The organism is Novosphingobium sp. 18050 (assembly GCF_902706195.1).
GTDB lineage: Bacteria > Pseudomonadota > Alphaproteobacteria > Sphingomonadales > Sphingomonadaceae > Novosphingobium.
Map to the genome: position 1 here is coordinate 55429 of NZ_CACSJO010000003.1, position 56123 is coordinate 111551.

At 63.9% G+C, this 56123-nt stretch carries 59 protein-coding genes (2 of these 59 only partly in view); 25 read left to right on the top strand and 34 right to left on the bottom strand.

Going from position 1 to position 56123, the window contains the following annotated elements:
* The 6 genes from GVL61_RS04520 to GVL61_RS04545 form a co-directional block, all read right to left on the bottom strand.
* A protein-coding gene (locus GVL61_RS04520; RefSeq protein ID WP_159977446.1) for a flippase crosses the window boundary here: on the bottom strand, positions 1-1310 show its 5' portion. It extends 124 nt beyond the left edge of the window; the window shows 1310 of its 1434 coding nt (coding positions 1-1310); the start codon lies at positions 1308-1310; its stop codon lies off the left edge, out of view.
* A 493-nt stretch (positions 1311-1803) separates the two neighbouring features.
* On the bottom strand, positions 1804-2868 hold the full coding sequence (locus tag GVL61_RS04525) for a glycosyltransferase family 1 protein (RefSeq protein ID WP_159977448.1): 1065 nt from the start codon (positions 2866-2868) through the stop codon (positions 1804-1806).
* 113 nt (positions 2869-2981) lie between these two features.
* Positions 2982-4058, bottom strand: coding sequence for a hypothetical protein (locus GVL61_RS04530; RefSeq protein WP_159977449.1), 1077 nt, complete (start codon positions 4056-4058; stop codon positions 2982-2984).
* A gap of 91 nt (positions 4059-4149) precedes the next feature.
* Positions 4150-6348, bottom strand: coding sequence for a polysaccharide biosynthesis tyrosine autokinase (locus GVL61_RS04535; protein ID WP_159977451.1), 2199 nt, complete (start codon positions 6346-6348; stop codon positions 4150-4152).
* Between the two features lie 133 nt (positions 6349-6481).
* Entirely contained in the window at positions 6482-7795 is a 1314-nt protein-coding gene (locus tag GVL61_RS04540; RefSeq protein WP_159977461.1) for an O-antigen ligase, read from the bottom strand.
* Between the two features lie 169 nt (positions 7796-7964).
* Positions 7965-8225 carry a hypothetical protein gene (locus GVL61_RS04545; RefSeq protein WP_159977463.1) on the bottom strand — a complete coding sequence of 87 codons (261 nt, stop codon included), beginning with the start codon at positions 8223-8225 and terminating at the stop codon, positions 7965-7967.
* A gap of 61 nt (positions 8226-8286) precedes the next feature.
* Here GVL61_RS04545 and GVL61_RS04550 point away from each other — a divergent pair, with 61 nt between their 5' ends.
* From GVL61_RS04550 to galE, 3 genes are all read left to right on the top strand, one after another.
* Positions 8287-9243: a M48 family metalloprotease gene (locus GVL61_RS04550; protein ID WP_159977465.1), complete on the top strand. Its 957-nt coding sequence runs from the start codon at positions 8287-8289 to the stop codon at positions 9241-9243.
* A gap of 91 nt (positions 9244-9334) precedes the next feature.
* Positions 9335-10048: a polysaccharide biosynthesis/export family protein gene (locus GVL61_RS04555; RefSeq protein ID WP_159977467.1), complete on the top strand. Its 714-nt coding sequence runs from the start codon at positions 9335-9337 to the stop codon at positions 10046-10048.
* A 142-nt stretch (positions 10049-10190) separates the two neighbouring features.
* Positions 10191-11195: a UDP-glucose 4-epimerase GalE gene (galE, locus tag GVL61_RS04560; protein WP_159977469.1), complete on the top strand. Its 1005-nt coding sequence runs from the start codon at positions 10191-10193 to the stop codon at positions 11193-11195.
* A 34-nt stretch (positions 11196-11229) separates the two neighbouring features.
* Here galE and GVL61_RS04565 read toward each other — a convergent pair whose 3' ends face one another.
* From GVL61_RS04565 to GVL61_RS04575, 3 genes are all read right to left on the bottom strand, one after another.
* Positions 11230-11811, bottom strand: a complete 582-nt coding sequence (locus GVL61_RS04565; protein ID WP_159977471.1) for a Smr/MutS family protein — start codon at positions 11809-11811, stop codon at positions 11230-11232.
* Positions 11808-13046 carry a murein transglycosylase A gene (locus tag GVL61_RS04570; protein ID WP_159977473.1) on the bottom strand — a complete coding sequence of 413 codons (1239 nt, stop codon included), beginning with the start codon at positions 13044-13046 and terminating at the stop codon, positions 11808-11810. The genes GVL61_RS04565 and GVL61_RS04570 overlap by 4 nt, the downstream gene beginning before the upstream one ends.
* Positions 13047-13174: 128 nt before the next feature.
* Complete coding sequence (locus tag GVL61_RS04575) at positions 13175-13876, bottom strand: Tim44/TimA family putative adaptor protein (protein ID WP_159977475.1); 702 nt, start codon at positions 13874-13876, stop codon at positions 13175-13177.
* 360 nt (positions 13877-14236) lie between these two features.
* Between GVL61_RS04575 and secB the strand changes: the two genes are divergently transcribed.
* From secB to trpS, 3 genes are all read left to right on the top strand, one after another.
* Positions 14237-14752, top strand: a complete 516-nt coding sequence (gene secB, locus GVL61_RS04580; RefSeq protein ID WP_043980624.1) for a protein-export chaperone SecB — start codon at positions 14237-14239, stop codon at positions 14750-14752.
* 174 nt (positions 14753-14926) lie between these two features.
* The gene (gene murJ / locus GVL61_RS04585; RefSeq protein ID WP_159977477.1) at positions 14927-16495 is read left to right on the top strand and encodes a murein biosynthesis integral membrane protein MurJ; all 1569 of its coding nucleotides are present in this window, start codon (positions 14927-14929) and stop codon (positions 16493-16495) included.
* Between the two features lie 53 nt (positions 16496-16548).
* Positions 16549-17583, top strand: a complete 1035-nt coding sequence (trpS, locus tag GVL61_RS04590) for a tryptophan--tRNA ligase (RefSeq protein ID WP_159977479.1) — start codon at positions 16549-16551, stop codon at positions 17581-17583.
* A 205-nt stretch (positions 17584-17788) separates the two neighbouring features.
* Here trpS and GVL61_RS04595 read toward each other — a convergent pair whose 3' ends face one another.
* Complete coding sequence (locus GVL61_RS04595; protein ID WP_159977481.1) at positions 17789-18466, bottom strand: MOSC domain-containing protein; 678 nt, start codon at positions 18464-18466, stop codon at positions 17789-17791.
* 215 nt (positions 18467-18681) lie between these two features.
* Between GVL61_RS04595 and GVL61_RS04600 the strand changes: the two genes are divergently transcribed.
* Positions 18682-19368: a DUF4136 domain-containing protein gene (locus GVL61_RS04600; RefSeq protein ID WP_159977483.1), complete on the top strand. Its 687-nt coding sequence runs from the start codon at positions 18682-18684 to the stop codon at positions 19366-19368.
* 164 nt (positions 19369-19532) lie between these two features.
* Positions 19533-19709: a hypothetical protein gene (locus GVL61_RS04605; RefSeq protein ID WP_235037525.1), complete on the top strand. Its 177-nt coding sequence runs from the start codon at positions 19533-19535 to the stop codon at positions 19707-19709.
* A 184-nt stretch (positions 19710-19893) separates the two neighbouring features.
* On the opposite strand, the gene dut is transcribed toward GVL61_RS04605, so the two are convergent.
* From dut to GVL61_RS04630, 5 genes are read right to left on the bottom strand one after another with little or no spacing between them, the layout of a single operon-like run.
* Positions 19894-20364: a dUTP diphosphatase gene (gene dut / locus GVL61_RS04610; RefSeq protein WP_159977487.1), complete on the bottom strand. Its 471-nt coding sequence runs from the start codon at positions 20362-20364 to the stop codon at positions 19894-19896.
* Positions 20348-21790 (bottom strand): phosphopantothenate--cysteine ligase family flavoprotein, encoded by a 1443-nt coding sequence (locus tag GVL61_RS04615; protein ID WP_159977489.1) that lies wholly within the window; start codon positions 21788-21790, stop codon positions 20348-20350. The genes dut and GVL61_RS04615 overlap by 17 nt, the downstream gene beginning before the upstream one ends.
* Before the next feature lie 36 nt (positions 21791-21826).
* A complete protein-coding gene (locus GVL61_RS04620; protein WP_200844666.1) occupies positions 21827-23029 on the bottom strand; it encodes a hypothetical protein in 1203 nt (400 codons plus the stop codon).
* Entirely contained in the window at positions 22996-24588 is a 1593-nt protein-coding gene (gene ubiB / locus GVL61_RS04625; RefSeq protein ID WP_159977491.1) for a 2-polyprenylphenol 6-hydroxylase, read from the bottom strand. The genes GVL61_RS04620 and ubiB overlap by 34 nt, the downstream gene beginning before the upstream one ends.
* 7 nt (positions 24589-24595) lie before the next feature.
* Positions 24596-25336: a class I SAM-dependent methyltransferase gene (locus GVL61_RS04630; RefSeq protein ID WP_159977493.1), complete on the bottom strand. Its 741-nt coding sequence runs from the start codon at positions 25334-25336 to the stop codon at positions 24596-24598.
* 223 nt (positions 25337-25559) lie between these two features.
* Between GVL61_RS04630 and GVL61_RS04635 the strand changes: the two genes are divergently transcribed.
* Positions 25560-25946, top strand: coding sequence for a hypothetical protein (locus GVL61_RS04635; RefSeq protein WP_159977495.1), 387 nt, complete (start codon positions 25560-25562; stop codon positions 25944-25946).
* A gap of 4 nt (positions 25947-25950) precedes the next feature.
* Here GVL61_RS04635 and GVL61_RS04640 read toward each other — a convergent pair whose 3' ends face one another.
* The 4 genes from GVL61_RS04640 to GVL61_RS04655 form a co-directional block, all read right to left on the bottom strand.
* Positions 25951-26244, bottom strand: a complete 294-nt coding sequence (locus GVL61_RS04640; RefSeq protein WP_159977497.1) for a DUF1294 domain-containing protein — start codon at positions 26242-26244, stop codon at positions 25951-25953.
* 11 nt (positions 26245-26255) lie between these two features.
* On the bottom strand, positions 26256-27470 hold the full coding sequence (locus GVL61_RS04645) for an MFS transporter (RefSeq protein ID WP_159977881.1): 1215 nt from the start codon (positions 27468-27470) through the stop codon (positions 26256-26258).
* A 103-nt stretch (positions 27471-27573) separates the two neighbouring features.
* Entirely contained in the window at positions 27574-28455 is an 882-nt protein-coding gene (locus tag GVL61_RS04650; RefSeq protein ID WP_159977499.1) for an alpha/beta fold hydrolase, read from the bottom strand.
* A 58-nt stretch (positions 28456-28513) separates the two neighbouring features.
* On the bottom strand, positions 28514-30868 hold the full coding sequence (locus GVL61_RS04655; protein WP_159977501.1) for a TonB-dependent receptor: 2355 nt from the start codon (positions 30866-30868) through the stop codon (positions 28514-28516).
* Between the two features lie 201 nt (positions 30869-31069).
* On the opposite strand from GVL61_RS04655, the gene GVL61_RS04660 reads away from it, so the two are divergent.
* Both GVL61_RS04660 and GVL61_RS04665 read left to right on the top strand, forming a co-directional pair.
* On the top strand, positions 31070-31618 hold the full coding sequence (locus tag GVL61_RS04660; RefSeq protein WP_159977883.1) for a TetR/AcrR family transcriptional regulator: 549 nt from the start codon (positions 31070-31072) through the stop codon (positions 31616-31618).
* A gap of 106 nt (positions 31619-31724) precedes the next feature.
* Complete coding sequence (locus GVL61_RS04665; protein ID WP_159977503.1) at positions 31725-32378, top strand: L,D-transpeptidase family protein; 654 nt, start codon at positions 31725-31727, stop codon at positions 32376-32378.
* Between the two features lie 3 nt (positions 32379-32381).
* Here GVL61_RS04665 and tilS read toward each other — a convergent pair whose 3' ends face one another.
* The 5 genes from tilS to GVL61_RS04690 form a co-directional block, all read right to left on the bottom strand.
* Complete coding sequence (tilS, locus tag GVL61_RS04670) at positions 32382-33356, bottom strand: tRNA lysidine(34) synthetase TilS (RefSeq protein WP_159977505.1); 975 nt, start codon at positions 33354-33356, stop codon at positions 32382-32384.
* A 1-nt stretch (position 33357) separates the two neighbouring features.
* Positions 33358-34317, bottom strand: a complete 960-nt coding sequence (locus tag GVL61_RS04675) for a tol-pal system YbgF family protein (protein ID WP_235037526.1) — start codon at positions 34315-34317, stop codon at positions 33358-33360.
* Positions 34318-34444: 127 nt separating this feature from the next.
* Complete coding sequence (locus GVL61_RS04680; protein ID WP_159977507.1) at positions 34445-35320, bottom strand: helix-turn-helix domain-containing protein; 876 nt, start codon at positions 35318-35320, stop codon at positions 34445-34447.
* 196 nt (positions 35321-35516) lie between these two features.
* Positions 35517-37790: a phosphoenolpyruvate--protein phosphotransferase gene (gene ptsP, locus GVL61_RS04685; RefSeq protein ID WP_159977509.1), complete on the bottom strand. Its 2274-nt coding sequence runs from the start codon at positions 37788-37790 to the stop codon at positions 35517-35519.
* 167 nt (positions 37791-37957) lie between these two features.
* Positions 37958-38113 (bottom strand): YdcH family protein, encoded by a 156-nt coding sequence (locus tag GVL61_RS04690; protein WP_082057986.1) that lies wholly within the window; start codon positions 38111-38113, stop codon positions 37958-37960.
* A gap of 254 nt (positions 38114-38367) precedes the next feature.
* On the opposite strand from GVL61_RS04690, the gene GVL61_RS04695 reads away from it, so the two are divergent.
* From GVL61_RS04695 to nadA, 5 genes are all read left to right on the top strand, one after another.
* Positions 38368-38565 (top strand): YdcH family protein, encoded by a 198-nt coding sequence (locus GVL61_RS04695; RefSeq protein ID WP_159977511.1) that lies wholly within the window; start codon positions 38368-38370, stop codon positions 38563-38565.
* A 182-nt stretch (positions 38566-38747) separates the two neighbouring features.
* Positions 38748-39215, top strand: a complete 468-nt coding sequence (locus GVL61_RS04700) for a DUF1465 family protein (RefSeq protein WP_159977513.1) — start codon at positions 38748-38750, stop codon at positions 39213-39215.
* A 74-nt stretch (positions 39216-39289) separates the two neighbouring features.
* Positions 39290-40186 (top strand): MBL fold metallo-hydrolase, encoded by an 897-nt coding sequence (locus GVL61_RS04705; RefSeq protein ID WP_159977515.1) that lies wholly within the window; start codon positions 39290-39292, stop codon positions 40184-40186.
* A gap of 76 nt (positions 40187-40262) precedes the next feature.
* Positions 40263-40997: a hypothetical protein gene (locus GVL61_RS04710; protein ID WP_159977517.1), complete on the top strand. Its 735-nt coding sequence runs from the start codon at positions 40263-40265 to the stop codon at positions 40995-40997.
* Positions 40998-41089: 92 nt separating this feature from the next.
* A complete protein-coding gene (nadA, locus tag GVL61_RS04715; protein WP_159977519.1) occupies positions 41090-42076 on the top strand; it encodes a quinolinate synthase NadA in 987 nt (328 codons plus the stop codon).
* Positions 42077-42080: 4 nt separating this feature from the next.
* On the opposite strand, the gene trxC is transcribed toward nadA, so the two are convergent.
* The 5 genes from trxC to GVL61_RS04740 form a co-directional block, all read right to left on the bottom strand.
* Positions 42081-42524, bottom strand: coding sequence for a thioredoxin TrxC (gene trxC, locus GVL61_RS04720; protein ID WP_159977521.1), 444 nt, complete (start codon positions 42522-42524; stop codon positions 42081-42083).
* 28 nt (positions 42525-42552) lie between these two features.
* Positions 42553-43101 (bottom strand): pseudouridine synthase, encoded by a 549-nt coding sequence (locus GVL61_RS04725; protein ID WP_159977523.1) that lies wholly within the window; start codon positions 43099-43101, stop codon positions 42553-42555.
* Between the two features lie 4 nt (positions 43102-43105).
* Entirely contained in the window at positions 43106-44044 is a 939-nt protein-coding gene (locus tag GVL61_RS04730) for a DMT family transporter (protein WP_159977525.1), read from the bottom strand.
* 206 nt (positions 44045-44250) lie between these two features.
* Positions 44251-45237, bottom strand: a complete 987-nt coding sequence (locus GVL61_RS04735; RefSeq protein ID WP_159977527.1) for a TerC family protein — start codon at positions 45235-45237, stop codon at positions 44251-44253.
* Between the two features lie 83 nt (positions 45238-45320).
* On the bottom strand, positions 45321-45506 hold the full coding sequence (locus GVL61_RS04740) for a DUF465 domain-containing protein (protein WP_159977529.1): 186 nt from the start codon (positions 45504-45506) through the stop codon (positions 45321-45323).
* A 358-nt stretch (positions 45507-45864) separates the two neighbouring features.
* Here GVL61_RS04740 and GVL61_RS04745 point away from each other — a divergent pair, with 358 nt between their 5' ends.
* The 6 genes from GVL61_RS04745 (at position 45865) to GVL61_RS04770 (ending at position 49052) form a co-directional block, all read left to right on the top strand.
* A complete protein-coding gene (locus GVL61_RS04745) occupies positions 45865-46779 on the top strand; it encodes an SPFH domain-containing protein (RefSeq protein WP_159977531.1) in 915 nt (304 codons plus the stop codon).
* Positions 46780-46786: 7 nt separating this feature from the next.
* Positions 46787-47008, top strand: coding sequence for a toxin-antitoxin system HicB family antitoxin (locus tag GVL61_RS04750; protein WP_159977533.1), 222 nt, complete (start codon positions 46787-46789; stop codon positions 47006-47008).
* The gene (locus tag GVL61_RS04755; RefSeq protein ID WP_159977535.1) at positions 46989-47258 is read left to right on the top strand and encodes a hypothetical protein; all 270 of its coding nucleotides are present in this window, start codon (positions 46989-46991) and stop codon (positions 47256-47258) included. Before GVL61_RS04750 ends, GVL61_RS04755 begins: the two co-directional genes overlap by 20 nt.
* Positions 47259-47302: 44 nt before the next feature.
* Positions 47303-48247 (top strand): right-handed parallel beta-helix repeat-containing protein, encoded by a 945-nt coding sequence (locus tag GVL61_RS04760; protein ID WP_159977537.1) that lies wholly within the window; start codon positions 47303-47305, stop codon positions 48245-48247.
* A gap of 73 nt (positions 48248-48320) precedes the next feature.
* A complete protein-coding gene (locus GVL61_RS04765; RefSeq protein WP_159977539.1) occupies positions 48321-48677 on the top strand; it encodes a hypothetical protein in 357 nt (118 codons plus the stop codon).
* 63 nt (positions 48678-48740) lie between these two features.
* Positions 48741-49052 (top strand): hypothetical protein, encoded by a 312-nt coding sequence (locus GVL61_RS04770; RefSeq protein WP_159977541.1) that lies wholly within the window; start codon positions 48741-48743, stop codon positions 49050-49052.
* A gap of 76 nt (positions 49053-49128) precedes the next feature.
* Here GVL61_RS04770 and GVL61_RS04775 read toward each other — a convergent pair whose 3' ends face one another.
* Complete coding sequence (locus tag GVL61_RS04775; protein WP_159977543.1) at positions 49129-50001, bottom strand: dienelactone hydrolase family protein; 873 nt, start codon at positions 49999-50001, stop codon at positions 49129-49131.
* 157 nt (positions 50002-50158) lie between these two features.
* Between GVL61_RS04775 and GVL61_RS04780 the strand changes: the two genes are divergently transcribed.
* Complete coding sequence (locus GVL61_RS04780; RefSeq protein ID WP_235037527.1) at positions 50159-51109, top strand: alpha/beta hydrolase; 951 nt, start codon at positions 50159-50161, stop codon at positions 51107-51109.
* Here the strand turns inward: GVL61_RS04780 and GVL61_RS04785 are convergent.
* The 3 genes from GVL61_RS04785 to GVL61_RS04795 all read right to left on the bottom strand — a co-directional run bounded on the left by GVL61_RS04785 (position 51096) and on the right by GVL61_RS04795 (position 53469).
* Entirely contained in the window at positions 51096-51497 is a 402-nt protein-coding gene (locus GVL61_RS04785; RefSeq protein ID WP_159977545.1) for a VOC family protein, read from the bottom strand. The genes GVL61_RS04780 and GVL61_RS04785 overlap by 14 nt on opposite strands.
* A gap of 69 nt (positions 51498-51566) precedes the next feature.
* Complete coding sequence (gene purU, locus GVL61_RS04790) at positions 51567-52421, bottom strand: formyltetrahydrofolate deformylase (protein ID WP_159977547.1); 855 nt, start codon at positions 52419-52421, stop codon at positions 51567-51569.
* Between the two features lie 13 nt (positions 52422-52434).
* Positions 52435-53469, bottom strand: coding sequence for a nitronate monooxygenase family protein (locus GVL61_RS04795; protein WP_159977549.1), 1035 nt, complete (start codon positions 53467-53469; stop codon positions 52435-52437).
* A 143-nt stretch (positions 53470-53612) separates the two neighbouring features.
* Between GVL61_RS04795 and GVL61_RS04800 the strand changes: the two genes are divergently transcribed.
* Positions 53613-53999 (top strand): hypothetical protein, encoded by a 387-nt coding sequence (locus tag GVL61_RS04800; protein WP_159977551.1) that lies wholly within the window; start codon positions 53613-53615, stop codon positions 53997-53999.
* Between the two features lie 345 nt (positions 54000-54344).
* Entirely contained in the window at positions 54345-55880 is a 1536-nt protein-coding gene (locus GVL61_RS04805; RefSeq protein WP_159977553.1) for a catalase, read from the top strand.
* A gap of 140 nt (positions 55881-56020) precedes the next feature.
* On the opposite strand, the gene GVL61_RS04810 is transcribed toward GVL61_RS04805, so the two are convergent.
* On the bottom strand, positions 56021-56123 hold the final stretch of the coding sequence (locus tag GVL61_RS04810) for an aspartate kinase (RefSeq protein ID WP_200844679.1). 1142 nt of this gene lie beyond the right edge of the window; the window shows 103 of its 1245 coding nt (coding positions 1143-1245); the start codon falls outside the window, past its right edge — the gene reads right to left on this strand; it ends in the stop codon at positions 56021-56023.

Genomic DNA, 56123 nt, shown 5'->3' on the forward strand with positions numbered 1-56123 from the left:
GCAAGCATTACGACAATGTTGACCGCCGTCGCCGTGAAGACGACCTTGCTCAATGCCTTCTGTCGGCCGAACGGTAGCAGCGTCTGGATACCGATGACGTTGTTCACGGCGGCCAGCACGATCGTGGCGGACATGATACGCAGGACCACGATCGAACCCTCGAATTGAGGCCCTGCAATAATCCTGATGATGATCGGCGCAAAGATCGCAAGAACGCCTGCAACAGCAGCCATTCCCATCCCTTGGATCAGGAGGACGCTCCGAATCGTGCGCACGGCGGCAGGGCGATCGGAAACCGCGAGCCTGCTGACGCGTGGAAAAATCACCTGGCTGATCGGACTGATAAGACCATAGATCGCCTGTCGAAGGCGATCTGCACATACGTAAATTCCGGTTACCACTTGGCCATGGAAGATGCCTAGCGTCATCGTTGGAGAGCTTGAACAAAGGCCGTAGGAAAAAACCGACATGAACACCGGGAAACCGTGCTTCAGCTGCTCCCAACTCCCCGACGGCGCCCACACCCAGCGCTTTACTCCGCCGATCCGCATGAGCATGACCAGCGAGGCTATACCGATGGCGATGCTGCCTCCGCCTTGAATGGCCACTGCCAGCCAAGCTTGATCTGCATGACGCACCAGCAGCAGGGTGGCCGGCACCGTAACAAGCCGCCCAACCAGCGCCGCAGTAGCAAAGGAATCCAACCGTTCTAGGCCTTGCAAGCACCAGCTGACAGTAAGGGCATTTCCAAGAATCATCGACCAAGCTGCAAGCAGAAGAATCCATTCCTGCCTGTCGGCGCGCGTGACGATCAGAAACCCAATTACCCCCACAAGCAGTAGAGCGGCGATGACCATACGCAGGACGAAGATGCTCCAAAACGGTTCGTCGATCTCGCCGCTGAGCGAACGTGCCTGTGCGATCGCCTTCGAGCCGCTCATGTTCGTACCCCAATCGGATACGATCAGCATCCAGCCGCCGATCATCAGGTAAATGCCTAGAAGACCAAAACCTGCAGGCCCCAGCGTGCGCGACAGATGAGGGAAGGTCATGAGCGGGGCAAGGTAGTTGGCTCCCTGCCACACGATCATCGCGCCCATGTTGCGCGCAAAACCGCCGCGGCTGGTCAGCGAGCCCCGCAATCTGGCGAGCTTGCCGGCGCGGGCCTGAGCCACTGGTTCTGGTTCGCTCATACACGCAGCGACCGGCGAGAATTCGGGATCGTTGGCGCTCACGTCACTGGTGCGAAACAGCTCAATCGCGATTTCAGCTTCGTCCGGCTCATCGGCATTGGGGCGGCCGATAGTCATTTAAGCCCCCCTGCATCGCTGCGACTGCGCTGCGCGCTCGGTTTCATCGGGATAGGCCGAAGGTAGCTTCGCGCACTGCTCTGCATCCTAACGGGCAATCTTCCCCCAGCGGAAACGGTCGACTTTGTGCGAATTGCCGACCGCAAAGGTCCGCCTTGCCGATCACCATAATGGTCATCCGAAGCTCCTGAAACTCAACTCTACTTTACACTGATAGAACCGACCTGGCCTCGACACTTGTGCAACGCGGCAAAAAGGCAGCCTGTCGCGGTTCATCTAGGTGCCATCTTGCGCCATCGTATTGCTATTCAACTTACGCATTGGCTCTTACACCGCCGACATATCGTGTGCCATATGTGCGTTCATTCGGCGATACAAGTGATCTCGCGACTGCAGCAAGGCTCATGCGCTGCGTCGCAACATTAGGCTGACGAACACCCGCCTGGCACAGGAATTCGTAACCCAAATCTACCCAACATCAGAAAAAAAGCGCTCACGTTCTAATTTTCGTAACGACTTCCATGAGACGGGTTGCTGCTGCATCCCATGACAGATCTCTGGCCCGGGCTCGGCGCTGCTCCTCGGTGGCTACCTTGACTCTGTCTATGGTGAAATGGCTCCGAATACGCTTCGCCAGCCAATCCCGTGCATCTAAAGCGCCGGGGTCGAAATACTCGGCCAGTTCACCGGCGACTTCGGGCATTGCCGTCAGATTTGATGAAATAGTGGGAATGCCGAAGAGAACACTGTCCAGAAGCGGCAACCCGAAACCTTCGGCCTGCGAAGGGTAAACGAAGAGACTTGCTCCGCGATAGAGCTCGATCAACGCGGCATCGTCGATACCGCGGACATTTTTTACGCGAGGATCGTCCGGCAGGCTGTAATCATAGTCTTGGTCCAGAGAACCAACGACAAACAGTTCGGTATCAGCAAGGTCCGCATCCAGGAATGCCTCGACGAGGAGCTTCACGTTCTTGCGCTGCTCGATACGGCCGACGCACAGGACATAGCGAGGCACGCGTTCCTCACGGGGGGCGAAATAGATTTCTTCTGGGAAGGACGGACCGTTGGAGATCGTAGTCAGCTTTCCCCTCACCCAGTCGCCGTAATGGCGCACGATGGCACCGGCAGTGTAATCGCTCACCGCAACAACCTGAACGGATCGTCGGATGGCGAGTGCGAACATCAGGCGTGAGCGAATGCGAAACGTGGCCGGAAAGAGGTGCGAATGCGACATTGGCAGGATATCGTGGATGAACACCACCGATTTTCCCACCAGCGGCGTTATGTAATTGAAAACCCCGATATCGATGCGGTCGCGGTGGAAAAGCCGCGGAAACCCGAAGAGCAGCCGCTTCACCGCCGAGTGACCTTCCAGTGGAAGATAAGTCGCATCGTCGTGCCCGACTGTTTCGCGCGCTTCATCCGGAGCATCAGAATAAATGATCAGTTCGTGGCGCCCGATGTGACGGGGAAGTGCCTTCAGGAGGTTGCCCAGGGTCGTTCGCGTGCCCTGGAACTTGCCCGTCAAAACATGGCCGTCAAATCCAAGGCGCATTAGCCATACCTTCCTATGCCCGGTTGCATTACCCTGAACCACCCTCCCAGGCGGAGGTAAAATGGTTTGTGGAACTAGGTTACATGGCCTCCACTCTCAGCGGAGGCCGCGTGTCATGGATCGATGCTGAAGCCGCGAATTTCACCGTCGCCGCGCGGTGCTGAGATTTCGAACTCCTGGCTCGCGCACCCTTCGAGCGGAATCGCGAATTCTGTCCCCTGCGCATCGAGCGGAAATCCTGGAAGCCTTTTGGCCTCGCCAGTTTCGGAAAAGCACATCAGACCAAGCGTTAAAGCCCGCGAACCGCCCTCCGCATTGCTGTGAGCATCCACGCGCGCTACGTGCCGGCCTGGCGCAACGGTTGCTCCGCGCTTGGCAACCACACCGCGAAAGGGTTCCGAGTTCGAGTATTGCAGCACCGTGTGTCCGCCATCGGAAGCGAAATCGACGCGTAGCCCTGCCTGTTGGGGGAACTGCCAGTCGAATGGGCCGGAACTGCCGTCATCCAGCCCTTTAAAAGCAAAATCGCCGGGGTGCGTAAACCGTCCATTGGCGCAAAGTGCGCGCCATAGCCCCTCTGCCGCCTGCGTCCTGCCAGCACGGACCAATTCCTTGGTTCTACTCGAAAGCCGTGAGCAGTCAACCGCGACATGCTGTTTGGCCATTGCAGAGGATATATCCCGCACGGCTGCGCCGGGTAGATAAGGGCCTGCCCAGAGAAGGAAGTCCGTACTCCAGGGTTCAGGTCCGCCGATCTGATTTCGAAACGCCGCCCAACCTTCAGGCCTCGAAAGGACTGCCTGCGTCAGGTCGCCGATCCGATCGCCTCGATCCCCTTGTCGCCAAAGCGCCACCAGACGCTGAGCAGCAACCGTCCAATCACCTGACTGCGTCGCAACCGTAATCATGAGCCGCTGGGTGAACCGGTCCCGCCAACCGCGTTGCGCGGAAAGCAGTAAAGCCGGCAAGGCGGCATCCTCGCGTCCAGTGGAAATGAGGCCGTTGGTCAGCAACGAGAGACTTTCGGCAGGCACAGGCCGCCGTTCGACCATCTGGCGTGATAACGCCAGGCCTGCTTCGGCATCGCCGCGCCGGTAAGCATCGCTTGCCAGAGGTTCGAGCGCGTAGCCCCGGAAGATATCCGGCACCTTGCGCGCGATGACCAAATTCCGGCGCGCTTCTCTATCCATCTGCGCACCGACGGCAACGCAGGCTACGACGACGCACAACGCGCCCCATGCTATCCTCGCGGGTAAACCTGCAGGACGCATGGGCGCCTCCTCAATCCTCCTTTGAGCCATAGCTGTAATAGCTGTAGGCATAATAGCTATAATCGTCATCCCCAGCCTGGGGGTTGAAGCGATTCAATACGACACCAAGCATGTTGGCACCAATCAGGCCAAGGCGACGCATCGCCGACTTCACCGCACCGCGGTGGAAGCTCGAAGCGTCAATGATGAAGAGCACGCCATCGGCATGGCTGGCCAAGATCGCAGCGTCGGAGAGGCCCAGCAACGGCGGGCAGTCGAGAACCACCAGATCGAAACGGCTACGAGCTTCCTCCACGAAGGCCGCAAGGCCATCGCCGGAGAGGATGAGCGCAGGATCAGGCGGCATCGGGAGACCGGAGATATAGCTCAGGGTTGGCACATCCGAAGGATGGATAACTTCCTCGAACGTCTTCTGTCCTGTGAGCACATCGGTCAAGCCGGATGCACCAGCATCCTTCATGACATGGTGCAGAGTAGGCCTGCGAAGGTCGGTATCCACCAGAAGGACATTCTGTCCCAACATGGCGATATCACGGGCGATGACGCGCGCGGTAGTCGACTTGCCCTCGGACTCGCGCGAACTGGTGACTGCGAGAACGTGCGGAAGCCCGCTTGCAGTCGAATATCGCAAGTTCGTGACGAGTGAACGATAAGCCTCGCTGACACTAGACCGGCGGTTTGCCAATTCGTCCGAGAGGTTACCTTCCTTCTGCATCGGGATAAGACCGAGCAAAGGCAGGCCGAGCTTCTTTTCGACATCTTCCGGCGAGCGTATCGCGTCGTCGAAGATTTCCTTAAGGAAGACTGCAAAACCGGCTACGATTAAGCCGAACATGAGAGCCAGAACCAGATTCAACAGCAGATTGGGCGAATCTGGAATTCGCGGCACTTCGGCGCGGTCAACGAGCGTAACGTTGTTAGACGCGGCGCCCGCCGTCGCGTTGATCTGGTTGTAGCGGGAAAGCAGCGTTTCGTAGAGCGCCCGATTAGAATCCGCCACGCGCTTGAGGACCGAGTACTGAACACCACGATCCTGTTCGTTCAGCGCTTCGTTGCGTAAACTATCAACGCGATTGGCAAGCGACTTCTCGCGCTCAGCCGCAGCCTGGAAGTCGAGGTAAGCAGACTTCTTGATAGAAGTCGCGATTGCATTGATTCGACTATCTAATTCCGCGATTTCAGCGCGACCGGCCTTAACCGTCGCATATCCCTCAAGGTGACGCGCCATTTCGTTGGCAAGATTACCCTCAACCTTAGCCTTCTGGCTCAGGAGATCCATAATCGCAGGGTTAGAATTGACTTCCCGCACGGAGAGCGATGACTGGGTGGAGATCGTTCGCCAACGATCTTCGGCAGTGATCCTCTCGGCAGTAGCCTTCGACGCCGCATCATTGAGTTGAACCAAGGTATCGTTAGTGACTGAAAGCGCGGATTCCTGTCGACCGCCTTCACCCTCGCTCGTGACACGGATAAGGCCAGCGGCACGCGCATACTGATTGAGGTCACGTTCGGACTGCGCCAGCTTAGAGCGCGCCTCGTCTAGCTGATCGGCAAGAAAGCGGCGTGCATAAGCCGAGCTCTGGTATTTCTGGTTGAGGTTGAACTCGATGTAGCGCTCGGCATAAAGATTGGCGAGCTTCGCCGAAAGCACCGGATTGCGACTATTGATAATGATCGAGGCGATCCGACTGTTCACCGGCATGTCGACAGTGAGCTTCTTAATCATACCGTCGACCGCAACTTCCTCGCGCATGTCCGCGAGTTTCTTGCCATCAAGGTCATCTTCGGTAGGAATTTTGCTGCCCAAGGCTTCGAAGAACGAAGCATCGCGGTCGAATTTTCCGCTTTGCACCACGCTGCGCGCCAGAGAACGGCTGCGTAAAATCCCTAATTGGGTCTGCAGGAAACGATCGGTATCCCAGGACGCGCCCATCTTCTGGAGTTCGCTACCCTCGATAATCTGGTCCGCCTGATCCTCAATGAGGATTTCCGCGCTGGCGTTGTAAGTCGGAACCATGAGGAACGTGATAACGGCGCCGATGGCGACGGCCCCGACAACGATGGAGACGATCAGCACGACGTTACGCCGGATAACGTTGGCGAGAGCCTTAAAGTTCAGGGAGAAACCAAATTCGGCTTCCTCACCTTCGGGATATGCTCTCGGAGCGTCCCTTTCGAGAAGTGCGTCTTTCAAATCCATTTCCGCCATTTTGTTGCAACGCCGATCACAATCCCTCCGCAACCCTGTTCCGGATCCGGGACTGGTGGACGCAAGTCAGCTGTCAAACGAAGATCTCAGCGAATGCATTCTCGCTGTCGGGCGAACGCCAAGGCCTTGAGCCTCATCGAACCTCCGAGCCCGTATCATGAGTTCCCTTTCCATGAATCCGGGTAGTTCTCGGACCAATCATCAGTGCAAGCATAAGCCCGGCGACACATAGTAGCGTCTGGTTTCGCAGGGGATAGTCCAAAATCGACTGCATCGCGAGCAGCGCGAATACAGCCACGGACACAATCTCCTTCCCGCCTCGGCGCACAGCACGAAGGCATATCGCGGTAACGGCGAACAACCAACCCGCCATCAGGATGATGCCCGGTAAACCGGATTCCAGTGCCACCTCCAGATAATCGTTGTGCGCCCTCGCCGCCCTGCCTGGCGTGATGGTCTCAAGCGATTCGTCGATCTGGAAAACTTCGTCGAAGGTCCCTACTCCGCTGCCGACCGGCCAGAAACGCCCGATCGACACCAGCGTGTCTGACCAGATCGCGGGCCTGGGATCCTGAATTTTATCAAACCGGGAGAAACTTTGCTGCACCCGTTGGTTGCCAACCATAAGCCCAACTAAGCCGAGACCAAGCAAGCCGGCAGCCGCGATCGCACCTATAACCAATCGGCGGGAACTTCGCCCACTCCTCCGCACCTGCCAAAGGCGGTATGTCAGCAGCAGCATAGGCACCAGCGACAGCGCCATGCTCGAACGTGAACGCGTCAGCACGAGGCCGACAAGCAGCAACACCCCAACCACTGCCCCACCAACGGGCCATGCGAGCTTGCGCGAACGCGTGGGATAAGCGCCAACCAAGGCGCAAAGCGCGATGTCCAGAAACAGCCCGGCCGCGTTGCGATTGGCAAAAGTCCCCTGAAGGTCAGAGGAGCCGAACGCTTCGGCAAACAATATGAAATGCTGATTCCCCGTCGCCAGTTGCTGACCACCAAGCAGCACGACGAATATGCCCGAGGCCGTTAAAGCCCACAACAGCTTGCGCCTGTCCTCATCGGGAAGTTTCCACGAGAGGATCAGCATCGCCAACGGCGGCACCAGCGCCAGAAACGCGACGATCGTTCGGCGCGGATTGAGCGACAAAGACATCCAGTCGCCTTGACGCCCCACAAGCTGAAGGGATTCCACCACAAGACTACGGCCGGGCAGACTTTGCCAAATCAGCGGAGGAAGGGGGATGATCTGAACGAGAGGGAGCAGTAACGCTGCACAAACTAGCCACACGATAAACCGCGGCGCCGTTCTGAAGAAATCGAGAACAGCCTGCCCGTTCAATGCAAGCAGGCCGAGCGCGACCAACTGGACCGCAAGATTGAGCAGCCCCGCGATGGACCCGCCGCCTCCGAATATCAGCGCAGCAAAAAGCAGCAGCATCGCCTGATGCACCCTGCCGGTGCCCCGCGCGATACGCGCCGGGACATTCCCGCCCATCGACAACCGATCCGACAGAAAAATACCCCCGGGCAATTAAGCAGGATTCAAAGAAAAGGTCCCGTCCACGGAAACACCGGAGACAGGACCCTTAAAATTCAAGTCAGGGCTATCAGGAGCCGTTCGACTTGTCGTCGTCCAGAATGACGACACCGCCGACGACAACCGCAGCAGCGCCGAGACCGGCGAGAAGCAGCGTGCCAGCTTCAGCCTTCTGCTTCGACTTCACTGCAACCGACTTGCGCTCACCAAGGCCCGAAAGGCTGGCGATCTTGCCGGTCGAAGCCGAAGCAGTCGTGCCAGCCTGAGCCGCGATCGGGGCGACGAGCATTCCAGCAGCCGTCACCGACAGCAACACATTCTTCAGCGTCATAGGACCTCCTAAATTAAGTTCGATGGACTGATTGCGTCATATTGCTATACCGCAGCGCACAATGAAACGCAAAAAAAAATACGCGTCTTCCCATAGCTACGCCAAACTGGCGCTAATTGGGATGTTGTGCTGCCCAAGCCCGACCGCCATTGCCAAAACCCAACCCTGGCCGGTGACCTTGCGCTCACAAATGGTTCGCCTGAATGAAGTTGGGTATCGAATCGGCCTCATCGCCGCTCCGCTTTGCCCCTCCACATCTGCCGGCACTGGCCTGAGCCTGGATTACATCGAAGCCTACGACGCTGGCGACCGCGATGCGATTTCCCAGTTGCTCGGAATAACGCAATCACCGCAAGTGGCAGCGGTTGCGACAGGCAGCCCTGCCAGCACGGCGGGCGTCATGCCAGGTGATGAGATAATCGCCATCGACGGCTCCCCGACATCCAAACTGCTATTCGAAGCCAAGGACAAAACACTATTTGCAGATGAGCTTGAGGAACGCCTTGCCGCCGCACCCGAAGGGTCAGTGCTAATGCTGGAATTGACGCGTAAAGGGAACCCGCTCAAGGTGCGCATCACGCCCCAGCGGATCTGCTCGTCCCGGTTCGTTATCAAGACCGGGATCGGCTTCAACGCGTTCAGCGATGGCACCAATGTGGCAATGTCGGGCAAACTGATCGAATTCTCACGCAACGATGACGAACTCGCCCTGATAGCTGCGCATGAGATCGGGCACGTCATAAACCGCGACGGCAAGGCCGGGAGCCTTGGAAAGCGTCGGGAAATGGAAGACCGTGCAGATCTCCTGGGCGTCCGATTGATGAAATGCAGCGGTTACGACCCAGAATCCGGCGTGCAATTCTGGCTACGCCGCGATGCTACCGACATGTTGCGTCTGTTACGCGCACCGACCCATCGCTCCGGAAAGGCGCGCGTGGCCCTTATGCGCGAGGAAGCCAAGATTGCTGCCTGCCCGCCAACAACAAGCTTCACACAAGGTCCCGCGCCACCTTCTTGAAATCCAATGACCGGGGCGTGAGCTTGCACCTAGCCAGCCTCCGGATTACCGCTTATCACGCAGCTGACCCAGGTCATGGAGACATCCGGTAGTGCACAATTCTAAGTCGTTTTTCATGCTTGGCGTTCTACTTGCAGGCTCGGCCTTGGCCGGTTGCAGCACGGTTTCGAAGAACCCGGACCTGCCGGTGGGCAATGCGGCATACGACGTCGTGCCCGCTACGATTCCGGTTCCGACCGCCTATGCCATCGTTCCGAAGGACAAGCTGGCAGTTAGAGTTTTCGGCGAGCCGGACATTTCGTCAGACGAACTAATGGTCGATGAAGTCGGCTTTATCCAAGTCCCTTTGATCGGCACGGTGAAGGCTGCAGGGCGAAGCGCGCCAGATGTGTCGACGGAGATCACCGCGCGCCTGCGCGAGCGCTACATCGTTGACCCCCAAGTCGCAGTTTCCGTCAAGGAATTCGCACTGCGCTTCGTTTCCGTCGAAGGCGAAGTAAAGAAACCCGGCGTTTACGAAATCGACGGCCGCGCCACATTGCTCTCGGCGATCGCACGAGCCGAGAGCCCGGAACCGACCGCCAAGCTCGACGAGATCGTGCTCTTCCGCACTATAAACGGCGAACGCATGGCAGCACGTTTCAATCTCAAGGACATCCGCAGCGGATTGGCTCCGGATCCCATGATCGTGGACGGCGACGTGGTTATGGTAGGGTATTCCGGCATCAAGGGCTTGTGGCAGGACGTATTGCGTGCCGCACCAATCTTCAATGCGTTCGTCGTGCTTGCCCGTAATAACAATTGACGACACCTGACCACTCTCGCCTCGATTATCGGTGTAGTTTAATTTGACGCACTACAGCACCGCACATATCGCTTAACTGCAATTCCCTGCGAGACCTGTTGGTCTTGCAGGGAATTTACAGCGGCAACCGCATAAGGCGCTCATGACCATCAAGCATCCCGTTCTCGTCACCGGCGGCGCCGGTTATATCGGTAGCCATGCCGTTCTCGCGCTCAAGGATGCAGGGTGGCCGGTCGCTGTGATCGACAACCTGGTTACCGGCTTTCGCTTTGCCGTGCCCGAAGGGGTGACGCTCTACGAAGGCGACATCGAGGATGCTGACCTGCTCGCGCGCATATTTGCCGAGCAGGGGACGCGGGCGATCATGCATTTCGCCGGGTCGGTCGTGGTGCCGGAATCGGTCGAGAACCCGCTCAAATACTATCACAACAACACTGCCAAGAGCCGCGCGCTGATCGATGCGGCCGTGAAGGCGGGCGTGCCCCACTTCATCTTCAGTTCCACGGCGGCCACCTACGGCATCCCGGAGGTTTCGCCCGTCACCGAGGATAGCCCTCGTTCGCCGATCAACCCCTACGGCATGTCCAAGCTGATGACCGAGTTCATGCTGGCCGACGTCGGCAAGGCGCACGACTTCAATTTTTGTGCCTTGCGCTACTTCAACGTCGCGGGTGCCGACCCGCAGAGCCGCACCGGGCAGTCGACTGCGGGCGCCACCCATCTCATCAAGGTCGCGGTCGAGGCGGCGCTGGGCAAGCGCAGCCATGTCGGCGTGTTCGGAACCGATTTCGACACGCCCGACGGCACCGGCGTGCGGGACTATATCCACGTCTCGGACCTCGCCAATGCGCACGTCCTTGCGCTTGAGGCATTGATCGCCGAGCCGGCACGCTCGCTGACGATGAACTGCGGCTATGGGCGCGGGTTCTCGGTGCTTGAGGTGCTCGACGCGGTAGACCGCGCAACCAACCAAAAGATCGACCGCCGCCTCGAAGGGCGCCGCGCGGGCGATCCCGATGCGCTGATCTCCGACAACAGTAGGATCAAGGCGACCATCCCATGGGTGCCTCGTTACGCAGACCTGCCCACGATCGTGGAACATGCCCTCGCCTGGGAGCGTAAGCTGGGCGAGCTTCAGAAGGTATAGACCGGGCTGAAAGGCGGCGCCTCCGGGCGCTACCTCACCGCCGCTTCTTCAGTACAACATAGATGGCGCCCTGCCCGCCGTGCCGGCGATGCGCGCCGCGAATCGCTACGATGTCCGAAGCGTGATCGCTGGCCGAGAGCCAGTCGCCGACTTTCGCGCGAATCGCCCCGCGCGCGGTGCCTCGGTCCGCAGCATCGACTGGGCGCGGCTTGCCGGTGACGATCAGCACCACGCGCGCGCCCATCGCCCGCGCCTGCGTCAAGCCGTGCATCAGGCGCATATAGGCCTGATCGAGCGTGGCGCCGTGCAGGTCGAGACTGAAATCGGGCATGAGCGTGCCCTTGGTGATACGCTTGTCCCACGAACCGTCGAGATGGGCCTGGGCCTCGGCCTTCGGCTTTGCAGGGACGGGTTTGGGCGGCAGAGGCGGCGGGACGCGGCCTTTGACTTTCCTGGCCGGAGGTGCGGGCGGCGCCGCATTGGGTACTTTGGCGGCCGCCTCGCCGGTCGCTGCCGCAGGCGCCGGACGGCGCTTTTCCAGCGGCTTCACCGTGCGCGCGACTTGGGCCCAGATCTCGGTTTCCTCGGCCGTGAGGCGGCGCCCCGGACGCCTCATCGCACGCCGAGCCGCGCCAGCGTTCCCTTTGGGACGAAGATCAGCGCACTGCCGCGCCCGCTCATGCCGCCGGCGGTGGTTCGCGCCTGCGCACCCGCGCCCCAGAAGGTGTCGAAGCGGTTGGCACCCTTGATCGCGCCGCCGGTGTCCTGAGCGATCCACATGCCATTCGCCTCGCGTCGGTCGAGGTCGAGCCAGACCGGGGCGCCCAGCGGCACGAAGCGCGGATCGGCGGCTACCGAATTACCGCTGCGCACCGGCACGTTCAGCGCGCCGAGCGGTCCATCACCGTCGAGAATCTTGAAGAAGACCCACGAACGGTTCTGCTCCATCAGCGCGCGGCCTTCCGCAGGGCGCTCACGAAGGTACTGCATGATGCCCTGCATCGAGCCGGAATACTGCCCCGGCCCCGAACCGATCAGGCCACGGTCACGCATGACGCCGCCGATGCCGGTATAGGGCAGGCCGTTCTGTCCGGCATAGCCGATGCGCGTAACGGTGCCGTCAGGCGCAACGAGCCGCCCCGACCCCTGGACCTGAAGGAAGAAGAACTCGACCGGATCGGCGGCCCAGGCAATCTCCAGGCCCTGGCCGGCAAGCGCCCCGGCATCGATCTGCGCGCGGTCATAGTAGGGAGTGAACGAACCGCCGGGGCCGTAGCGACCAAGCGGCATGCGCCCGTCGTTGAGCGGCGCGGCATCGCCGGGCCGGGCACGCACGAGGTCCGCCGGCATCGCGTAGACCGGTGCGGGATAACCCGGCAGGGCCTTTCGCGAACCGGCGATCTCGGGTTCGTAATAGCCGGTGGCATAGGCATTGCCATCGCCGACCTGCGCTGTCTCGAAATAGCTGACGAAGAACGCCGCAGGCGACCCCGGCCCCCAGTTCGCGGCGGCCGTGCAGGCCTGGCGCCAGTCGTCGGGCCGGGTCAGGCCGCTGCCATCGGTGCGCGATGTGAGGCGCGGGCAACTCTCTCGGAAAGAGGCAAGTGCGCCGGCCGCATCGGCTGTGCCCATCGGCAAGGCCGAGACGGCGCGTCCCGCCTTGACGCCGAGCGCCAGCGCGTTCGGGGCCGCTGGCAACGTGCTGCCCGGACCGGGCCGAACCGGCGGCCGGGTCACGCCGGGTCCGCCGGTAGAGGGGATGACGCCGCCGCAGGCAGCCAGCGCGGCGATCAGGCCGGTGCCAAGCAGGCCTTTAAGGCCGAGGCGCGCAACGCCCCTGAAAACCGGCATTTTCGAAACCGGCCGCCTGGCCGAATTGTCCACATGCCGCACTGTCGCACTCTCTTACAAAGCAAAGCCCCGCGCCTGTGGGCACGGGGCGTTTCAGGTACTGCTGGATATCACCGCTCAGGCGGGGATCAACCTTCGTCGGTCTCTTCGAGCAGCCAGTCGGGATCGGGCGAGTTCACCGCGCGTCCAAACGTCCAGACGTCGATGGTTTCGATCGCATCGTCGAGCGAGCCGGCGATCACTGCGCCGTCGGCACTGCGGGTTACTGCTGCGATGTCGGCGCGGAAGCGCAGGCTGATGCGGGCATAGCCGCTTTCCACGCCAGCGGCGACGAAGTTGCATTCCTCGATGCGAATGAGGCGATTATCGAGCGTTTCACCCGCTTCGACGCGCGCATCGATGGCGGCTGCGAAGCCTGCATAGACGTCTTCGTCGCAAAGCTGGCGCAGTTCGGCCTTGTCGCCCTTCCAGAAGGCTTCGAGAATCATGCGGTAGGCGCTGCGGGCACCTTCCACGAAAGCGGCGGCATCGAAACGGCGGTCGGCCTGGGCGATTTCGGCAAGGCCGCGCTCAACGGACGGCGGTGCCAGCGGCATTTCGCGAAGGCCCTGAACCTGCTGCGAACGGCCACGGGCGTCGTCCTTGGCATCGCCGCGCTGTTCGGTGCGGGTAGGCGCAGCCACTCGCGGCGCGCCCGGCTGGCCCTGACGACCTTCGAAGCGCCCCTGGATCGGCTCTTCCTCATGCTCGGCGCGGCGGCCAAGCACGGAATAAAGCCGCAGCCCAAGGAAGGCTGCGATCATGGCCAGGATCACTATTTCCGGTGTCACGTCCCTAAATCCATTCCTTCTGTCCGCATTACCTGCCCGTCGAATGCCGCAAACGGCATTCGGAACTGGTGGCGGTGGCTCCGGCCCGTTGCGGATCAAGCCCCCGTGGGGAGACTCCGGCCGCATAAGCCTCAGCGCTCCAACATAGCCCCAGATAGGTAGACTTTACAAATGAACAACGCGTGAGCAGGCCATTCGAGGCATTTTTCCGCCGGATCGAGCCGCTCGCCAACACGCATCGCACCTTACCGGGACGCGCTACTATAATTTTCCGCAAGCTCAGGTGTTCCACGATCCCGCAAAATGTTTTAGGCGCGCGTTCGGATTTCATTATCAGATTTCATTTGGGAAGACACCGCGATGGCCGACGAAGGCAACATCATTTCCGACCTGGACCTGGGTAACGGCGAAGACACCGCTCCTGCGGCCGGCATCATCTCGCAGTACGTCAAGGATCTCTCGGTCGAGAATCCGAACGCTCCGGAGAGCTTCTCCTGGCAGGACGCGCCGCAGGTCGACGTGCAGTTCAACATCGGCGCGCGCGCTATCGAGGGCGAAGTCCACGAGGTCGAGCTGAAGATCACCTGCGCCTCGCGCAACGAGGCAGGCACCGCCTTCGCCGTCGAGCTGAGCTACTGCGCGCTCGTTGGCATGCGCAACATCGACGAACAGCAGGCCCATGCCTTCCTGTTCGCCGAAGCCCCGCGCATCCTGTTCCCATTCGCCCGCCGCGTGATCGCCGATGCCGTGCGCGATGCCGGCTTTGCGCCGCTCATGCTTGAGCCGATCGATTTCAACGGTCTCTACGTGCAGCAGCTCCAGTCGCAGGCCCAGTCGGTAGAAGCCGGCATGGGTGAGCCTGCCGGACACGCCTGAGCCATCGCTTTCTGATCGAACAACCGCTCGCCCTTCCTCAAATGGAGGGTGGGCGGTTCGACTTTACGGCGTGACAATCCGTTCGTGCCCCGCCAAGCCGGACACGGACGGGAGATGGTGCCTTTGAACGAGTTGGCTGCGATCCTATGAACCTCGTCTCATGAATCTGGCCCGATGAATCTCGCAAAGGCCCTCGCCAGCGTTGGCGGACTGACCCTGGCCAGCCGCGTGCTGGGGCTCGTCCGCGACAGCCTGTTCGCACGCTACGTCGGCGCCGGCTTCGCTTCCGACGCCTTCCTCATCGCTTTCCGGCTGCCCAACATGTTCCGCGCACTCTTCGCGGAAGGCGCCTTTGCATCGGCCTTCATCCCGATGTTCAACAAGAAGGTCGGCGATACCGAAGGGCCGGGCCTGCCGGCCGGGATCACCTTTGCCGAGCAGGCGCTGTCGGTGCTGCTGCCCGTGCTGATCGTCATGACCGTGGCGCTGGAAGTCTTCGCCTGGCCGGTGACGTTCATGCTTTCGGGCGGCTTCAACGACGTCAGCCACGACCAGTTCGCCTTTGCCGTCACGCTCAGCCGGATGACCATCCCCTACCTGATGCTCATCAGCCTAGTTTCGCTGCTGGGCGGCATTCTCAACTCGCTCCAGAAATTCTGGGTCAACGCTGCCGCGCCGATCCTGCTGAACCTGACGCTGATCGTCGCGCTGCTGGGCTTCCATTCCGACGACCCGCTGATCACCGCACGCAACCAGGCGATCGGCGTATCGGTTTCGGGCGCGCTGCAGCTTGCCTGGCTGGTGCTGGCCTGCCGCGCCAACGGCGTTTCGATGCGCCTGCGCCTGCCGGTCTGGAACGCCGACGTGAAGCAATTGCTGAAACTGATCCTGCCCGCCGCCGCAGGCGCGGGCGCGGTGCAGATCAACCTCGTCATCTCGACCGCGCTGGCGGCCTATCTGCTGCCCCACGGCTCGGTAACCTATATTTACATGGCCGACCGGCTGAACCAGCTGCCGCTGGGCCTCATCGGCATCGGACTTGGCACCGTGTTGCTACCCACGATCTCGCGCCAGCTCGGCTCCGGGCAGGAAGCCGCCGCGATGGAGACGCAGAACCGCGGGCTGGAACTGGCGCTGCTGCTGACCCTGCCCGCCGCCGCCGCGCTGATCGTGTGCGGCGGGCCGATCGCCGCCGCGCTGTTCGGCTATGGCAAGTTCGATGCCGCCGATGTCACCTTCACCGCGCAGGCGCTGGCGGCCTTCTCGATCGGCCTGCCCAGCTACATCCTCGTCAAGGTGCTGACGCCGGGCTTCTATGCGCGGCAGGATACGCGGACCCCGGTGCGCTATGCGATGATCTCGATGGCGGTGAACCTGGTCGGCAACCTCATCCTCATCGTGCCGCTGCAGCATATGGGCCCGCCGCTGGCGACCGCGATCGCCTCCACGGTCAACGTTGCCATGCTGTATTTCGCGCTGGTGAAGCGCGGCCATTTCACGCTCGATGCCCGCCTGCGCCGCCGCGCACCGCGCCTTGCGCTGGCAGCGGCAGCGATGGGCGTAGCGCTGTGGTTCGGGCAGAGCCTCGTCATGCCTTACGTCCACGGCACCTGGCTGGTGCGCGGTCTGGCGCTGGCAGTACTGGTGTCCTCGGGCTGCCTCGTCTATGGGCTCGCCACGGTGGTTTCGGGTGCCTTCACCCGCGACGACCTCAGGCTGCTGCGGCGACGACGCCCGGCTTAAGCTCACGGCGCCTGATCTTTCGACACCTGACCCATCGGCAAACGGGAATTTCCATGCGTATCCTCTCCGGCATTCAGCCTACCGGCAACCTGCACCTCGGCAACTACCTGGGCGCGATCCGCAACTGGGTGGCGATGCAGGACCAGGTCGGCGCCGAAGGCGGACAGTGCCTCTACTTTCTTGCCGACCTCCATGCGATCTCGATGCCGCATGTTCCGGCCGACCTTGCCGCCAACACGCGCGAGATGGTCGCGGCCCTCGTCGCCTGCGGCATCGACCCCGATCGCTCGATCCTGTTCAACCAGGCGCAGGTTCCGCAGCATGCCGAACTGCAGTGGCTGCTGAACGGCACCGCGCGCATGGGCTGGCTGAACCGCATGACCCAGTGGAAGGACAAGGCGGGCAAGAACCGCGAGGGCGCCAGCGTCGCCCTGTTCACCTACCCGGTGCTGCAGGCCGCCGACGTGCTGCTCTACCAGTCCACCCACGTCCCCGTGGGCGAAGACCAGAAGCAGCACCTCGAACTGGCCCGCGACGTGGCGCAGAAGTTCAACAACGACTTCGCGTCCAGGGACGAAAACGGCGAGATCATCCCCGTCTTCACCCTGCCCGAGCCTTTCATCCCGCCCGAGGCGGCGCGGATCATGTCGCTTCGCGAAGGCACCGCGAAGATGAGCAAATCGGACCCGTCCGAGATGAGCCGCATCAACATGACCGACAGCGCCGACACCATCCTGCAGAAGGTCAAGAAGGCCAAGACCGACCCTGAGCCCCTTCCGTCGGAGAAGGCAGGGCTGGAAGGCCGTGCGGAAGCGAAGAACCTCGTCTCGATCTACGCAGTCATGTCCGGGACCACCGTGGACGGCGTGCTGGCAGACTTCGGCGGCGAAGGCTTCGGCAAGTTCAAGCCGGCGCTGGCCGACTTGCTGGTCGAAAAGCTGGCGCCGATCAACAGCCGCTTCGTGGAGCTTCGCGAGGACAGCACCGCGCTCGACGCGATCCTGCGCAAGGGCGCTGAAAAGGCCCGCGCGCTGGCCATCCCGACGCTGAACAAGGCCTACGACGCGCTGGGCCTCATTCGCGGCTAGTCCCTGCGGCGGGGGCTTCCCGGGAAGCTCCCGCCCCGCCTGATCCGGCATTTCCTACATCGTCAATACCTGCCACAATCGCGCAGGCTCTTTACAACGTGGGATATTTCAGGCCAGTTCGGCCTTCATCAACATGCTCAGCCGCATGTCTTTCATCAACTTGCGCGCTTTGCAACCGAGGGCCGCCCGGCCGGAATTGCAGTTTTCAGCCCGGCGCGCCCAGCAGCTTCGCCCTGCGGCGCACCCACGGCTCGGCCAGAGCGGTGACTTCGACCAGCGCTTCGAGGCCTGCGCGGTCGACCTTGTGGTCGCCGGCGATGAGCAGGCCGAAGACCCGCAGCACGCTCCACGCGGGGAACGGGCGCTCGACAAGCTCCATCGCATCGCCGGCAGCGACGGCGCCTTCCTCGATCACGCGGTAATACCAGCCGGGGCGGCGAGACTTGATGCAGGCCGCGTTGACCCGCGCGCCGTCAAAGCGGTGGTCGAGTTTCCAGCACGGCTGGCGCCCCTGGCTCACCTCGACAAGCGCACTGCCCAGCCGCCAGCGATCGCCGATGCACACAGCCTCTTCGGTGAGCCCGGCAGTCGAGATATTTTCGCCGAAAGCGCCGTAATCGCCCAGCAGCGGATGGTCGCCGATCGCTCCCCGCCAGAAGGCGTAATGGTCATGGGGATAGTGGTGGATCGCCTTGTCCGGCCCGCCGTGAACAGAAAGGTCGGCCTGGGCATCGCCTTCGAGACCGAGGCGATGCACTCTGACCGGGCCCGCGACCGGGCGCTTGGCGATGGCGCTAGGCTCGTCCGGGCCGCGAAACGCAGCGACCTTTCCGCATTGAAGGGACAGAATCGGCAGGGAAAGAATGGGGATCGGACTCGTCATCGCCCTCCAACCTTCCTACATGGAAACCATACGATCAAGTCGTCCGGTCGATGCTGCCGGGTGGACGCGCCGTGAATGGACCCACAATCCATCGCATGGGCAACTCCATTCAACCGCTATTCAGGGCATTGATTTTACGACAGGATCAAAAGGAATCGAAGGCCGCGCCGGGAGTGGGCGTCACGGGCTCTTCGGGTACGTGGAGCAAAGACAAGATGACACACCATTCCCCATCGAAATTAGGCAAGTTCCGGCTTGTTGCAGCGGCTATGCTGTTCATGGCCGTCGCTGCCTGCGCCACGCCTTTCAAGGCGGACGTCTCGCGCTTCCAGTCGCAGCTTCCCGCACCGGCCGGGCAAAGCTTCGCGATCGTCGCCGACGACCCCAAGCTTTCCGGCGGGCTCGAATTCTCCCAATATGCCTCGCTCGTGCGTGATCGCATGGCCAAGCTGGGCTACGCTCCCGTCGAAGACCCCGCCCAGGCGACCCTCATCGTGCGCTTCGACTACGGCGTCGACGGCGGACGCGAGCGTGTTCGTTCCACCTCCATCGGCAACTCCTACTGGGGGCCCTGGGGCGGTTACGGCGGCTTTGGTGGTTTCTACGGTCGCAGCCGATTCGGCGGTTGGGGCGGCTTCGGCGGCCCATGGCGCTACGGCTTCTATGACCCGTTCTTCGACAATGGCGGCGTCCAGTCCTACACCATTTATACCAGCGGCATCAGCATGAAGATCGACCGCGCCGCAGATGGCCAGCGCCTGTTCGAAGGCAAGTCGGAAGCCGTGTCGACCTCCAATCGCCTGCAGTATCTCGTGCCCAATCTTGTCGAGGCGATGTTTACCGGATTTCCGGGGAACTCGGGTGAGACTGCACGTATCACCGTTGCGCCCGAGAAGAAGTGATCGCGAGCGACTGAGCTGACAGGCTCCCCCTGCGAAGAACGGGGGTCACAAAAAGGACGGGTCCGCTGAAATATTGCGGACCCGTCCTTTTGCTATGGGGGTGGGCCCGAGCCCGCTATTACCCTCCGCCCAACCCCGGATTATCCTGACCGATGCACAATTTCATGGCGATCCTGTCACAGCTCTTCTGGGGCGTCACGATCGGCGCGCTCAGCGCCGCCTTCGAGACGCTTGCCAAGGGCGTGATGATGATCGGCGGTCTGGGCGGCGCGGGCTGGTACGGCCTGAAATGGCGCAAAGCGCGGCGGAATCGCGACAGCAAGCGCGACGGGCGCGGCTAACATCCCCGTGCCCCATGAGATCGCCTCTGCCGTCCTCGAAGGTGCTCTGGAGGCCGTGAGCGATATCGGCTCCGACAAGATACAGCGCCGCTGGGGTTGGCAAGGCTGCCTGTCCGTTGGCGTGCCACTGGTCGGAGCCCTGCTGCTTGTCTTTTGGGGGCTTGGCGTGTTTGCTAGCTGACCTTCAGTTCCCCAGTGCGACCACGCCGCCGGTCGAGCCGAAGCCGCCTTCACCGCGCGTCGTCGCATCCAGTTCCTCGACCTTGAGCCAGGAAGCACGGGTGACCGGCGCCAGCACCAGTTGGGCCACGCGGTCGCCGCGCACGATCTCGAACGGTTCGGCACCGAGATTGACGAGGATAACCTTAAGCTCGCCGCGATAGTCCGAATCGACGGTGCCCGGCGCATTCGGCACGGAGATGCCGTACTTCAGCGCAAGGCCCGAGCGCGGACGCACCTGAATCTCGAAACCGACGGGGATCGCGACCGACAGCCCGGTCGCCACTGCATGGCGCGCGCCGGGGGCCAGGGTGACCTCCTCGGCCGAAACCACGTCCATGCCGGCAGCGCCTTCTGTGGCGTAGGCAGGCAGGTCCAGACCCTCGCCATGGGGCAGGATCTTGACCATGACGGGGACTTCAGCGGGGGAGTGCATCTGCGAACCTTTCGACGAGGATGCGCGCGACATCCTCCTTGGGCATTTCGGGAAGAGAAATCACATCGCTTTCGGTGACGATGTGAACGGTATTGGCATCGCCGCCCATGACATCGCCCGACACGTCGTTCGCGATGATCCAGTCGGCGCCCTTGCGCACGCGCTTTTCCCGGGCATAGCGGATCACGTCCTGGGTTTCGGCGGCAAAGCCAATCACTAGACGCGGACGCCCGGCGCTCTTTGCAAGCGTGGCGAGAATATCGGGGTTTTCGGTAAGCTCCAGGGCCGGGGGGGCGCCCCCGTTCTTGTTCTTGAGCTTCTGCTCGGCCGAGCGTGCAACGCGCCAGTCGGCGACGGCAGCGACCATGACGGCGATGTCGGCGGGCAAGGCAGCCTCCACCGCCCCGGCCATCTCCAGCGCGCTCTCGACGTCGACCCGCTCGACCCCGGGAGGCGTCGGGAGATGGACCGGGCCGGCGATCAATGTCACCCGCGCCCCGGCTTCGGCAGCGGCGGCGGCGATCGCGAAGCCCTGTTTACCCGAGGAGCGGTTGGCGATGTAACGCACCGGGTCGATCGGCTCGTGGGTCGGACCAGCAGTGACCAGTACGTGGCGACCATAAAGCGGGCGATGTTCGAGGCCGCGATCGAAATCGGGCTGACCGGTGAGAGGATCGAACGGCTGGGGCGCATCGCCGCCAGTCAGGATATGGCCCAAGGCATCAGGATCGGTGGCCGGCGCCGGTCGCGCCTCGCCCTTGGCTGCGACGAGCGCTGCGGGGTCATCGAAAGCAACGGCTTTTTTCGCGTTCGGTATGCCGCGCGGGATCATCGAACCGGTGACGCTGCCAAGCTCGGCTTCCGGCGCAACCATCACCGAAGAACCGTGACCGAGCGCCGAGGCAATCTGCTGCCAGATCATCTGCACTTCGGGTAGGCGGCCAGGACCGAACTCGCCGCAGGCCATCGGGCCTTCGTCGGGCTCCATCACATCGACGCCGGAGGCGCGCAGGGTCTGAACGTTGCGGGTAGTCGCCGCATGCTGCCACATGCGCACGTTCATCGCCGGGATCGCCATGACCGGCTTGTCGGTGGCCAGCAGCAGAGTCGTCGCCAGATCGTCGGCAATGCCTGCAGCCATTTTGGCCATTAGGTCCGCCGTTGCCGGGCAGACCACCACCAGATCGGCCTCGCGGCTGAGCTGGATGTGGCCCATCTCGGCCTCGTTCCTGAGATCCCACAAGGTGGTGTGGACCGGGTTTTCCGAGAGCGCGGCCAGCGTCATGGGCGTCACGAATTTCGCGCCGCCCTCGGTCAGCACACATGTGACTGAGCCACCCTCCTTGCGGATGGTGCGCACGAGTTCACAGGACTTGTAGGCAGCGATGCCGCCGCCCACGACCAGCAGAATACGGGGTCCGTTCATGCCCCGGCTTTTGCAGCACCGGGCAAGGAGGTGCAATCAGTTTGCGGGCTGGAGCCTGGACAAACCGGGAAGCCGCGCCGCCGCGACAAGCTGCGATATAGCGCGCGGAGCGAAGACGATGCCAGCGAACATGGCAGGCGCGATCATCGCGCCCCAGTAAAAGTTGTCCCACCGGCCCGCGATCATGAAGGCGGCGCCGTAGCCCGCGCAGAGCAGAAACCCGAACAGTCCCGAGCGGCTGCGCCAGCCCAGCCAGCCGAAGGTCATCAGGATCACCGCCGGGCCCGCCAGGAAATGCGGCAACCAGCGCAAGTTGCTCGACTGCACGACATTGGCGAGCCAGCCGGTCATCCCGCGCATCACCAGCCACGGCGGGCCGTGGCGGTCGCTGGCGAGGACATCGCGGGCGATGATCTCAAGGTGCCAGGTGAGAGCGGCGCCGAACACAAGGATCAGTGCGATCCATGCAGCACTCTCGCGCCAGTTGCGCTGCCACAGCGCAAAAGCGGCCATGAGCAGGACATAGGGCAGCGTGTGTTCTCGGATCGCCAGCGCCAGCGCTGCCACGGCAAAGGACGCGCCCCAACGTCCACCCTGCCCGCCCCTGCCGATGCGGTGCAGGCCGAAGGACAGCGCGATCAGCCCGCCGGCCCAGAGTTCATGCAGGGGAAAATAGTGCCGGTTAAGGCCAAGGGAGGCACCTACGAAGACGAGCGCCGTACCTAGCCGGCGCAGACGGCCACCGTCCTCCGATTCTTCGCCGAAGCGCTTCCACCATGTCGCGATGATTGCCAGCATCAGTGCGATGGCAGCCAGCAACTGGCCGGTCTTGCCGAGCCATGCATCGATATAGGCCAGCGTCGGCAGACGCACGGCGATGCCCGGGTTCACCGGATAGTCGCGGGCGCGCTGCTCCGGCACGATGAAGTCGTAGTAGTTCTCGCCTGTCGCGATGCGCTCGATCGCGACTTCGTACAGCGCGATATCCTCGTCGTAGGGCTTGTCCGGGGTATCGACGGCCTTGCCGCCGGTATCCACTGGCCCCTCCACCGGACCAAGCCAGGGCGAGCGGTTGCCCGGCTTGTTAGTGGGCACGATCATCGAGGCGATGACGACCACCAGCAGCACGGCAAGGACCACCCGAGCCAGAAGCGGCGACCAGTCGGCGAAACGCCCGCCCGTCTGCGCGGGCGGATGCGCGCCGTTCAGCTCAGAAGTGTCCAGTACGTCAGTGCCCACGCCGCAGTGCCCCCAAGGATTGCGGCCAGAGCATAGCCACCCCAGTGGTTACTTTCGCGTTTACGACCCGAACCTTTGGCCCAGATGATGTCGATATCCGGCAGCGGCGCCTGTTCGGGCGCGCCGCCCTTGGCGGGGAAGCTCTCTTCGATCCGGCGTACCAGCGCGGGCAGACGCAGCAGGGTGTCGACGTCTGCGCGCAGGCGGTCGACGATCACGGCCTCGGGACCGAGTTCGTCGCGGATCCACTCCTTCACGAAGGGGCCGGAGACGTCCCACATGTTGATCTTCGGGTCGAGCGCGGTTGCCAGCCCCTCGACCATGACCATCGTCTTTTGCAGCAGCAGCAGGTGCGGCTGCACCGCCATGTCGAAATCGCGGGTGATCGCGAAGAGCCCGTCGAGCATCTGTCCGACCGACAGTTCCGAAACCGACTTGCCGCGCATCGGCTCGCCCACTGCCCGCAGCGCCGTCGCGAATTCCTCGACGGTGTGATAGCTGGGGACGTACTGCGCCTCGAAGTGAATTTCGGCGACGCGGCGGTAATTGCCGGTTGTCAGCCCGTAGAGGATTTCGGCAAGCCAGAGCCGTGCCTGCCGGTTGATCCGGCCCATGATGCCGAAGTCGATCGCGACGATCGTGGTGTGCCCCCCCTGCTCCGGCTGACCGACGCCGCCCTGCACGAACAGGTTGCCCTGGTGCATGTCGGCATGGAAGAACCCGCAGGAGATCGCCTGGGTCAGGAAGGTTATGACCAACCGCCGGGCCAGCGCAGGCAAGTCGTGCCCGGCCTCGCGCAGGGCGTCCAGATTGCTCATCTTGACGCCGTCGATCCACTCGAGCGTCAGGACCGAGCCATTGGTCCGGTCCCAGTCGATGTCGGGAACCCGGTAATCCTCGATGCCCTTCATTGCATCGGCGAGTTCGGAAGCAGAGGCCGCCTCGCGCCGCAGGTCGAATTCGCGCAAGGTCCAGCGCTTGAGATTGGCGATGACTGCGCGCGGGCGCAGGCGAGCAGCTTCGCCGCCCAGAGCCTCAAGGTGGGCAGCCGCCCATTCGTAAGTCTCGACGTCGCGGGAGAACTGCTCGCGGATGCCCGGGCGCAGCACCTTGACCGCAACTTCGCGTCCGTCCGGGGTAACTGCGCGGTGAACCTGGGCGATCGAGGCCGCGCCGACCGGCTCTTCCTCGATCGAGGCGAAGATCGTCTCGATCGGTCGCCCGAAAGTGCTTTCGATCTGGCTGCGGATAGCCGCGAACGGGACCGGCGGCAGGCTGTCCTGCAGGCTCAGCAGATTGCGCGCCGGGATTTCCCCGACGAGGTCGGGACGCGTCGCCAGCGCCTGACCAAGCTTGATCGCGGCCGGACCGATTTCCTGGAAGGCGCCGGCATAGTCGGGCTCCAGTGGCTGACGGGCGCCAAAGCGGGCGATCCGGCACAGCCGTTTGACCGGCGCGGGCGCATTGCGGTCGTTCTCGATCCCGCGCAGCGCGCCGTGACGCGCAAGGATACGGCCCCACCGAAGCAGGCGCGTGAGATGGGTGACAGTACCGGTCACCGCGTGATCAGACCTTCCAGCCCGAATGGATCGCGACGAGGCCGCCCATGATCGGCTCGACCTTGGTGTGCCGGAAACCGGCCTTGCGGATCATGCCCTCGAATTCGGGCATCGGCGGGAAGCGGCGGATCGATTCGATCAGATAGCGATACGAATCGGCGTCGCCTGCGATCATCTGGCCGATCTTGGGCACCAGCTTGTGCGAATAGGCATCGTAGACTTCCTTGAAGCCCGGCCATTCGGTGGTCGAGAATTCCAGGCAGAAGAAGCGCCCGCCGTAGTTCAGCACCCGGTGCGCCTCGGCCAGGGCCTTGTCGATGTGGGTAACGTTACGGATGCCGAAGGCGATCGTATAGGCATCGAACGAACGGTCGTCGAAGCTCAATTCCTCGGCGTTCTGGCGCGACCAGACGAGGGTATCGATGCCGCGCTCCATCGCGCGTTCGATGCCGACGTCAAGCATGTCCTGATTGATGTCGGAGACGGTGATGCGCGCACCTGCCTCTTCCATGCGGAAGGCGATGTCGCCGGTGCCGCCGGCCATGTCGAGGATCTGTTCATGGCTGCGCGGCTTCACCCGGCGCACGAACTTGTCCTTCCAGACCCGGTGCATGCCCGCGGACATGGCGTCGTTCATGATGTCGTACTTGCGCGCGACGGCGGAGAAGACTGCGCCCACGCGCTCTTCCTTCTCCTCGGGACGGACTTCTTCGTAGCCGAAGGAAACGGTATCGCTGCTATCGCTCATAGGGCCAGTCCTCTAACCATACGCGCCGCGCGGCGCCAGCCTTGGTTTTGCCCGTGATGACGCCATTCGTCCTAAACAGGGGCCTGACGAGATGCCCGAGGAGGTCTGCGGGCAAGTTCGGGGCCAAGTTCGAGGAAGGCCGGACATCCTTGCCTCGGCGGGGCAAACCGGGCAGCATCCCGCCATCGGGAACCCCGGCCCGCGCGCCGGCAGGAGGACAGCAATGACCGAGTTCGACCCCAAGCCCGCTGACAGGCCAGCCGGTTCGGCCCCCGCCGCCGGGTTCGCGTTCAACAATCCGACGATCATCAACCTGCTTTACCTCGCCTCCTACATCACCGGCGTGACCGGGATTGTCGGCGTGGTGCTCGCCTATGTCTGGCGCGGTGAACCCAAGGCGGAGTGGGAAGTATCCCATTACGAATATGCGATTCGCACCTTCTGGATCTTCCTGATCGGCATGGTGCTGGGTTTTGTGCTGATGGTGGCGCTTATCGGTTTCGTGATCCTGCCGGTGGTTTCGGTGCTTGTCATCGTGCGCTGCGTGATGAGCATTCTCAACGCGCAGAAACAGGTGCCCATGCCAAATCCCGGCAGTTGGCTGGTCTGACGAACTAGCCCAGCAGGAGGTACGCTGCCACTCCGAGCGCTGCCACCTGCAGGGCCGCGATGGTGTGGAGGCGCCCTACGAAGGGCTGCTTGCGTGTCTTGTGGCGAAAGACGCGGCGCCCGGCGTAAGCGCCGGGGCTGCCGCCCGCGAACGCGAGCCAGAGCAGCGTCGATTCCGCGATCCGGCGGCGGCGCGCCCTGGCGTGCGCCTTATCGATGGCGAAGGCGACGAACGTTGCGAAGTTCAGCGACGCCAGCGCGCAGAGCGCCGCCGTCAGCGTCAGGGAAGCCCCTTCCATCCCGGGCCCGATCACTTCTCCGGCACCCATTCCCGGCGCAGCGCGGGACCGGCCAGCGCCATGAGCGCGGCGGCCACGAGGTAGAGCCCCAGCGCGAAGAGCATCGAGTAGCGCAGCGACTCGCTCCCCCAAATCGGCGTCAGGGCCTTGGACAGCGCGCCAAGCGCATAGATCCCGCCGCCAAGGCCGATCAGGTTATTGATGAGCAGGAACAGCGCCGATGCAGTCGCGCGCGCGGGCGGCTCCACAAGGTGCTGCACCGCGCTCGTCACCGGGCCGAGCCAGAAATAGGCGAGCGCCTGGGGTAGCAGAAACAGCAGGAACGCGAGCGGCACGCTGGATGTTGAGATACCCCCGGCGAACAGCGGCACCGCGCAGACGAATGCGATAGCCGGCACCCGGCCGTACCACGCACGGTCGCCCCTCCCCAGCCGGTCGGCCAGCATTCCGCCCGCCAGTACGCCCACGCAGCCACCCAGCAACAGCACCGCGCCGATGAACCACGAGGTATGTACAAGATCGAGCCCGAAGCTGCGCTGGAGCAGGCTGGGTAGCCAGAACATCAGGCCATAGCCGAGCATCGAGCTGGATGCCGCACCGAAAGCGAGCATCCAGAACGCCCGCTTGCCTGCCAGTGTCGCCGCCACTTCGCCGAAGCGGATCGCGGGCGCCTCCGAGGCCGCTGGCGAAGGCGGCCGCCGATCACGCACCACCAGCTTGAACAGCGGGGCAATGAGGATGCCCGCGAAGCCGACGACAAGGAAGGCCGTGCGCCAGTCCACAGCCTGCGCCACGTAGCCCCCCGCCAGTACGCCCATCGCAGAGCCCAGCGGGATGCCCAGCGAATAGACCGAAAGCGCGAAAGCACGGCGGTGGCTGGGAAAATGATCGCCGATCACGGCATAGCTCGGCGCCACGCCCCCCGCCTCGCCGACGCCCACGCCCACGCGCGCGATGAAGATGTGCCAGAACCCCTGCGCCAGCGCACAAGCCGAAGTGAAGAGGCTCCACACCACCAGCGAGCCGGTGATGACCCATGAACGGCTTGTGCGGTCGGCCAGCCAGGCCAGCGGCACCCCCAGCGTCGAATAGAGGATCGCGAAGGCGAGACCGCCCAGCATTCCCAACTCGGCATCGTCGAGGCCGAGATCGGCCTGGATCGGCGCAGCCAGAATCGAGAGGATCTGCCGGTCGACGAAATTGAAGATGTAGACGAGGAGCAGCATCCCCAGCACGAGATTGGGCGAGGCCTGACCGCGTTCCACGGGCGCGGCCGCGGGCTGGTCGGATGCCTCGGCAGGCTGATGGGGCGCAGCGATGTCGCTCATGTCAGGTCACGTGCTCCTTGAGGAAGACCTCGATTTCCGCCAGCGCCGCCGGCTCGTCGAGTATCGGGGCATGGCCGACGCGCGGCACTTCCACGCCCGCATAGGCGCCCGCGTGGCGGCGCGCCATCTCCTGCGCGGTCGCGGCGCTCAGCAGGTCCGAAAGCGCGCCGCGCACGACCAGCACCGGCACTTCATCCAGCAAGTCCCACAGGGGCCAGAGGTCGGGCGGCACGGTTTGCGGATCATCTCCCGCAACACTTTGCGCAATCGCCGGATCATAGGCGAAGGAGACCGAGCCGTCGGCGTTCTCGCGGGCAACGCGGCGGGCGAACGCCGCCCAGTCCGCGCTACCGTAATCGGGAAAGGCCGAAGCGTTGATCGCTCGGGTACGGGCGGCAGCCTCGCTCCAGTCCGCCATCGCACCCGAAGGACCGACATAGCTCTGTATCCGTGCAAGCCCGGCAGGATCGAGCACCGGGCCGATGTCGTTAAAGATCGCCGCCTGCGCGAGGCCGGGCCGCAGCGCGTTCATCACCATCGCCATGAGCCCGCCCATCGAGGTGCCGATTAGCCCGGCGCGCACAATGCCAAGGTCGTCCAGCAGCGCCAGCATGTCCTGCGCATAAACGTCCGGGCGGTACTGCGCCGGGTCCGGGTCCCACTGAGACAGCCCCCGCCCGCGCTGGTCGGGCACGATCATCCGGTAGCGCCCGGCCAGCCGCGCCGCGAGTGGCTCAAAATCGGCGCTGTTTCGGGTCAGGCCGTGCATCATCAGCAGCACGGGAGCCTGCTGGCCCCCGGCTGGATTTTGGGCCGCATAGTCGCGCGCGGCAAGGTCGAGACGCCCGCAGGCGCTGCGATAGCGGTGGACGCGGTAGTCCATGTCGCAAGGTTTCCTTTCAGGCGCAGGCATGCCGGGCCGTGACGGCCCGGCATGCCCGTCAGAACGCCAGCGTCGCGGTCGCGAAGACCTGGCGCGGGTTGCCGTAGAAGGCCGTCAGCGTACCCTCGGTGCCGAGCGTGGGGATGAACCGTCCGCTGGGTGCCGTCAGCAGTTCGCCCGTGACCGGGTTGGCGGCAAGGAACGTATAGCCCGAAGTCTTGTACTGCTTGTCGAACAGGTTCTTGCCGTGCACGCCCAGCGTCCAGCGCCCGCCCGGTGCGGAGTAGACCAGGCTGGCATCGAGAAGCCCGTAGCCCTTCTGGTCGAGGTAGGGGTTGGGGATTTCGAACTGGTGGGTCTTGCTGCGATACGAGTAGGTCGTGCTGAAAGACACGTCACCCTCGCCGACCGGCGCAGTATAGGCCAGCGTCGCGCTCGTGGTCCACCTGGGGGTGTTCTGAACGTCGCGATTGGCAGCGACATCAGTGGGAACGCCGCCGATATTGGCGATATATTCCTTGTACTTGGCATTGATGTAGCCAAGCGAGCCGGAAAGGCTCAGGCGATCGCCCGCCGCCATCATATCCTGCGCTAACCGGGCATTGGCTTCCAGCTCGAAACCACGGAAGCGGGCTTTGCCGGCATTGGTGATGATCCCGCAGAAAGTCGGGATACCGCCCACTGTACAGCCCGCAGAACCGGGGATCTGCACATCCCTGTAGTCCATCTGGAACGCCGCCGCCGCGATGTAGAGACCGCCTCCGAACAGGTTCGCCTTGTAGCCGATCTCGTAGCTGTCGACCGTCTCCGGCTTGAAGCTGAGGTAGTCGGTCACTTCCGCATCGGTGGGCATGCCCGGCGTGGCTGCAGGTGCGTTGACTCCGACGCCGCGCGGATCGAAGCCGCCGCCCTTGAAGCCCTGGCTGAAGCTGGCGTAGATATTGTGGTCAGGCGTAGGCTTGAAGCTGATCGACGCGCGCGGGGTGAACTTCTTGAAGGTCGCCTTGCCAGAAAAGTCGGTGCTCGGCGCGCCCAGCGGCAAGCCCGCCCCGCCGAATACCGGCGATCCGCCGCCAAGATAGTTCTGCCGCAATATCTGCGCGCGGCGCTCGTCCCAGGTATAGCGACCGCCGACCGACAGGCTGAGCTGCTGGGTGAAATCGAAAGTGAAGTCGCCGAAGATCGCGAAAGTCTCCGTATCGACATTTGCCTGAGTGAACGCGGTGAGGCCATTGACCGCAGTGAACAGGCGCGTGTCGAACTGCGTGTCCGCCTTGCCCGACAGATAGTAGGCGCCGATCAGGCCCTGCACCATGCCGTCGTCGTAGAGGAACTGGAATTCCTGGCTGGTCTGCTCGTTGCGGTAAAAGGCCGGCACGTCGAGGTCGACGGCGGGCAGCGCGTCGAAATCGATCGGCGAGGCACTGCTGTCCTTGCGCCAGGAACTGATCGAGCGGAACGTCAGGCTGTCCGCCAGCTCGGCTGTGGCATTGATCGCGAAACCGTAAGCCTCGACCTCCTGCTTGGGGTCGTTGAGGCCCCCGCGGGTGTCGAACACGTCCTTCAGCACCGGCGCGCCAGAGGCATAGCCCGGAATCAGGCGGTGGCCGCCGCGCGAGTTGGACTTGTCCTTGGTGTAATCGCCCGAGATGCGGATCAGCACCGGCTCGCCGTAGCCGCCGATATCGACGCTGGCGCGGCCAGCCCAGATATCCTTGTTGTAGTTGTCCTCGCCGGTGGTGAGGTTCTTGCCGAAGCCGCCGCGCGACAGGCGCGCCGCCGACCCACCAATCCGGATGAGGTCGCTTACCGGAGCCGAGGCGGTGACGATGAGATCGGCCTGGTCGTAAGTGCCGTAAGTGCCCTTCACCTTGAGCGAGAAATCCTGCGGCAGTTGCCTGGTCACATACTTGACCGCTCCGCCGATGGTGTTGCGCCCATAGAGCGTGCCCTGCGGCCCACGCAGCACTTCGATCCGCTCGACATCGTAGATATCGAGCACCGCGGCCTGCGGGCGGTTGAGATAGACATCGTCGAGATAGATGCCGACGCCCTGTTCGAAGCCCGAAACCGGGTCCTGCTGGCCGACGCCGCGAATGAAGGCCGACAGCGTGGAATTGGTGCCGCGCGAAGGTTCCAGCGTGACGTTGGGCGCCGAATTGGCGATCTCGGTGATGTCGATCGCGCCGGATTTCGCGAGTTGTTCACCGCTGAAGCTGGTGACCGCGATAGGTACGTCGACCAGGCGTTCCTCGCGGCGGCGTGCGGTTACGATGATGTCACCTCCAGATGCTTCGGAAGCTGATTCCGCCCTCGCCGGGGCTTCTTGCGCCAGCACCGGCGAAGTCACACCCAGCCCGCCGCACAGACCTAGCACGCTCGAGGAAATCGCGAGGAAACGCGCCTTGCGCATCGTATACTCTCCCATGGTCGCTTATTGTTGAGGTCGTGCATATTGATAGTTGAACCAAGTTTCAACTTTGAATATTTGCCAAGCTCGAAACTCCGGTCTAGCTGTGTCGTCGTGACCACACCGACGCCACCGGCTGACAATGGCCCGGCCGACAAGGCCCAGGCCGACAAGGCACCCCGCACCGAACGGGGTCGGCGCACGTTGCGCAAGCTGCTCGACGCGGCGGCGATCGAATTTGGTGAGCGCGGTTTCCACGAAGCCTCGATCACCGGCATCACCCGGCGCGCAGGTACGGCGCTGGGCAGTTTCTACACGTACTTCAATTCCAAGGACGAGATTTTCCGCGCGCTGGTCGATGACCTCAGCGGTAAAGTCCGCGAGGCCGCGCTCAGTGCCCGCCAGCAGGACCTGCCCGCGCTGGAGACCGAACGCGCCTCGCTCGCCGGGTTCCTCCGCTTCGCCAGCGAGCACAAGGAAATCTACCGAATCATCGACGAGTGCGAATTCGTCGACCCGGACAGCTTCCGCCTGCACTATCGCAATACCGCACGCCGCATCCACGAACGTCTCGCCGAAGGCATCCGCAAGGGCGAGCTGCGCGAAGATCTGGGCGAGGCCCATGCCTGGGCGATCATGGGCATGAACGTGTTCCTGGGGCTGCGCTATGCGGTCTGGTCCGAGGACGCGGGCGCGGAAGAAGTGGCGGAACTGGCCAACTCGATCCTGCGCGAAGGCATCGCCAAGCGCTGAAGGCCCGATCGGCGCGGCACCGCCTGCTGGCACTTTACCGTCATTTACGCGATGATAAGGCCGACCTGCCAGAGAGTGTCGCCAGACAGGAACGGAAGAATCTCACTTGGACGCGCGCATCCTCCTCGCTTCGGGCTTCGTTGCCCTTGCCGCCATCGCCGGCGTTCTCGTCGTCGCGGCGTCGCCCGAGAAGCCTGAACCGGCCTCGCTTGCCGAGGCCAGGCTGGCCGATGCAGGTGGGAAGACGCCCCCGCCCGTCGCCGCCAGACCTGCCCCCACGCCCGGAAAGGACGAGCCCTTCGTCATCAAGCGCATCCTGCCGATCAGCGGCGCGATCAAGTACGGCGAATGGCACTGGGACGACAAGAACGTGCCCGCCGGACCGATCGTCGTCACTGTCGATCTCGAAGCGCGGGTGCTGTCTGTGTTCCGCTCGGGCTACGAGATCGGTGCGACGGCCGTCCTGCTCGGCACCGATGACAAACCCACCCCGCTGGGGGTCTTCCCGATCACCCAGAAGGACAAGGACCACGTCTCCAACATCTACACCGGCGCGCCGATGCCTTACATGCAGCGTCTGACCAATGACGGGATCACCCTGCACGGATCCGACGTGGCGCTGGGCTATGCCAGCCACGGCTGCGTGGGCATGCCCAACGACTTCGCTGCAAAGCTCTTTTCGACGACCAAACTAGGCGACAAGGTCTACATCACACGGGGAAAGCAGGTCGGCATGGGGGACAGTCTGGTCGGCGGATAGTCTTCAGCGCTCGCGCCGGACCGCCCTGACCGGGGCTTTCGCAAAGCTCCAGCCCCCCGCATTGGGCCGCGCCACCAGATTGCCGATTGAGGCAGGCCGCCCTGAGACAAGACTTTCGAGCAACCGGGCGATGGCGCCGCCCCGCGCCTCCTCACCGTCCAGCTCGCGCACGATCCGCGCGAGAACGCGCAAGACCACCGCGCGCGGAGCCTGCGGACGGTATTTGAGGCCCATCGGCTCCTTTTTCACGCAGGACCGCCATTCGAGCGCGGCCATCCAGTCGAGCGCCGCATCGGCCTCTGCGATATGCGCCGCGCTCTGCGCAATGGCGGAAACGTCCAGCCAGTCCGCATCGGCCAGCGCCTTGCGGATGCGCACGCGGTCGAAGCGGTCGTTGGCGTTGCTGGGATCTTCCGCCGCGACCAGCCCGGCGCTGCACACCACTTCGCCAAGTTCGGCGCGGCGCCACGCCAGCACCGGACGCAGCAGCGGCAAGGCCGCGCCCGCCACCGTGCCACGCGCGCGCGCGCCGGCAAGGCCCGCGACGCCGCTGGCCCGGTTGAGGCGCATCAACAGGGTTTCAGCCTGATCGTCGGCCTGATGGCCGGTCGCCAGTGCGGCAAGGCCTCGCTGTCCCGCCCAATCCGCCAGCGCACCGTAGCGCGCGGTACGGGCCTCGGCCTGGACATTGCCGGGGGCAACTTCGACTGTCAGCGTGGCATGGGGAACGCCAAGACCGGCGCAGATCCGCGCCACCTCCACCGCTTCCGCCGCGCTTTCGGGACGAAGTCCGTGATCCACCGTCGCCGCCTCGACCCGTCCGGGCAGCGCCGCCCGGGCCAGCAGCAACAGGGCAAGGCTGTCAGGTCCACCGGACACGGCAAGGCCCAGCCGAGCGCCCTCCTCGTCCACACCCTCAGGCCAGAGCGCCGCCAGACCGGCACGAAACCGGCCCGCGGCGTCTTCCTCTATGGGCATGTCAGGCGCAGGACAGTCCACTGCGGGTCGAGCTGTAAAGACCGCCCAGGCGTCCAGCCGCCTCGGCCGCATAAGTCTCGCTGAATTCGGCCAGCGCGATGCAGGCGCGCTTGGTGTCCTTGAGCTGCTTCATCGAGACGGCAAGGTAGAGCAGACTGTCGGAAGCACGGTCGCCGCGCTTGTCGGCCTGGAAGTTCTGGAGGAACCACTTGGCTGCCTCGCTCGGATTGTTGTCGTCCAGATAGGCGCGGCCGAGCAGATTGCGGCCCCAGCTGGCGCGCACGTGCTTGGGGTACTTGCTGAGGTACATCTTCAGCTGCTGCTGCGCTTCGGGATAGAACTTCGCTTCCCAGAGGCGGAAGCCGTAGCTGTACTCGTCGTCGCCGGCGTCGGCGCTCTGCGGCTTGACGATGGCCTTCACCGCCTCGATCCGCGAGGACGTCGCCGCGACCGGACGCGAGGGCGCCGCGCTTGGGGCCGCCGCGATGGGCCGGGGCGTGACGGGCGCCGCCGAAACGCCGCCGCTCATCGCGTTGAGATTGCTCTGCGATGCGGGCGGCGCTGCGTCCATCGGCAGCGGCGCCGGCGCGCCTGCAGCGAGCCTGGCTTCGAGCTGGCCGATGCGGTTAGTGTTCTGTTCAACCTGCGAGGTCAGCTGCGCCATCTGCGCTTCCACCGCGTCCATCCGTGTGAGCAGATCGGTGACGGGCGTGCTGGCGGGCTGGCCGGGGGCGGTGACAGGGGCCGGCTTCGAGGTGATCTCGGGCTCGAAGAACTTGCCGTCCGCGCCCGGGAAGACCTTGCGCTGCAGAGCGCGCACTTCGGACTCGACCTTGCCCAGCCGCGCGTTGGTGTTCGCATCCTGAGCGAAGGCAGGGGCCGCTCCGCCAGCGAGGATCGACACCGCCGCAGCCGTCGCCAACCAGCGTGTCGTGCGCATTGCGCCAAAGGTACGTTTCATCGCCAAATCAACTCCGTGCCGGAAAATCGCGAGCCGCAGCTATGGCAGCGGCCGGCGGAACCGGGAATTAACCAGTGGACTGGTCCGGGCGTGTTGCCTGAAACAGCCCCCGCCTGTCGAGGCAGTGCTAGTTGGAAACCGTGGAAATCGGCGCAGGCGCTGCCCCCGGCTGACCGGTGCCGGTTGCCGCCGGTGCAGGCACCGCAACAGGCGCGGTAGCCGGATTGGCGCGGGCAAGCAGGTCTGCCGCGACAAGCGAAACGCCCGTCACCAACTGCGGCTTGTCCGAAAGCGGCGGCAGCGCCTTGCCGCCGACCGAAATCTGCAAGGCATCGGGGCGGCCGGTGCGCAGCTTCAGCCCGGCAACGCCTGCCGGCGCGGTCCAGCTCTCACCCTTGGCGAGTTCCTTCTGCAGTACCTGCGCCCCAGTGCCATCCGTAACCTTGAGCCAAACCTTATCGCCTGTCGCCGTCAAAACCACCGGGCCGTTCGTGGGCGCGAGCGGCGGAGGAGGCGGGGCGGACGCTACCGGCGCAGCGGTTTGCGCCGGCTTGTCGGCGATGAGATCGGGCAGCGCGCCCTGCGGCGAAAGGAAGCTGCTCCAGAACACCAGGAGGACCACGACCGCAACCAGCACGCCCGCTGCGGCAACCCAGGCGAGACGCCGGGTGGGCACGCGCGCGGGATCGCCCGGTTCGAAGATGGGGACAGTTTCGTGCCGCTCGGGCATCTCGGCTTCAAGCTGTTCGCGGATCTTCGCCGCGATCACTTTTTCGTCGAGGCCGACGGCGCGGGCATAGGCACGCGCGAAGCCTACCGCGTAAGTGCGCGCGGCGAGATCGCCCAGCCGGTCCTCCTCGATGGCGAAGAGATGACGTTCGGCGACCTTGGTCTGCGAGGCGATGTCGGCACGGCTGAGGCCGGCAGCTTCACGCGCCGCGCGAAGCTGGGCTCCGGCGCTCTGCGACTCTCGCGCATGACCTTGGGATTCGACGTTTTCCATTCTGCTCCAGAAGGGTGTGGTAAATGCGACCTGACCCGTAACTAACCAAACCGTCTGACGAGGCAAAGTCAATCAGCGCACCGTCAATCGCTTGAAAATTATGAGGCCAAAACTGCACTTTGCGCGATTTCAGGAGAACAACTAGCGAACCTGCCCTCTACAACCGGCCTTGGACAGGCCCGCTCCAACTGCTCCCTCAGTCGACATGAATATCGCGCTGTGCCGCCCAGGCGACCATCTCGGCACGCAGGTCGGCGGGCGGTGCGGCCATCCAGCCATCCATGGCGGCGGTGATCTCGGCCAGGTCCACCTTGCCAACCAGTTCCTTGATCGGGCCGACCGCTGCCGGGGTGATCGACAGGCGCCGGATACCCAGCCCCAGCAGCGCCAGCGCTTCCAGACGGCGCCCGCCCATTTCACCACAGACGCTGATGTCCACCTTCGTGCCGGCAAGAGTGCCTACCACCCGCTTCAGGAACCTGAGGATCGCCGGGCTGAGCCAGTCGTAACGTTCCGCCAGCTTGGGGTTGGAACGGTCGGCGGCGAACAGGAACTGGGTGAGGTCGTTAGTGCCGATCGAGAGGAACGAAATCTTCGGCGCCAGCAGGTCGAGCTGTTCGGCCAGCGCCGGCACTTCGAGCATCACGCCGTAACGGATCGCGTCCGGCAGCACTTTCTTGCGCTGGCGCAGATAGGCAAGCTGGCCTTCGAACACGGCCTTGGCAGCGTCGAACTCCCACGGCTCCGCGACCATCGGAAACATGACGTTGAGCTTGCGGCCTGCGGCAGCCTCGAGCAGCGCGCGGGCCTGAACCTTGAGCAGACCGTCGCGTTCGAGCGCAACGCGCAGCGCGCGCCAGCCCATCGCCGGGTTCTCCTCACCCTCGCCGTCGTCGTGACGAAGGTAGGGCAGCGTCTTGTCGCCGCCGATATCGACCGTGCGGAACACGACGGCACGCTCTCCGGCGGCGTCCATGACATCCCGGTAGAGGCGGGTCTGCTTCTCGCGCTGGGGCAGCGTGGCAGAGACGAGGAACTGGAACTCGGTGCGGAACAGACCAATGCCATCGGCGCCGGTGAGGTTGAGGTTGGCGACATCGTCGCGCAGCCCGGCGTTGATCATCACGTTGATCCGGGCGCCGTCGCGCGTGGTCGCCTGCACGTCGCGCAGACCGGCATAAACAGCCTGACGTTCACGGCTCCTGGCAAATCGGGCGTCGAACGCCTCCAGCGAGCCGGGCGAGGGACGCACGATGGCGGTGGCCTGATCGGCATCAAGCAGGATCTGGTCGCCTTCGCGCACGACGCCGCGCAGGCCGCGCACGCGGCCCAGCACCGGCACGCCCATGGCACGCGCGACAATGACGACGTGGCTGGTGAGCGAGCCTTCCTCAAGGACAACGCCCTTGAGCCGCCGCCGGTCGTATTCGAGGAGTTCAGCAGGACCGAGGTTACGCGCGATCAGGATCGCATCGTTGCGCAGGCCCATCGAGGCCGCCGTGCCGATCTGGCCCGAAACGATGCGCAGCAGCCGGTTCGCCAGATCCTCCAGATCGTGCATGCGGTCTGCCAGCAGGGGATCGTCGATCTGGCGCATGCGCATGCGGGTACGCTGCTGCACCCGCTCGATCGCGGCTTCGGCGGTGAGACCGCTGTCGATCGCCTCGTTGATGCGGCGTGTCCAGCCTTCGTCGTAGGCGAACATGCGGTAGGTCTCGAGTACCTCCTCGTGCTCGCCCCCGACACCGAATTCGGCCTGTCCGGCCATGCGGTCGATCTGTTCGCGCATGCGGTCGAAAGCGGTGATGACACGCTGCCGCTCGGCTTCGGTGTCCTCGGCAACGATATGCTCGATCGTGACGCGCGGCTGATGGTAGACCGCCACGCCGAGCGCGAGGCCCTTGACCAGCGTGAGCCCATTCAGTTGCACCGGCCCGGTCTGACCCGCGCTCAGCGCGCGCGCATCTTCCTCGTCGATGAGATCGGCATTGGTGATAAGTTCGGAAAGAACCATCGCGACCGTCTGCAGCGCTTCGATCTCGACTTCTTCGTAGCGGCGTGGCTCGACATGCTGGACGCACAGCACACCCACCGCGCGTTCGCGCCGCACGATCGGCACGCCGGCGAAGGAGTGATACTTGTCCTCGCCCGTTTCGGGGCGATACGAAAAGTCCGGGTGCGCGGCGGCTTCGGCCAGGTTGAGAGTGCCGGTCTGATCGGCGATCGTGCCGACAAGCCCCTCACCCACGGCCATGCGTGTGACGTGCACGGCTTCCTGGGCAAGCCCGCGCGTTGCGAAGAGTTCCAGCATCCCCTCTCGCAGAAGGTAGATCGAGCAGACCTCACTATCGAGGCTCTCTCCGATCACTTCCACCACGTTGTTGAGCTTGGACTGCGCATTACTGCGCGAGGCCATCACCTCGTGAAGGCGGGTGAGGATGGTTCTGGCTGCTTCGACGGCTCCACTCATGCCCTGACGAGTAACGCAAAGGGATCGCTTTGGGAACGCAGCGGATGCCGTCGATTCAGGTAATTGGTATTATGTCGGGGATCTCCGGTGCGACCGGTGCATTTGTGAGGGCGTAAAACGCCCCGGCGGCCTGGCCTTCAGCTGATAAGGCTGCTCAGGATCGGCGGTCAAAATCGCCCGATCTCCTCCTTGAGCGCGAGCTTACGCTTCTTGAGGGCCTGGACAACCACGGCATCAGGCATCGGACGGCTCAATTCCTCGTGGATCTGCCGTTCGATGCCGGCATGCTTGAGCTGAAGAGCGCTGACGTGCGAACTATCCATGGACGGTTCCTCCTTATGGGGCCGGACCTTATGGCGAACGAACTTGTGTCGAGTGACCCGAATTGGCGACTCGGCTTCGATGATCCGGCGCAAAACGGAAGGAACCACATCCGGGGCACCTTGCGAAGACTCGTAATGCTTCATATCGGTGAATCGTATGAATCCTGCGCTGGGCAGGATTCGCGCCGTGCACTGCCCCGAGCCGTGCACGGACGGTCGCTCCAGCGCGTATTTTGTGATTGAGGAATTCCGGCGTGACCGAAGAGGAAATGCGTAAGCGCCTCGAAATCCTGAAGATTGAGCATCGCGATCTCGACGCAGCGATCGACGCCCTGATGGGCGCCGGGTCGGGCGATCAACTGCAGATCGCCCGCATGAAGAAGCGCAAACTGCTTCTGAAGGACCAGATCAGCCAGGTCGCGGATTATCTGATCCCGGACATCATCGCCTGAAGCACCCACTCCGGCTCCCCCCGGACGCCCCTGCAACCTGAGATTTTGCGCCGATTCCGGGTAATTCCGGTTAACGCATATTCTCCATCAAGCGTGCCGATAGGGGACAGCGGTTTTTTTGCGCCGGATTTTGGCCGCAGCGTAGTTGCCGCCGACTCGCGGTTCGGAAATATGAAACTGTCATGTCCGAACCGGCCACCATCAATCCACGCATCGTCGAGGCGCTATATTGCGAGGCGCTGCTTCTCTCGGACGAAGTGCGGGCGGCCTTCACGCTCTCGGACAAGCTGGACAGCGACTATGCGCAAGACGAGGACCTCGCCCGCATCTCACTTTCAAGCGAGGGGTTGCGCACGACCACGCGAATGATGCATGCGATCGCCTGGCTGCTCAATCACCGGGCTTACTTCCGGGGCGAAATCAACGAGATGCAGCTTCGCCGCAATGGCCGCCTGTCCCCCGACATGCGCCTTTCCGACTCGCAGGAGAGCGCCCTGCTCTCCCCTGCGACCACGCGACTGGTGGATGCCACGCGTCGTTTCTACGAACGGCTACTGCGCCTCGACCAGTCCTGGCGCTTCACCGAACTGGCCGCTCCCAGCGCCTTGCAGAGCCTGCGCGACCGGATCGAGCGCCGCATCACGGGCTGAGCACACTGGCAGGGGACGGCGCCCTGCGCGGCAAGCGTCTCGACAGGCTGCCCGGCAAACCCCATATCGCCGCCATGGACGCAAACCAGATCGGCGCAACCCAAATCGACCGGCCCTACACCGTGGCCGAACGCATCGGCCCGCTCGTCAGGCGGGTGCTGGCGCGCAACCCTTCGCCGTTCACTTATACCGGCACCCAGACCTACATCGTGGGCGAGGCCGGCGAAGTCGCGGTGATCGATCCCGGCCCGGACGAGCCGGAACACATCGCCGCGCTGGTCGAGGCGATCGGCAACGACCGGGTAGTGGCGATCTGCTGCACCCATACCCACCGCGACCACTCACCTGCCGCTGCGCCGCTCAGCGCGATCACCGGCGCGCCGATCGTGGGCTGCGCCCCGCTGGTTCTGAACGACGACGGCCCGCGCGCCGATGCCTCCTTCGATGCCGCCTACACCCCCGACCGGGTGCTGGCCGACAACGAGGCGCTCCAGGGCAAGGGCTGGACCCTGCGCGCCATCGCCACACCCGGTCACACCTCCAACCATCTGTGCTTCGCGCTGGAGGAAACCGGCGCGCTGTTCACCGGCGATCACGTGATGGGCTGGTCCACCAGCGTCGTCTCCCCGCCCGACGGCGACATGAGCGACTACATGGCCAGCCTTGCCCGCCTCTACGAACGTGAGCAGGACGTGGTCTATTACCCCGCGCACGGCGCCGAAGTGACCAAACCGCGCCAGCTTGTGCGCGGCATGATCGGTCACCGCCGCCAACGCGAGCGCCAGATTCTGCGCCAGATCGAATCGGGCCAGAGCCGGATCGTGGAAATGGTCCCGCTGATGTACAAGGGCGTCGACGAAAGACTGTGGCCGGCAGCGGGTCGCTCCGTACTCGCCCACCTGATCGACCTGGAAAAGCGCGGCATTACAGCACGGCATGAAGACAACTGGTCGCTTGTCGCCCCGAATTAGGCTTTCAACGACAAGTATTGGCCAAAAACACTATTGGCTTTATTATCCGCCCTCATAACAGGGTGGGTGAAAATTCATGGCAACCGCAGCCGGGGCAAAGGTAGCACGCATCTCGTTCTGGGCGAAGATGTCTATCGGCGTCAGCGCCTTCATCGTCCTGGGCTTCGCACAGTTCGGTCTGCGCGGCCTCGTTTCTTACACGAAGGTACCCGCGATCTTCCATGCCCACGCGGTGGCGATGCTTGCCTGGCTTGGCCTGCTGGTCACCCAGTCGCTGCTGGCGGGCCGTGCCGGTGTGGGTGGCGGCCGCACGGGCCTTACCCTGCACCGCAGGATCGGCTGGGCGAGTGCGGTGATGCTGCCGCTGATCGTCGTTCTGGCCAGCCTGACCTGCCTGACCGCCTTGCGCACCGAGTTCTACCCGCCGTTCTTCACGCCCGCCTATTTCCTCGCGCTCGTCCATCTTGGGGTAGTGGCTTTCGCGGCCCTTGTCCTCACCGCGGTCGCCCGGCGGGGGCAGGCGGACTGGCACAAGCGGTTGATGATCGGCTCCACGGTGATACTGATGGACCCTGCCCTGGGCCGGGTTCTGCCGATGCCTTTCATCATGCCCTGGGGCGAATGGCTGTCGATGGTGATCCAGCTTGCCGTCGTTCTGATCGTCGCACGGCATGACCGCCGCGTGCTCGGCGGGGTACATCCGGCGACCACCGCAGTGATGCTGGTGATCGTGCTGAACCACGTGCTTGTCGAACTTCTGGCGATATCGCCGTGGTGGATCGGGTTCGCCGGTCGCTTTACCGCAGCCTGATTGCGCATTTTCCCCTTGGGTCCGGGCGCTCCCGCCCCTAGATAGGCGGCGTCCCGGCGCAAGGACCGGGGCGTAATACCAGAGGGAATGCCATGACCGTTATGCCAGCCGATCTTTCCGGCATAGACGTGCGCGCCGAGATCGAGCGGCTGCGCAAGGAACGCAATGCGGTCATTCTTGCCCATTACTACCAGCGCCCGGAACTGCAGGACCTTGCCGACTTCGTGGGCGACAGCCTCGAACTGAGCCGAAAGGCCGCCGAGACCGACGCCGAAGTCATCGCATTCTGCGGCGTGAAGTTCATGGCGGATACCGCCAAGATCCTTTCCCCCAACAAGATCGTGGTGCTGCCCGACATCAACGCCGGGTGCAGCCTGGAAGATTCGTGTCCGCCGGAAAAGTTCAAGGCTTTCCGCGAAGCACACCCCGATCACATCGCGCTGACATACATCAACTGCTCGACCGAGGTGAAGGCGCTGTCCGACATCATCGTCACCAGTTCCAGCGCCGAGACGATCCTCCAGCAGATCCCGCTGGACCAGAAGATCATCTTCGGTCCCGACCGGCACCTGGGCGGATATCTTTCCCGCAAGTTCAACCGCGAGATGCTGCTGTGGCCGGGCGTGTGCATCGTCCACGAGGCGTTCAGCGAGACCGAACTGCTCAAGCTGCGCGCCCAGCACCCCAATGCGCCGATCGCCGCGCACCCGGAATGCCCTCCGCACATCGTCGACCATGCCGACTATGTGGGCTCGACCAGCGGAATCCTGCAGTATGCCCGCACGATCTCGCAGGACACGCTGATCGTCGCGACCGAGCCGCACATCATCCACCAGATGCAGCTCTCCATCCCCGACAAGACCTTCATCGGCGCGCCCGGCGCAGACGGCAACTGCAACTGCAACATCTGCCCCTACATGGCGCTCAACACGCTGGAAAAGCTCTACATCGCCCTTCGCGATCTGACCCCGCGCGTGGAAATCGAGGAGCCCTTGCGCCTCGCCGCCAAGAAGAGCCTCGACCGCATGCTGGAAATGGCGAGCGGCACCGTGGGTAAGGGCGACCTCGGCACGCGGTGAGCGGTCAGGCGCCCGCCGCCTGCCGCGCCCACGAGACGATCGCGCTGGCCGGCATGGCGCCGGACTGGCGCGCAATCTCGCGGCCCTTGCGGATAAGGATCATCGTCGGGATCGAGCGGATTGCATAGCGCCCGGCAATCGCGGTTTCCGCTTCGGTATCCAGCTTGCCGAGACGCATCTGCGGTTCGAGCTGCGAAGCGGCTGCGGTGAAGGCCGGGGCCATCTGCTGGCACGGACCGCACCAGGACGCCCAGAAATCGACCAGCAGAGGCAGGTCACTCCTGCTCGCATGGGCATCGAAGTTGGACGAATTCAGCGTAACAGGCCCTGCGCCGAACAGCGCATGACCGCACTTGCCGCATTTGCCGCCCGCGCCCAGTCGGTCGGCGGGCAAGCGGTTGGAAGTCGCGCAGATGGGGCATACGACGATCAGGCTGTCTTGAGGCACCGGTCTGTCTCCCTTCCCGTAATCCGGATCAGAATTCGACTTCGCGCCATTCGCCCGGCGCCACACCCTCCAGCGACCAGTCGCCGACGCGCCAGCGCACGAGGCGCAGGGTCGGATGGCCAACGGCGGCAGTCATGCGGCGGACCTGGCGGTTGCGGCCCTCGTAGATGGTGACCTCGATCCAGCAGTCGGGCACGCTCTTGCGGAAGCGCACTGGCGGAGTGCGCGGCCACAGCTCCGGCTCATCGATGCGGCGGGCCTTGGCGGGGCGGGTCATGCCGTCGTTCAGCGCTACGCCTTTGCACAGCGACTCAATGGCGGCCTCGTCCGGCTCGCCCTCCACCTGAACGAGATAGGTTTTCGCAGTCTTGAAACGCGGGTCGGCGATGCGCGACTGCAGGCGGCCGTCGTCTGTCAGCAGCAGCAACCCCTCACTATCGCGGTCGAGCCGGCCGGCGGGATAGACGCCGGGCACATTCACGAAATCCGAAAGCGTCGCGCGCGGCGTGGGCGAGCGCAGATCGGTGAACTGCGAGAGTACATCGAACGGCTTGTTGAACAGTACCAGTCGCGCCATGCCTTCAATTCCTTGCAGCGGGTTTGTCGCCGGCCCTTGCGAGCACCAGCGCGAAAGCGAGCAATACCATGCCCGCCACATCAAGCGTGCCCAGCGTCTCCCCGAAGGCCAGCCAGCCCACCGTCGCGGCGAGGGCGGGCTGCGCCATCAGCGCAAGTCCGATGATCAGCGGCGGAAAGTGCCTGAGCGAATAGATCAGGAAGCCCTGCCCGATCAACTGGCTGGAGATGGCCAGCGCGATTAGCGGGGTCCAGTTGCGGGGCATGATCGTCTCGCCGAGCAAGACCGCGATGACGAGCATCACAGGCACGCTGGCGGCCGTCGATACGGCAAGGAGCGAATACTGCCCCAGCCGTTCGCGTGCGGCATTGAGCATGATGATGTAGACCGCGTAGAATGCCCCGGCCAGCACGCAGAACAGGTCTCCCACGAGGTTGGCGTGACTGATCTCCAGCGATCCCCCCATCAGCATCCCCGCCCCGCCGAGCGCAGCGGCAATCGCGGCGATCTCAAGCGCACGCGGCGCACGGTGGGCAGTGAACAGGCCCCAGACCATCACGATCAGGCTCCCCGAATTGCCAAACAGCGAGGCATTGCCCAGCTTCGTCTGGACGATGCCGACGTGCCATGCGGCAAGGTCCAGCGCGAAGAACACGCCCGCCGCCAACACAAGGATCAGCGTTCCGCGCCCCATGCTCCGCTGAGCAGAAGGTTCGCGCGACGCCAGCAGCACGATCACCGGAAGCGCCAGCGTAAGGCGCCAGAACCCGGCGGCAACCGGGCCGGTGTCCGAGAGGCGCACCAGCCATGCCCCCAGCGCCAGCGCGACATTGGCCGCCAGCAGCGCCAGCAGATGACGCGGTGTCCAGTCATGCCCGGCGGAAGGTGGGGCGGGTGAATGGCCCGGGACTGGGGCAGATACTGGTGAGGAGGGCACGGTCATCGCTGCGCGTCCTAGCGGCCTTGGGAGGGCTCCGCACCTGTATAATTCAGGCACTTCGGCAGTGCGTTGCCCCCCCCCAGCTCAACAACGTCGTGAAGGACCAGTGCAACCAGTTCAGTCTGGCGACCTTCGCCGGCTTGTCGGCCGGACCTCGAACAGTGACCGAGCGGCATGCTTCGGTACGCAGGAGCCGCTCGGCTTGACGGTCAGGCGGGGTCTTCCGGCGCCGCCTGACCGCGTGTCTTCCACAAGGACCACACCACGCCGCCCGCAATCAGCGCCAGCGTCACCGCAAGGCTGAGCAGCGGCGGGAACTTAGCCCCGCCCAGCGCGAAGTCGGCGATCAGGATCTTGCCGCCGATGAACACCAGCACCAGCGCCAGCGCATACTTGAGGTAGTGAAAGCGATGCACCATCGCCGCCAGTGCGAAGTACAACGCGCGCAGGCCCAGGATCGCCATGATGTTCGAAGTGTAGACGATGAAAGTGTCGGTCGTGATCGAGAAGATCGCCGGCACCGAATCCACCGCGAAAACAAGATCGGCAAGGTTGATCACCACAAGCGCCAGGAACAGCGGTGTCGCGGCCCAAACCAGAGTGCCTTTCGCATTGGCCTCACGCACGAAGAAATGCTCGCCGTGGTGTTCCTTGGTTACGCGCATGTGGCGTGAAATCCAGCGGATCGCCGGGTTGTTACCGATGTCCGGGGCTTCGTCGCTGGTAAACAGCATCTTCACGCCGGTGAAGATCAGGAACGCCGCGAAGATGTACATCACCCAGTACGCCTCCGAGACAAGCGCCGCGCCGCCCGCGATCATCAGGCCGCGCAGCACGATCACCGCCAGGATACCCCACAGCAGGGCACGGTACTGGTACTTGGGCGCGATCGCGAAGAAGCCGAAGATCATCGATATGACAAAGACATTGTCGATCGAGAGCGCCTTCTCGATGAAGTAGCCGGTGTAGTAGTCTATGGCCGGCGCCGAGCCCTTCGCCCACCAGATCCAGCCGCCGAAGGCCATGGCGATGGCAATGTAGAACAGCGACAGTTTCAGCGATTCGGCAATGCCCATCTCGCGGTCGTCCTTGTGCAGGACGCCGAGGTCGAAGGCGGTGAGAATGAGCACAAGAGCGGCAAAAGCCAGCCAGAACCAGGCAGGGGTGCCCAGCCAGAGTGTGAAGAGAAATTCCATGAATTTACGCCCGAACTAAGCCGGTCAAGGCTGAGGGAAACACAAGACACCGGCACACCGCGAGGGCGTGCCGGTGCATAAGGTTACAGGCCCGCTGCGAGGTGCGGGGGGAACGCGAAAAGTCGCGCGAGCCTGTCCCTGAGTCTGCGTTTGCGTTTTTCCAGCCTGGCGACCTCCACCGGGTCGACAAGGCGTTTCGCCCTGGTGCGCTTGATGGCGGCGTCCAGCTTCTGTTGAAGCTCGAGCAGGCGGTACATGCGGTCAGTCATTTTCAAATCCCTATCGAACTTGAGTTGGTTCGATCGGATGAAGCGGTGCGAAGGTTGCGTTACAAATCAATGCAGGAGCTTTGATGCTCCCTGACTTGCACAACTGGAACCTGCATCGGTTTCACCCGATGCGGTCCGACATCACGAGGTGCAGACATGACATACTGCACTTCGCCAGAGGGGCCCGGCCCGCAGTTCGCACATTACGAGCGAATCGATCCGATTTCAAGAGTGCAAGATCACACCCTTCCCCGGCAGACCCGGACGACGGGGCCCCGCGCCTGTCCAGCCTCTGCGCATCGTTGACGACCTACGAAAAACCGATATTAAAGTGATATCACTTTAAAGGGGTCCGCCGATGTCCGATTCGCATCTGCCCATTAACGCCAGCCGGGAGCATCTTGCCTCCACGCGCAGCGGCTACGTCATGCTTGTCGTATTCCTGTTTCTGCTGGTGGCGATCATCGCGGCCATAGCCACCCTCGCCTCTAGCGCCGACCCCGGACCGGGCAGGATCGTCGGCTTTCTCGCCTTTCTCATCCCCGCCATCGTCGTCCAGTTGCTGATCGTCTCGGGCTTCTACATGGTCCAGCCAAACCAGGCGGCCGCCATCACCCTGTTCGGCAGCTATCGCGGCACCGACCGCATCGCCGGCCTTCGCTGGGTCTGGCCGTGGATGGCCAAGACCAAGATTTCAGTCCGCGCCAACAACGTCGTTTCGGAAAAGCTCAAGGTGAATGACCTGCGCGGCAATCCGATCGAGATCGCCACCAACGTGGTCTGGCGCGTCGCCGATACCGCGCAGGCACTCTACGACGTGAATGACTACAAGGCCTTCGTGAACGTTCAGATCGAGGCCGCCGTGCGCTCGATCGGCTCGCGCTATGCCTATGACGATGTCGAGGATGCCGAGATCACCCTGCGCGGCAGCCATGCCGAGGTGAACGCCGAATTGCGCACCGAACTGATCGCGCGCCTGCAGGTTGCCGGCCTCACGGTCGACGAATGCGGCCTCACCCACCTCGCCTATGCGCCCGAGATCGCTGGGGCCATGCTGCGCCGACAGCAGGCCGAAGCGGTGATCGGCGCGCGCCGCAAGCTGGTGGAAGGCGCGGTCTCGATGGTCGAGATGGCGCTGGCGCAGCTTTCCGAGAAAAACGTGGTCGAACTCGACGACGAGCGCCGTGCGGCCATGGTCTCCAACCTGATGGTCGTGCTGTGCGGCGAGCGCGAAGCACAGCCGGTCCTCAACGCCGGCACACTGTACCAGTAAGCTCCCGATGGCGTCGCCCGGCAAGAAGGCCTTCCCGCTCCGTCTCGATCCGGCGCTGTACCAGGCGCTGGAGCGGATGGCCGCGACCGACTTCCGCTCGGTCAATAGCCAGGTCGAAGTACTCCTGCGCGAAGCTCTCGCCCGGCGCGGGGTGAAGCTCGAAGTCGCGGAGCCGCCACGTCGCGGCCGGCCACCCAAGGAGACGAACGATGATCCCCATGACGAATGAACCCGGCGCCTGGTTCGCGCCCAAGCGCTACGGCTATGGCGCCGGCCTGCCGATCGCCTGGCAGGGCTGGCTGGTGATCGCCAGCTATGTCGCCGCGCTTGCCGGTATCGGCATGCTCGATCACATGGGCAATGCCGGGGGCCGGGCGGCGGCATTCGCGCTGTTCCTGCTGGTTACAGGCCTGTTCGCGGTCGTGGCCGCGAAACGCACGCGCGGCGGATGGAAATGGCGCTGGGGCGAGCGGGACTGAAGCCGTTTACCCTTTGGCTGCATAGCCGCGCTACTCTCCCGGGAATGACCCGGCTTTCCCGACTCGCTTTCGCCTGTGCAGGCCTGCTTGCGGCCTTTCCCACTGCCGCGGCCCCGGTCCAGCAGACGCCCTATACCGTGATCGAAACCGGTCGCAGCTATGCCCGGCTTCAGGACGCGGTGGATGCCATTGGCGACGGACGCGGGACCATCCGCCTCGCCTCGATGCGCTTCGCCGACTGCGCGGTGCAGAGCGCGGGCGACGTCACGTACCAGGCTACCGTCCCCGGCCAGTCGATACTCGACGGCGTTGCCTGCGAGGACAAGGGCGCGCTGGTGCTGCGCGGACGGGCAGCACGGGTAGAGGGCCTCGCGTTTGCGAACATCCACGTCGCCGACCGCAACGGCGCCGGCATCCGTCTCGAACGCGGCAACCTGTCGATCGGCCAGAGCTGGTTTCGCGACAGCGACCAGGGCATCCTCTCCGCCGATGACCCGGCCAGCACCATCACCATAGACAAGTCCACCTTCACCCGGCTCGGCACTTGCGAAGGCCCAGGCTGCGCCCATTCGATCTATGTCGGCAACTACGGCGCGCTGACCGTGACGCGCAGCCGCTTCGAGGAGGGCACCGGCGGTCACTACGCCAAGACCCGGGCGCAACAGGTGGCCATTCTGGGATGCAGCTTCGACGATTCGCGCGGGCACGGGACCAACTACATGATCGATCTCGCCGACGGCGCCGCCGGGCGGATCACCGGAAACTGGTTCGTCCAGGGCCGGGACAAGGCAAATTATTCAGCCTTTATCGCCGTCGCCGCCGAGCACCGCAGACACCCCTCACGCGGTCTAACGATAGAGGGCAACGACGCGCGCTTCGCCCCCGGCATCCAACGCCGCAGCGCCTTCGTCGCCGACTGGTCCGGCGATGCCCTGAACCTGGGTGAGAACGTCCTGGGCACGGGCCTGATCCGCTACGAAAAGCGATAAAAGGCCCCCTTCGGCCCATTGGGGGAAGCAGCCCGACCTTGCCACCGACGTCCTCGCCCCCTAGCTCGGGGTGATGGCATATGCCTTCGCCTTGCTGGCGCGTCTGCGCATCTGGCCTCTGCTGCTGATTGCCGCCATCGGCATGCAGGCGGCGGAGCCTATTCGCGCGCCGTTGGAGCGGGTGCAGGGCTCAGCTTTCAGCGCCTCGACGCTCGACGTAGCGCTCGGCACTGCCCGGCGGGTTCAGGGCCAGCAGGCGGCGCCGGCGCAGCCACTTCCCCTGATGCCAGTCGCCGTGGCAAGCGTAGTCGCTGCGACAGCCCGCTTCGCCATTGCCCCTCCTACGCACCAGCGCCCAGAGGCGCGCGGCCCACCGCCGCGCAGCCACCCGGCGCGCCTTCCAGACAGCACCGCTCCCCCCATCGCCTGAACCGGCCGAGACCCGGCGCGCCTACGCGCGCTCTGATCCCCACCGTTTTCAGGAAAATTTTACATGGCTATCGAATCCACGGGCGTGGTTGACGCCCCCGTGCATGCTGACGAACGCGCGCAAGTCACCCTATTGCTTGCCCGCTATCCCGACTTGTCCGAGCGCGAGCTCGACGCGGTCAACAACTGGTTCAAGCGTACCGCCGGGCCGCTCGACGTCGGGCTGCTCGCCAGCGACACGACCATCGCCGAGCAGTACCGCGCCTATCGCAAGGATCATTACGACCGCTTCTCAGCCAAAGACATCGGCATCGCCGCCCTGTTCCTTGCCATTACCGCCTGCATCGTTGGCATCATCGCGATGATATCGAGCTGATGTGCGGCGCCGGAGCGCAGGGCTGCCCCCCGTGCCTGCGCTCCGGTCAGCCTCTAAGGCTGCTTACCTGACCGGCCTAGAGCTTTGCGAACAGCGTCAGCATGTGCTGCCAGGCCCGGTCCGCCTCGCTGGGATCATAGGCGGGGGAATCGGGCACGCACCAGCCATGGTCGGCGCCGTAAACTTCGATCTGGGCGGGGCGACCGGCAGCGTCGGCGGCCTTGCGCAGCTCGGTCTTGGCCTCGGGCTGCTTCGCATCGTCATTACGGGCGATGGCGAAGAGGTAGCTGGCCTTCGTGCTGGCCAGCAGTCGGTGCGGGCTATCCGCCTCGCCCGTCACCAGTCCGGCGCCGTGCAGCGAGGCTGCCGCGCCCACGCGGGCCGGAACCGCCGCCGCGGTGCGCACGGTGAAGGGACCGCCCATGCAATAGCCATTGCTGCCGATCCCGCGCTTCCTGTCGACGGCTTCCTGCCCGTCGAGGAAAGCGACATAGGCGCCGGCATCGCGCGTGATCGCATCGGGAGTGAGCAAAGCCCGCATCGGCGCGATCTTCGCCTGCCCCTCGGGCGTGCGATATTCCGAGAAACTCTTCATCACCGGCGCCGGCCCGGAGCGGTAATACTGGTTCACCACCAGCACCGCATAGCCCTGAGCAGCAAGGCTGCGGGCCATTATCTTCTTGACGTCGCGCAGGCCCGCGATGTCCGGCCACATGACGATACCGGGGTGCGCGCCCTTGCCGGGGTGGACGAAAAACGCGTCGCACACGCCGTCCGCCGTGGTGATGGAAACCATCTTTTCGCTGACAGAGGACCCGCCCTCCGCCGCGATGGAGCCGGAGCAGCCGACCAGTGCCGCGCTTGCACCCAGCGCGGCGAACTCGCGCCGGTTGAGGCCGCGCCTGGCGAGATGGACCGTTTCGGCCTCGGCGGTGAATTCGTCACACATGCATCTGTCTCCACAAAATCTGCCCGCAGCGCCGGCAAGGTACTCAGGGTTCATGCCGGAAGCGAGCCCCCGCTTCGCCCCGGCGGCTTTTTCGCACGGCATGGACAGCACGCGGCCCTTGCGACACTTTCGCGCCGACAGAAACAAGGGTGGGAGAATGAAAGTGAGCACGCTCGATCTGGTCGATCCCGAACTGCTGCCCGGACTGGAAATGCTGCCGGCCTTCACCTTCAACGCCGAGACGCTGGGCCAAATCCGCCAGATGATGGGCCTGCGTCCCGCCCCGCAGGCCGAGGAACTGGGCTGCGTGATGGAGCGACACCAACTTCCCTCACCCGAAGGCCACGAAGTTCTGGTGGTCGTCTACCGGCCCCACGACATGCCCGCGCAGGCACCGGCGATCCTGCACATCCACGGCGGCGGCTATGTCATCGGTTCAGCCGATACGATGTCCCTTGCCAGCGCCGCCTTGGCGCTGGAGCTGAACTGTCTGGTCGCCTCGGTCGATTATCGCCTCGCGCCCGATACCGTGCATCCCGGCCCGGTGGAGGATTGCTATCTCGCGCTGCAATGGCTGCACGCACAGGCCGATGCCTTCTCCATCGACGCCGCCCGCATCGCGATCACCGGAGAGAGCGCAGGTGGCGGCCTCGCGGCGGCACTGGCGCTGCTTGCCCGCGACCGGGATGGTCCAGCAATCTGCCACCAGCACCTGATCTACCCGATGATCGACGACCGCACCTGCCGGGAGAGCGCCGGCCCGAACACCGGCCACCACGTCTGGACGCCCGAATCGAACGTATTCGGCTGGACCTCGCTGCTCGGGGTGCCTGCCGGTAGCGCGGGCGTATCCCCCTATGCCGCAGCATCGCGCGCCGAAGACCTTTCAGGCCTTCCGCCTGCGTTCATCGCCGTGGGCGCGTTGGATCTCTTCATGGAGGAGGACATCGACTACACCCGCCGTCTCACCCGCGCCGGGGTTCCGGTGGAACTGCACGTCTATCCCGGCGCCTACCACGGCTTCGACATGGTGAGCGACGCGGCCATTTCTCGCCAGGCCCGTATGAACTCCCTCGCCGCGTTTGGCCGGGCGTTCAATTGCCGCTGAAGTTCAGTTCCAGATTGACCGCGTTGGGGTCGGTCAGGAAGATCTGCCGCAGGCCGACGTGCGCAAGGTCGTTGATACGGTAGTCGACCGACATTTCCTCCAGCCGCTCGCACGTCGCGGCAAAGCCTTCGCAGCGCAGGGCGACATGATGAAGGGCATTGGTCAGCGCCCCGGGGCGGTATGCCTCGAAGCGATCGCCAGCCGAAAGACGGTCGACAAGGTGGACGATCGGATGGTCGGTCGCATCGCGCATCCAGTATCCGGCGATGCCCATGCGGATCGCGGGGTTCTCGCTGCGCCGAAGGCCCAGGAGGCGCTCGTAGAAACTGGCCGTCGCCTCGAGATCGTCGGTCAGGATGTTGACGTGGTCTATGCCACTGACCTGCATGGCGCTCTCCCCTTATCGTTACGGGCAGTCTCGCGCATGGCGGGCTTCACGGCAAGCCGCTTTGCGGCCTCAGCTCCTGAACACCACCGTGCGCGAACCGTTGATCAGCACCCTGTCTTCCAAGTGAAGGCGCACTGCTTCGGCCAGAACCCGGCGCTCGATGTCGCGGCCTTTGCGTACCATGTCCTCGGGCGTGTTGGCATGGGTCACGGCCTCCACGTCCTGATGGATGATCGGGCCTTCGTCGAGGTCGGCGGTGACATAGTGCGCGGTTGCACCGATCATCTTCACGCCGCGCGCATGGGCCTGGTGATAGGGCTTGGCGCCTTTGAAACCGGGCAGGAACGAGTGGTGGATGTTGATGCAACGGCCCGAAAGCCAGCCCGCCATCTCGTCCGAGAGAATCTGCATGTAGCGCGCCAGGACCACCAGTTCGGCGCGGGCATCCTCGACCAGCGCACGGACTTTGGCTTCCTGCTCGGCCTTGGCGCCCTTTTCCACCGGCAGATGATAAAAAGGAATATCACCAATCATCAGCGTGTTCACCGCATCGCGCGGGTGGTTGGAGACGATCGCCACCACCTCCATCGCGATCTCGCCGATACGCTGGCGGTAGAGCAGGTCGGCCAGGCAGTGGTCGAACTTGCTGACCATCAGCAGCACCCGGCGAGGCCGGTCGCGCCGCAGCATCGACCAGGCCATCCCATATTCGTGCGCTATGGGGCCGAAGCCTTCGCGAATTTCCTCGCGGTCGGCCACGCCTGGATCAAAGGCCACGCGCATGAAGAACTTGTCTTCGGCGAGGTCGTTGAACTGCTGCGCCTCGATGATGTTGCAGCCCATTCGGGCAAGATAGCCCGTCACCCGCGCAACGATGCCCGGACGGTCGGCGCACGAAAGCGCAAGGATCATCGGTTCAGGCATCGCGCGCGTCCCTTCAGGCGGCGATGACGGGCGCGCCGGCGCGGTTGCCCAGCGCAGCTTCGCTCTCGGCCATGAGCGCGGCGATGATCTCGGTCACCGGCTCTTCCTTGCTGACCATGCCGACCGACTGGCCCGCCATGATCGAACCGCTCTCGATATCGCCGTCGATCGCGGCGCGGCGCAGGGCGCCGGCCCAGAAACGCTCGATCTGGAGCTGGGCTTCGAGCATGTCGACTTCGCCGGCATCGAGCAGCTTCGCCACGGCAACCTGCTTGGCGGTGAATTCCTCGGTGCCCTTGTTCTTGAGCGCGCGCACCGGGATCACCGGCAGGCGCGGATCGACCTGTACCGACGCAACCGCCTCACGCGCGGATGCACGGAAGAAGGCCTTCTTGAAAGCCGGGTGCGCAACCGATTCGCTGGCGCAGGCGAAACGCGTGCCCAGCTGAACGCCGGCGGCGCCCATTTCGAGGTAGCCCGCGATGGCCTCGCCCCGGCCGATGCCTCCGGCCACGAACACGAGGTGATCTGCTGCCAGCGTGGGCAGGATTTCCTGTGCGAGGACCGAGGTGGAAACCGGGCCGATGTGGCCGCCCGCTTCCGAGCCTTCGATCACCAGCGCGTCCGCGCCCGAGCGCAGCAGCTTCTTGCCCAGCGCCAGCGTGGGCGCGAAACAGATCACCTTGGCGCCGCTGTTCTTGATCGCCTCGACGCTGCCCTTTGGCGGAATTCCGCCGGCCAGCACCACATGGGTGACGCCGTGACGCGCGCAGACGTCGATCAGTTCGAACAGGTCCGGGTGCATGGTGATGAGGTTTACGCCGAAGGGCTTGGCGGTGAGCGTCTTCGTCGCGGCAATCTCGGCGTCGAGCAGCGCGGGCGTCATCGCCCCGCAGGCGATCACGCCGAAGCCGCCGGCATTGCTGATCGCCGCGACGAGATTACGCTCGGAAACCCAGGACATCGCGCCGCAGAGGATCGCAGTTTCGCTGCCGAGGAATTCACATCCGCGCGCCATCAGCGCCGAAGTCTTGGAATATGCGGTCATGAGTTTCCCATAGCCCGGGTTTTATACAGTGTTGCGCCATAGGATGACGAATCGCCCTGCACAAGCGGCCAGCGGCGGAACCAAGGGACGACTCGGAAGTTCCATTGCGCCATAAACAGGAAAATTCCAGGGGCCCCTCCACCATGTACCAAGACGACGAACCGCTGAACTCCTTGGGAACGCCCCGAAAGTTTGCCTCCATCAAATCGGCCATACCCGCGATGCCGCATGCGGGAGCTGCCAGTGACGGGTCGGAAGAAGACATGCTGTTCGAGGATATTCTGGACATCGAAGGCCCACTGCACCTCGCCATGAACTCCGTCGCCGGCTTTGGCGCGCCCGCGGTCGGGCAAATCGACAAAGGCATCGGCGAACTGGCGGGCCGCATTTCCGATGCCGATTTTGCGCAGCTGCGGACCCAAGCGCAGGCGCTGAACACGGCAATCGATGCCGGGGATGCGGCGCAAGTTCGCGCCAGCCAGGCCGCGATCATCGAGACCCTTACCTCGCTGCGCCGGGCGCTCGCATAACAGATTGCCCTGCCGGGTCGTTCCGCCCTTCCCTGCCCTGCCCGGCGGCGCCTTGGCTCCCCGCCCGGCAAGTGTCTTTTCAGGATGGAAACCTTGCTTTGCCGCCACCGTTCCTGGCTGGCCAAGGAGGCTGCGCATGCTCGGGCGAGTAAACTAAAGCACCGCGCCAAATTGGTGAAATGTCAAAAGGTTCCCGCCCCGCTTATCGCTTTTGCCGATCACAGATAGAAGGTCGCATGCCTTCTCGCCTTATTCACACTCCGGTAAGAGCGGCAGCATATAGGCGGCAGCAAAGCTGACTTCATAACAACCTAAAACCATGACAACCCACGAAGGAGTCTCGCGATGAACGGATCTAATCCCGGCGGCGGCAAGTGCCCTTACGGCCACGGCGACACCCCTCTCGCGGCGACCCCGCTGACCACCCAGTTCGGCGCCCCCGTGGTAGACGCATCCAATTCGATGACTGCCGGTCCGCGCGGCCCCCTGCTGATGCAGGACGTGTGGCTGCTGGAGAAGCTGGCCAACCTCAACCGCGAAGTCATCCCCGAGCGGCGCATGCACGCCAAGGGTTCGGGCGCGTTCGGCACGTTCACCGTCACCGGCGACGTGTCGAAGTACACCCGCGCGAAGTTCCTGGGCGAAGCAGGCAAGCAGACAGAACTGTTCGCCCGCTTCACCACCGTGGCCGGTGAGCGCGGCGCGGCCGATGCCGAGCGCGACATTCGCGGCTTCGCGGTGAAGTTCTACACCGAGGAGGGCAACTGGGACATGGTCGGCAATAATACGCCGGTCTTCTTCGTGCGCGACCCGCGCCAGTTCGCCGATCTGAACAAGGCCGTGAAGCGCGATCCGCGCACCAACCTGCGCAGCGCCACCAACAACTGGGACTTTTGGACTCTGCTGCCCGAGGCCCTGCACCAGGTGACCTACGTCATGGGCGACCGGGGCATCCCTAAATCCTACCGACACATGGACGGCTTCTCCAGCCACACCTACTCGTTCTATAACGAGGCGGGTGAGCGCTTCTGGGTGAAGTTCCACTTCAAGACCCAGCAGGGCCATGCTCACCTCACCGACGCCGAAGCGGCCGAAGTAGTGGCAGGCGACCGCGAATCGAACCAGCGCGACCTCTACGACGCGATCGAGCGCGGCGACTTCCCGAAGTGGAAGGTCATGGTTCAGATCATGGCCGAAGAAGAAGCGGCAACCTGCGGCTTCCACCCCTTCGACCTCACCAAGGTCTGGTCGCAGAAGCTTTACCCGCTGATCGAGGTCGGCATGATGGAACTGAACCGCAACCCGGAGAACTTCTTCGCCGATGTGGAGCAGAGCGCCTTCTCGCCTTCGAACCTCGTCCCCGGCATCGGCGTCTCGCCCGACAAGATGCTGCAGGCGCGCCTGTTCGCCTATTCGGATGCGCAGCGTTACCGCCTTGGCGTCAACCACCACCAGATCCCGGTGAACGCTGCGCGCTGCCCGGTGTTCAACAACCACCGCGACGGACAGGGCCGGGTCGACGGCAACTACGGCGGACTGCCGCACTACCACCCGAACTCGTTCAGCCAGTGGCAGGGCCAGCCGGAATTCCGCGAGCCGCCGATGAAGGTCGACGGCAATGGCGACTTCTGGAACTTCCGCGAAGACGATGACGACTACTACAGCCAGCCGCGGGCGCTGTTCCACCTGATGGACGATGCCCAAAAGCAGCGTCTGTTCGAGAACACCGCTAGGGCAATGGGTGATGCGCTGGACTTCATCAAGCAGCGCCACATCGACAACTGCACCCGCTGCGACCCGGCCTACGGCGCCGGTGTGGCGGCAGCCCTGGGCATGAGCGTCAATCCAGCGCTCTCGCCCCAGCCCGAACTGGCCGACTGAGGCCAAACCGGCTCCCTCGGTCCCGCCGCTTCCCCCCTCCGGCGGCGGGGCCAACGGAAAAGCCCCATGTGCGAGAGATCGCGCATGGGGCTTTTTAGTATCCGTGCCGTCATCCCGCCGCAGGGCGGGACGACAGGTTTTTACGCCGCCGCGTCGAGCCCGTAAGCGGTGTGCAGCACGCGCACGGCCAGTTCGGTTTCGTCGGTGTCGATCAGGACCGACACCTTGATCTCGCTGGTGGAG

Coding starts and splice junctions, on each gene's coding strand:
- secB (WP_043980624.1), top strand. CDS start 14,237: ATGGCCGACGAAGGCAACATCATTTCCGACCTGGACCTGGGTAACGGC.
- GVL61_RS04640 (WP_159977497.1), bottom strand. CDS start 26,244: ATGGAAGGGGCTTCCCTGACGCTGACGGCGGCGCTCTGCGCGCTGGCG.
- GVL61_RS04595 (WP_159977481.1), bottom strand. CDS start 18,466: ATGACGAGTCCGATCCCCATTCTTTCCCTGCCGATTCTGTCCCTTCAA.
- GVL61_RS04570 (WP_159977473.1), bottom strand. CDS start 13,046: ATGCCGGTTTTCAGGGGCGTTGCGCGCCTCGGCCTTAAAGGCCTGCTT.
- GVL61_RS04730 (WP_159977525.1), bottom strand. CDS start 44,044: ATGACCGTGCCCTCCTCACCAGTATCTGCCCCAGTCCCGGGCCATTCA.
- dut (WP_159977487.1), bottom strand. CDS start 20,364: ATGCACTCCCCCGCTGAAGTCCCCGTCATGGTCAAGATCCTGCCCCAT.
- GVL61_RS04785 (WP_159977545.1), bottom strand. CDS start 51,497: ATGCAGGTCAGTGGCATAGACCACGTCAACATCCTGACCGACGATCTC.
- GVL61_RS04530 (WP_159977449.1), bottom strand. CDS start 4,058: ATGGATAGAGAAGCGCGCCGGAATTTGGTCATCGCGCGCAAGGTGCCG.
- GVL61_RS04535 (WP_159977451.1), bottom strand. CDS start 6,348: ATGGCGGAAATGGATTTGAAAGACGCACTTCTCGAAAGGGACGCTCCG.
- purU (WP_159977547.1), bottom strand. CDS start 52,421: ATGCCTGAACCGATGATCCTTGCGCTTTCGTGCGCCGACCGTCCGGGC.
- GVL61_RS04550 (WP_159977465.1), top strand. CDS start 8,287: ATGAAACGCAAAAAAAAATACGCGTCTTCCCATAGCTACGCCAAACTG.
- GVL61_RS04760 (WP_159977537.1), top strand. CDS start 47,303: ATGACCCGGCTTTCCCGACTCGCTTTCGCCTGTGCAGGCCTGCTTGCG.
- GVL61_RS04765 (WP_159977539.1), top strand. CDS start 48,321: ATGGCATATGCCTTCGCCTTGCTGGCGCGTCTGCGCATCTGGCCTCTG.
- GVL61_RS04690 (WP_082057986.1), bottom strand. CDS start 38,113: ATGGATAGTTCGCACGTCAGCGCTCTTCAGCTCAAGCATGCCGGCATC.
- GVL61_RS04565 (WP_159977471.1), bottom strand. CDS start 11,811: ATGAGGCGTCCGGGGCGCCGCCTCACGGCCGAGGAAACCGAGATCTGG.
- GVL61_RS04755 (WP_159977535.1), top strand. CDS start 46,989: ATGATCCCCATGACGAATGAACCCGGCGCCTGGTTCGCGCCCAAGCGC.
- GVL61_RS04805 (WP_159977553.1), top strand. CDS start 54,345: ATGAACGGATCTAATCCCGGCGGCGGCAAGTGCCCTTACGGCCACGGC.
- GVL61_RS04630 (WP_159977493.1), bottom strand. CDS start 25,336: ATGAGCGATAGCAGCGATACCGTTTCCTTCGGCTACGAAGAAGTCCGT.
- ptsP (WP_159977509.1), bottom strand. CDS start 37,790: ATGAGTGGAGCCGTCGAAGCAGCCAGAACCATCCTCACCCGCCTTCAC.
- GVL61_RS04655 (WP_159977501.1), bottom strand. CDS start 30,868: ATGCGCAAGGCGCGTTTCCTCGCGATTTCCTCGAGCGTGCTAGGTCTG.
- GVL61_RS04700 (WP_159977513.1), top strand. CDS start 38,748: ATGTCCGAACCGGCCACCATCAATCCACGCATCGTCGAGGCGCTATAT.
- GVL61_RS04770 (WP_159977541.1), top strand. CDS start 48,741: ATGGCTATCGAATCCACGGGCGTGGTTGACGCCCCCGTGCATGCTGAC.
- GVL61_RS04705 (WP_159977515.1), top strand. CDS start 39,290: ATGGACGCAAACCAGATCGGCGCAACCCAAATCGACCGGCCCTACACC.
- nadA (WP_159977519.1), top strand. CDS start 41,090: ATGACCGTTATGCCAGCCGATCTTTCCGGCATAGACGTGCGCGCCGAG.
- trpS (WP_159977479.1), top strand. CDS start 16,549: ATGCGTATCCTCTCCGGCATTCAGCCTACCGGCAACCTGCACCTCGGC.
- GVL61_RS04710 (WP_159977517.1), top strand. CDS start 40,263: ATGGCAACCGCAGCCGGGGCAAAGGTAGCACGCATCTCGTTCTGGGCG.
- GVL61_RS04525 (WP_159977448.1), bottom strand. CDS start 2,868: ATGCGCCTTGGATTTGACGGCCATGTTTTGACGGGCAAGTTCCAGGGC.
- GVL61_RS04605 (WP_235037525.1), top strand. CDS start 19,533: ATGGCGATCCTGTCACAGCTCTTCTGGGGCGTCACGATCGGCGCGCTC.
- GVL61_RS04615 (WP_159977489.1), bottom strand. CDS start 21,790: ATGAACGGACCCCGTATTCTGCTGGTCGTGGGCGGCGGCATCGCTGCC.
- GVL61_RS04775 (WP_159977543.1), bottom strand. CDS start 50,001: ATGTGTGACGAATTCACCGCCGAGGCCGAAACGGTCCATCTCGCCAGG.
- murJ (WP_159977477.1), top strand. CDS start 14,927: ATGAATCTCGCAAAGGCCCTCGCCAGCGTTGGCGGACTGACCCTGGCC.
- GVL61_RS04635 (WP_159977495.1), top strand. CDS start 25,560: ATGACCGAGTTCGACCCCAAGCCCGCTGACAGGCCAGCCGGTTCGGCC.
- GVL61_RS04750 (WP_159977533.1), top strand. CDS start 46,787: ATGGCGTCGCCCGGCAAGAAGGCCTTCCCGCTCCGTCTCGATCCGGCG.
- GVL61_RS04795 (WP_159977549.1), bottom strand. CDS start 53,469: ATGACCGCATATTCCAAGACTTCGGCGCTGATGGCGCGCGGATGTGAA.
- GVL61_RS04745 (WP_159977531.1), top strand. CDS start 45,865: ATGTCCGATTCGCATCTGCCCATTAACGCCAGCCGGGAGCATCTTGCC.
- GVL61_RS04680 (WP_159977507.1), bottom strand. CDS start 35,320: ATGGAAAACGTCGAATCCCAAGGTCATGCGCGAGAGTCGCAGAGCGCC.
- GVL61_RS04545 (WP_159977463.1), bottom strand. CDS start 8,225: ATGACGCTGAAGAATGTGTTGCTGTCGGTGACGGCTGCTGGAATGCTC.
- GVL61_RS04645 (WP_159977881.1), bottom strand. CDS start 27,470: ATGCTGCTCCTCGTCTACATCTTCAATTTCGTCGACCGGCAGATCCTC.
- GVL61_RS04735 (WP_159977527.1), bottom strand. CDS start 45,237: ATGGAATTTCTCTTCACACTCTGGCTGGGCACCCCTGCCTGGTTCTGG.
- GVL61_RS04540 (WP_159977461.1), bottom strand. CDS start 7,795: ATGCTGCTGCTTTTTGCTGCGCTGATATTCGGAGGCGGCGGGTCCATC.
- GVL61_RS04600 (WP_159977483.1), top strand. CDS start 18,682: ATGACACACCATTCCCCATCGAAATTAGGCAAGTTCCGGCTTGTTGCA.
- galE (WP_159977469.1), top strand. CDS start 10,191: ATGACCATCAAGCATCCCGTTCTCGTCACCGGCGGCGCCGGTTATATC.
- GVL61_RS04725 (WP_159977523.1), bottom strand. CDS start 43,101: ATGGCGCGACTGGTACTGTTCAACAAGCCGTTCGATGTACTCTCGCAG.
- GVL61_RS04740 (WP_159977529.1), bottom strand. CDS start 45,506: ATGACTGACCGCATGTACCGCCTGCTCGAGCTTCAACAGAAGCTGGAC.
- GVL61_RS04800 (WP_159977551.1), top strand. CDS start 53,613: ATGTACCAAGACGACGAACCGCTGAACTCCTTGGGAACGCCCCGAAAG.
- tilS (WP_159977505.1), bottom strand. CDS start 33,356: ATGCCCATAGAGGAAGACGCCGCGGGCCGGTTTCGTGCCGGTCTGGCG.
- GVL61_RS04780 (WP_235037527.1), top strand. CDS start 50,159: ATGAAAGTGAGCACGCTCGATCTGGTCGATCCCGAACTGCTGCCCGGA.
- GVL61_RS04675 (WP_235037526.1), bottom strand. CDS start 34,317: ATGAAACGTACCTTTGGCGCAATGCGCACGACACGCTGGTTGGCGACG.
- GVL61_RS04650 (WP_159977499.1), bottom strand. CDS start 28,455: ATGGACTACCGCGTCCACCGCTATCGCAGCGCCTGCGGGCGTCTCGAC.